This is a genomic window from Chlamydiifrater volucris, from assembly GCF_902806995.1.
In the GTDB taxonomy this organism is placed as follows: domain Bacteria; phylum Chlamydiota; class Chlamydiia; order Chlamydiales; family Chlamydiaceae; genus Chlamydiifrater; species Chlamydiifrater volucris.
On the sequence record NZ_LR777654.1, the window covers coordinates 749,730 to 807,400 of the forward strand.

General features: G+C 41.9%; 42 protein-coding genes and 1 tRNA gene (2 of these 43 cut by a window edge). 25 read left to right on the forward strand and 18 right to left on the reverse strand.

Going from position 1 to position 57,671, the window contains the following annotated elements; genetic code table 11:
* A protein-coding gene (locus KJA62_RS03110) for a hypothetical protein (RefSeq protein ID WP_213318567.1) crosses the window boundary here: on the reverse strand, positions 1-280 show its 5' portion. 1,382 nt of this gene lie to the left of the window's left edge; the window shows 280 of its 1,662 coding nt (coding positions 1-280); the start codon lies at positions 278-280; its stop codon lies beyond the left edge, outside the window.
* Positions 281-776: 496 nt separating this feature from the next.
* Here KJA62_RS03110 and KJA62_RS03115 point away from each other — a divergent pair, with 496 nt between their 5' ends.
* Positions 777-1,115 carry a hypothetical protein gene (locus tag KJA62_RS03115; protein ID WP_213318568.1) on the forward strand — a complete coding sequence of 113 codons (339 nt, stop codon included), beginning with the start codon at positions 777-779 and terminating at the stop codon, positions 1,113-1,115.
* Between the two features lie 192 nt (positions 1,116-1,307).
* Here KJA62_RS03115 and KJA62_RS03120 read toward each other — a convergent pair whose 3' ends face one another.
* A complete protein-coding gene (locus tag KJA62_RS03120) occupies positions 1,308-2,534 on the reverse strand; it encodes a DUF4229 domain-containing protein (RefSeq protein WP_213318569.1) in 1,227 nt (408 codons plus the stop codon).
* A gap of 372 nt (positions 2,535-2,906) precedes the next feature.
* Here KJA62_RS03120 and KJA62_RS03125 point away from each other — a divergent pair, with 372 nt between their 5' ends.
* The 6 genes from KJA62_RS03125 (at position 2,907) to KJA62_RS03150 (ending at position 11,571) form a co-directional block, all read left to right on the forward strand.
* Positions 2,907-3,821, forward strand: coding sequence for a ribonuclease Z (locus tag KJA62_RS03125; protein WP_213318570.1), 915 nt, complete (start codon positions 2,907-2,909; stop codon positions 3,819-3,821).
* Positions 3,822-4,050: 229 nt separating this feature from the next.
* Positions 4,051-5,082, forward strand: coding sequence for a tyrosine recombinase XerC (locus KJA62_RS03130; protein WP_213318571.1), 1,032 nt, complete (start codon positions 4,051-4,053; stop codon positions 5,080-5,082).
* A 159-nt stretch (positions 5,083-5,241) separates the two neighbouring features.
* Positions 5,242-6,864, forward strand: coding sequence for an ABC-F family ATP-binding cassette domain-containing protein (locus KJA62_RS03135; RefSeq protein ID WP_213318572.1), 1,623 nt, complete (start codon positions 5,242-5,244; stop codon positions 6,862-6,864).
* Between the two features lie 16 nt (positions 6,865-6,880).
* Positions 6,881-7,486, forward strand: a complete 606-nt coding sequence (locus KJA62_RS03140; RefSeq protein WP_213318573.1) for a Maf family nucleotide pyrophosphatase — start codon at positions 6,881-6,883, stop codon at positions 7,484-7,486.
* Positions 7,468-9,216 carry a HEAT repeat domain-containing protein gene (locus tag KJA62_RS03145; RefSeq protein WP_213318574.1) on the forward strand — a complete coding sequence of 583 codons (1,749 nt, stop codon included), beginning with the start codon at positions 7,468-7,470 and terminating at the stop codon, positions 9,214-9,216. The genes KJA62_RS03140 and KJA62_RS03145 overlap by 19 nt, the downstream gene beginning before the upstream one ends.
* 39 nt (positions 9,217-9,255) lie before the next feature.
* Positions 9,256-11,571: a CT351 family outer membrane beta-barrel protein gene (locus tag KJA62_RS03150; RefSeq protein ID WP_246481891.1), complete on the forward strand. Its 2,316-nt coding sequence runs from the start codon at positions 9,256-9,258 to the stop codon at positions 11,569-11,571.
* Between the two features lie 61 nt (positions 11,572-11,632).
* Here the strand turns inward: KJA62_RS03150 and KJA62_RS03155 are convergent, their stop codons facing one another.
* The 5 genes from KJA62_RS03155 to tpiA all read right to left on the reverse strand — a co-directional run bounded on the left by KJA62_RS03155 (position 11,633) and on the right by tpiA (position 16,607).
* Positions 11,633-12,997, reverse strand: a complete 1,365-nt coding sequence (locus KJA62_RS03155; protein ID WP_213318575.1) for a hypothetical protein — start codon at positions 12,995-12,997, stop codon at positions 11,633-11,635.
* A 145-nt stretch (positions 12,998-13,142) separates the two neighbouring features.
* The gene (locus tag KJA62_RS03160) at positions 13,143-14,678 is read right to left on the reverse strand and encodes a hypothetical protein (RefSeq protein ID WP_213318576.1); all 1,536 of its coding nucleotides are present in this window, start codon (positions 14,676-14,678) and stop codon (positions 13,143-13,145) included.
* A 280-nt stretch (positions 14,679-14,958) separates the two neighbouring features.
* The gene (gene def, locus KJA62_RS03165) at positions 14,959-15,522 is read right to left on the reverse strand and encodes a peptide deformylase (RefSeq protein WP_213318577.1); all 564 of its coding nucleotides are present in this window, start codon (positions 15,520-15,522) and stop codon (positions 14,959-14,961) included.
* A complete protein-coding gene (secG, locus tag KJA62_RS03170) occupies positions 15,515-15,826 on the reverse strand; it encodes a preprotein translocase subunit SecG (RefSeq protein WP_213318578.1) in 312 nt (103 codons plus the stop codon). The genes def and secG overlap by 8 nt, the downstream gene beginning before the upstream one ends.
* 4 nt (positions 15,827-15,830) lie before the next feature.
* Positions 15,831-16,607 (reverse strand): triose-phosphate isomerase, encoded by a 777-nt coding sequence (gene tpiA / locus KJA62_RS03175; RefSeq protein ID WP_213318579.1) that lies wholly within the window; start codon positions 16,605-16,607, stop codon positions 15,831-15,833.
* A 537-nt stretch (positions 16,608-17,144) separates the two neighbouring features.
* Here tpiA and xseA point away from each other — a divergent pair.
* The 5 genes from xseA to KJA62_RS03200 all read left to right on the forward strand — a co-directional run bounded on the left by xseA (position 17,145) and on the right by KJA62_RS03200 (position 22,273).
* Entirely contained in the window at positions 17,145-18,737 is a 1,593-nt protein-coding gene (gene xseA / locus KJA62_RS03180) for an exodeoxyribonuclease VII large subunit (RefSeq protein ID WP_213318580.1), read from the forward strand.
* Between the two features lie 163 nt (positions 18,738-18,900).
* On the forward strand, positions 18,901-19,128 hold the full coding sequence (locus KJA62_RS03185) for an exodeoxyribonuclease VII small subunit (protein ID WP_213318957.1): 228 nt from the start codon (positions 18,901-18,903) through the stop codon (positions 19,126-19,128).
* A gap of 15 nt (positions 19,129-19,143) precedes the next feature.
* Positions 19,144-19,464 (forward strand): hypothetical protein, encoded by a 321-nt coding sequence (locus KJA62_RS03190; RefSeq protein WP_213318581.1) that lies wholly within the window; start codon positions 19,144-19,146, stop codon positions 19,462-19,464.
* Complete coding sequence (locus KJA62_RS03195) at positions 19,458-21,425, forward strand: 1-deoxy-D-xylulose-5-phosphate synthase (protein WP_425513838.1); 1,968 nt, start codon at positions 19,458-19,460, stop codon at positions 21,423-21,425. Before KJA62_RS03190 ends, KJA62_RS03195 begins: the two co-directional genes overlap by 7 nt.
* Positions 21,422-22,273, forward strand: a complete 852-nt coding sequence (locus tag KJA62_RS03200) for an NAD(+)/NADH kinase (RefSeq protein ID WP_213318583.1) — start codon at positions 21,422-21,424, stop codon at positions 22,271-22,273. The genes KJA62_RS03195 and KJA62_RS03200 overlap by 4 nt, the downstream gene beginning before the upstream one ends.
* Before the next feature lie 49 nt (positions 22,274-22,322).
* On the opposite strand, the gene rsmA is transcribed toward KJA62_RS03200, so the two are convergent.
* The 4 genes from rsmA to KJA62_RS03220 form a co-directional block, all read right to left on the reverse strand.
* On the reverse strand, positions 22,323-23,153 hold the full coding sequence (gene rsmA, locus KJA62_RS03205; RefSeq protein WP_213318584.1) for a 16S rRNA (adenine(1518)-N(6)/adenine(1519)-N(6))-dimethyltransferase RsmA: 831 nt from the start codon (positions 23,151-23,153) through the stop codon (positions 22,323-22,325).
* A 72-nt stretch (positions 23,154-23,225) separates the two neighbouring features.
* Complete coding sequence (locus KJA62_RS03210) at positions 23,226-24,317, reverse strand: hypothetical protein (RefSeq protein WP_213318585.1); 1,092 nt, start codon at positions 24,315-24,317, stop codon at positions 23,226-23,228.
* A gap of 30 nt (positions 24,318-24,347) precedes the next feature.
* Complete coding sequence (locus KJA62_RS03215; protein ID WP_213318586.1) at positions 24,348-24,668, reverse strand: hypothetical protein; 321 nt, start codon at positions 24,666-24,668, stop codon at positions 24,348-24,350.
* 478 nt (positions 24,669-25,146) lie between these two features.
* On the reverse strand, positions 25,147-27,246 hold the full coding sequence (locus tag KJA62_RS03220) for a thioredoxin domain-containing protein (RefSeq protein ID WP_213318587.1): 2,100 nt from the start codon (positions 27,244-27,246) through the stop codon (positions 25,147-25,149).
* Between the two features lie 497 nt (positions 27,247-27,743).
* Here KJA62_RS03220 and KJA62_RS03225 point away from each other — a divergent pair, with 497 nt between their 5' ends.
* From KJA62_RS03225 to KJA62_RS03235, 3 genes are all read left to right on the forward strand, one after another.
* Positions 27,744-30,545, forward strand: coding sequence for a polymorphic outer membrane protein middle domain-containing protein (locus tag KJA62_RS03225; protein ID WP_213318588.1), 2,802 nt, complete (start codon positions 27,744-27,746; stop codon positions 30,543-30,545).
* Between the two features lie 8 nt (positions 30,546-30,553).
* Positions 30,554-33,946 (forward strand): polymorphic outer membrane protein middle domain-containing protein, encoded by a 3,393-nt coding sequence (locus KJA62_RS03230; RefSeq protein WP_213318589.1) that lies wholly within the window; start codon positions 30,554-30,556, stop codon positions 33,944-33,946.
* A gap of 113 nt (positions 33,947-34,059) precedes the next feature.
* A tRNA-Ser gene (locus KJA62_RS03235) sits at positions 34,060-34,145 on the forward strand.
* Between the two features lie 217 nt (positions 34,146-34,362).
* Here the strand turns inward: KJA62_RS03235 and KJA62_RS03240 are convergent.
* The 3 genes from KJA62_RS03240 to KJA62_RS03250 all read right to left on the reverse strand — a co-directional run bounded on the left by KJA62_RS03240 (position 34,363) and on the right by KJA62_RS03250 (position 36,414).
* On the reverse strand, positions 34,363-34,803 hold the full coding sequence (locus KJA62_RS03240) for a hypothetical protein (protein ID WP_213318590.1): 441 nt from the start codon (positions 34,801-34,803) through the stop codon (positions 34,363-34,365).
* Positions 34,790-35,551 carry a type II toxin-antitoxin system antitoxin SocA domain-containing protein gene (locus tag KJA62_RS03245; RefSeq protein WP_213318591.1) on the reverse strand — a complete coding sequence of 254 codons (762 nt, stop codon included), beginning with the start codon at positions 35,549-35,551 and terminating at the stop codon, positions 34,790-34,792. Before KJA62_RS03245 ends, KJA62_RS03240 begins: the two co-directional genes overlap by 14 nt.
* Positions 35,552-36,246: 695 nt before the next feature.
* Positions 36,247-36,414: a hypothetical protein gene (locus KJA62_RS03250; protein WP_213318592.1), complete on the reverse strand. Its 168-nt coding sequence runs from the start codon at positions 36,412-36,414 to the stop codon at positions 36,247-36,249.
* A 180-nt stretch (positions 36,415-36,594) separates the two neighbouring features.
* On the opposite strand from KJA62_RS03250, the gene KJA62_RS03255 reads away from it, so the two are divergent.
* Positions 36,595-38,166, forward strand: a complete 1,572-nt coding sequence (locus KJA62_RS03255) for a hypothetical protein (protein ID WP_213318593.1) — start codon at positions 36,595-36,597, stop codon at positions 38,164-38,166.
* An 859-nt stretch (positions 38,167-39,025) separates the two neighbouring features.
* Positions 39,026-40,570, forward strand: a complete 1,545-nt coding sequence (locus KJA62_RS03260) for a hypothetical protein (RefSeq protein WP_213318594.1) — start codon at positions 39,026-39,028, stop codon at positions 40,568-40,570.
* A 29-nt stretch (positions 40,571-40,599) separates the two neighbouring features.
* Here the strand turns inward: KJA62_RS03260 and rnhC are convergent, their stop codons facing one another.
* Positions 40,600-41,538 (reverse strand): ribonuclease HIII, encoded by a 939-nt coding sequence (rnhC, locus tag KJA62_RS03265; protein WP_213318595.1) that lies wholly within the window; start codon positions 41,536-41,538, stop codon positions 40,600-40,602.
* Positions 41,539-41,848: 310 nt separating this feature from the next.
* Here rnhC and KJA62_RS03270 point away from each other — a divergent pair, with 310 nt between their 5' ends.
* From KJA62_RS03270 to KJA62_RS03305, 8 genes are all read left to right on the forward strand, one after another.
* Complete coding sequence (locus KJA62_RS03270) at positions 41,849-42,679, forward strand: DUF2608 domain-containing protein (protein ID WP_213318596.1); 831 nt, start codon at positions 41,849-41,851, stop codon at positions 42,677-42,679.
* A gap of 81 nt (positions 42,680-42,760) precedes the next feature.
* Entirely contained in the window at positions 42,761-43,639 is an 879-nt protein-coding gene (locus KJA62_RS03275; RefSeq protein ID WP_213318597.1) for a DUF2608 domain-containing protein, read from the forward strand.
* Between the two features lie 73 nt (positions 43,640-43,712).
* Positions 43,713-45,272, forward strand: coding sequence for a hypothetical protein (locus KJA62_RS03280; RefSeq protein WP_213318598.1), 1,560 nt, complete (start codon positions 43,713-43,715; stop codon positions 45,270-45,272).
* A gap of 376 nt (positions 45,273-45,648) precedes the next feature.
* Positions 45,649-46,077, forward strand: coding sequence for a helix-turn-helix domain-containing protein (locus KJA62_RS03285; protein ID WP_213318599.1), 429 nt, complete (start codon positions 45,649-45,651; stop codon positions 46,075-46,077).
* Between the two features lie 149 nt (positions 46,078-46,226).
* Entirely contained in the window at positions 46,227-47,198 is a 972-nt protein-coding gene (locus tag KJA62_RS03290) for a hypothetical protein (RefSeq protein WP_213318600.1), read from the forward strand.
* Between the two features lie 229 nt (positions 47,199-47,427).
* On the forward strand, positions 47,428-47,895 hold the full coding sequence (locus KJA62_RS03295) for a DUF5422 family protein (RefSeq protein WP_213318601.1): 468 nt from the start codon (positions 47,428-47,430) through the stop codon (positions 47,893-47,895).
* A gap of 315 nt (positions 47,896-48,210) precedes the next feature.
* The gene (locus KJA62_RS03300) at positions 48,211-51,024 is read left to right on the forward strand and encodes a polymorphic outer membrane protein middle domain-containing protein (RefSeq protein WP_213318602.1); all 2,814 of its coding nucleotides are present in this window, start codon (positions 48,211-48,213) and stop codon (positions 51,022-51,024) included.
* 19 nt (positions 51,025-51,043) lie between these two features.
* Positions 51,044-54,007 carry a polymorphic outer membrane protein middle domain-containing protein gene (locus tag KJA62_RS03305; protein WP_213318603.1) on the forward strand — a complete coding sequence of 988 codons (2,964 nt, stop codon included), beginning with the start codon at positions 51,044-51,046 and terminating at the stop codon, positions 54,005-54,007.
* A gap of 456 nt (positions 54,008-54,463) precedes the next feature.
* On the opposite strand, the gene gatB is transcribed toward KJA62_RS03305, so the two are convergent.
* The 3 genes in view from gatB to gatC are tightly spaced (at most 44 nt apart) and all read right to left on the reverse strand, a layout consistent with a single transcriptional unit that may run on beyond the window.
* Positions 54,464-55,927 carry an Asp-tRNA(Asn)/Glu-tRNA(Gln) amidotransferase subunit GatB gene (gene gatB, locus KJA62_RS03310; protein ID WP_213318958.1) on the reverse strand — a complete coding sequence of 488 codons (1,464 nt, stop codon included), beginning with the start codon at positions 55,925-55,927 and terminating at the stop codon, positions 54,464-54,466.
* Between the two features lie 13 nt (positions 55,928-55,940).
* On the reverse strand, positions 55,941-57,410 hold the full coding sequence (gene gatA, locus KJA62_RS03315) for an Asp-tRNA(Asn)/Glu-tRNA(Gln) amidotransferase subunit GatA (protein ID WP_213318604.1): 1,470 nt from the start codon (positions 57,408-57,410) through the stop codon (positions 55,941-55,943).
* A 44-nt stretch (positions 57,411-57,454) separates the two neighbouring features.
* Positions 57,455-57,671: the 3' portion of an Asp-tRNA(Asn)/Glu-tRNA(Gln) amidotransferase subunit GatC gene (gene gatC / locus KJA62_RS03320; protein ID WP_213318605.1), read on the reverse strand. The gene runs 83 nt beyond the window's last position; the window shows 217 of its 300 coding nt (coding positions 84-300); its start codon lies off the right edge, out of view; the stop codon is at positions 57,455-57,457.

Genomic DNA, 57,671 nt, shown 5'->3' on the forward strand with positions numbered 1-57,671 from the left:
CCCTATAGCGAGAAAGCCCCACGAAACACATAGATAAGAAGATGAGACAAGCAAAAGAGGTTGCAGCTATAGCTACCGAAGGAACATATACCCCCAAAAGAGACCCTGTCCCTAGACACGTCGCTGACAGCAGTAGGGCGCTAACAAGAATTAGAAAGCAAAAAACCCTTTCCACAACCTTCAAGGAACGAATTTTCTCTTCCAGCCTGCCCTTAAACTCCACAAACCTCTGAAAAGCAGGCTCTTTGTGAAGCGATGCGGATAAAGACACTTCTTTCAAAAGCACCAACTTAAACCCAAAGAAAGAAAAAAGGCAGGCAATTTACAAAATAAGCAATTTAAAATCACCTATTTACATTTTTCGTCCCACTAACTTAGTGTTCTCTACTCTTACTTACAGTAGGTAATTTTTCTTTAAGGAAGACGAAAAAAAAGAGGACAAATTATAATTCCCCGGACAACATTCAAACGGTTGTAGATAAGATCTTTATCGATCTCTAATGGATTTCTTAAGGAAAAATTCTACGTGAACTTATTCACAAGAAAACATCGAAATAAACGGTCTTGTGATTCTCAATGCTTTTTGTAGAATCCATATGCTAGATGTAGATAACTGGAAAGGGTACTGAAGCTAAAATCAAATACTTTGATCGCTCCTAACCGCAAGAGAACCCTCGAAAATTGCTGACCGCCGATACCTCTGTTGTGAATCCACACTTATCAAGACCGCACGGTGTTCTATTTTTAACTTTATATAACAAACACATACATGAATTATGATTACACCTACATGTCTCCAAGGCTCTCTAAATAAAATTCACGAAACTGCTCTCAGCTTATTCGAATATGCACGAGGCAAAATAGCTTCCAGCCGCATAGAAAAAATTCTCGACTGCAAAAAAGCTTGTTCTGCGATGACTACCTGCGATAAAATCGTACTCGTCGCCCTCTCTATTATCTTCCTTATATCTTTGGTAGCCGCGCTAATGACTCCTATTCATTGGTCGGCAGGCATCCTCGCTGTTGTTGGACTTGCTAGTATATCTATAGCCTTGAGCGTTTACAGTTTCACTAGGAATCAACTATCCGCTTGGGCAGAAAAAAAGTTTGCTTAAATCAAAAGTTTCACATCTTGCGCACGTCCTAATAAATCTTGTCCGTCTTGTCTCCTTAAGCTGCAAAGAACAACAATGGATAAAGGCAAATAGGATGTGCGCAAGCCTTCGCAACCCACTATATGTACATATCAGCTAGGAATTGGGAATACTGGAGAGCTTCTTTAACCACAACTCTCCGAAAAGGATGTCCTAAAACTTCTTTATACCCAAAATTTGTCTTTCAAAGGCTTTCACTTTGTCTAGAGATTCTTTCCCTAGATAGCCACAATGATCCAAAGCCTCTAACCCTTCCTCTATTTTCATAACCAACACCCTATCTTCTTCACAGATAGAGCCTAAATTCCAGAGAGGTTCTGGCTCTTCAAACAAGTTATTCTCCACAATTTCGTATTCAAAATTTATTTCCTCACACTCCGAAAAGGCTTTTGCAGCACCTTCCTCAACGAATTGCTGAAATTTATCCCATTGACCGTAAGCACCTCTGTATTTATGCGATAAAAAGCAAAATTGAGATACTTTTCTACAAAAAGTCTTCCAGTCCATATCCCATCGAGAAGAGGTGTTCAACTCTTTGCCAAGAGATAAACTAGAAAGGCACACAGGAACCCACCCTCGGAACTTCTCAAGTGTGTCAATCTTAGCCACCCTATCCATGCAAAATTCTTTCTCAAACAGACCGTGTAGTCGAGAAAAAAATTCACTTCTGTAACTAAATTCTTTGTTGATAAAAAATGCATCGAAAGCTTTACCTAGGTACGGATAACACTCTTTAAGCCATGCAAAGTGTGCTGCCTCAACAGCAACTACCTTAGGAAATCTTTTTATACATTCGGCATATAGTCGATCATACATTGCAATCGAAAGGTCATCAACCTGACTATATCTTTTGAAAACAAACTCTAAAAATTCCGTTAATTCTTCCCAAGAAAAAAAGCCAAGAAAGATATACGCTAAGTCTCTTAAACTACGAAATTTAACAGTATCACTCTTTTTTACATTCATACTTGCGAAAATACTATAATCTTCTAGATGCCACGGATGAGGCCATTTTATATCCATGTCCATAAGGGATGCTATTATGGGACCCGATCTTTGGTACTTTATACTTTCCTCTGGAGGCGTGAAAGGAGGTAAAAATTCTCTTTTCACATATGAGGTGATAAGCTCATTTTTCTCCCTTTGCCTCTTAAAGAAGAGAAAACTGGCAATACTTGTTACTGCGGTCGCAAGGAGCACTGCCAATAGAAATCCTTCCCCAAGGAGTACTCCCACAGCGAAGAAAACTGCTCCCATGACGGCTATAGCTAAACAGGACACCTCGATCCAAGATATTTTATTATAAACCTTTACAATCCGAGCGTCCTTATAACCCTCCAAATTCGCTCCACTAGTTGGAACAAAACTACTAATTTCCATCCTGAAAACTAAAAAAAATATTTTTCAATTTTAAAAAAACAAAAAAATACCAAAAAAAAAAAAAAAAAAAAAAAAACCACTAAACAAATAGAAACAAATTATTCAAACAATGCAATCATAAAATCCCTCACTTCAACCCACTCTAACAAAAATCTAGCCCTCAACATACGTGAAAACCTAAAAGCCTTTCTAACCTTACACAACAAAATCCTCACCCCTCTATTTTCCAACTATTGGATCTTCTATTTAATCCCCCCAGATGCTATCCTCTCCCCCTTTGAGTCTTTTCCAAAGTTTGTCGAATTAAGATCACGAGAATAACGGAGTCTCTTCTGCTCTGCGTTTCTCACAGGAGTTTTTTATCACCAAGCTATGAGTGCACGAGAGTTAATTATCTTGGGATGTTCTGGGCAACAGCCAACAAGGGCTCGCAACCAAGGGGCCTACCTGCTACGTTGGAATTCCGAAGGCTTCTTGTTTGATCCCGGAGAGGGCACACAGCGACAGTTCATTTTTGCCGACGTTTCGCCAACTTCTGTAACAAGGATCTTTATCAGCCATTTTCATGGAGATCATTGTTTGGGCTTGGGCTCTATGCTTATGCGCCTAAATCTTGATAAAGTATCTTGGCCTATACATTGCTATTACCCTGCATCAGGAAAAAAATATTTCGATAGGCTCCGTTACTCTACTATTTATCACGAAACTATCCAAGTTGTCGAGCACCCTATTAGAGAAGAAGGTATTGTAGAGTCCAATAATGAATTCTGCATCGAAGCTGCCTGGTTAAAACATCCTGTAGACACCTTGGGATGGCGCATTACAGAGTCTGATACCCGAAAACTCCTCCCCGAAAAATTAGCAGCCAAAGGACTTAAAGGTCCAATAGTTAAAGAATTAATAACTCACGGACATATAAAAACTTCTGAAGGAACTCCTGTCTCTTTCGCAGAGGTTGGATACATCAAAAAAGGTGCTTCAGTATCTGTCATTGCTGACACATTACCGTGTAAAAATATTGAAAAATTATCGCAGAATGCACGTCTTATGCTCTGCGAAAGCACGTATCTCAGTGAGCATAAACACCTTGCTCTTTCTCATTCGCATATGACAGCCAAAGATGCTGCTACTATAGCAGCTAAAGCAAATGTACAAGAGCTGATTTTAACACATTTCTCCGCCCGATACACACATTTACAAGATTTTGAAAAAGAAGCTAGAACAATTTTTCCTAACACTCATGTCGCTGAAGAGTTTCGAAGATTTCCTTTCCCGAAAAACGAATGAAATAAAATTCTTCGATGTAAAAAAATATTTCACCCCCGTTTTCTATAATCAGGATCCGTTGAAATAACGACTGGTTCTTAGCCCCCAAATATAGTTATGCTCCCGCATCCACAATGCCGTTCAGAAAATCTTCATTGATTCCTCCTCACATTTTTTTTATGATCCGCGAGGGCGCGTGGCTACCTTTCCCACACACCGCTAAAGATATCTGTAACCCTTTCAGCAACCCATGTTTCTTTCTGTCATAGAATTTCTCAGACACCTCTCCATAACAAAAAGTTGTTCTGCACACACTCTCCGTAATTACGCTATTGATCTTGCTGACTGCATGACGTTCTTATTTAATAACAACCTCATGAAATCAACCAACTCCTCCATTACTGAAGACTCTTCTTTCCAAAACCCTATATCAGAAGCTGATCCTCTCTTTTACAAAGCCTCTTCCTTACTCTCTTACCTTCACGAAGAGGCCCTCGACAAACAAAATCTCCCCCCTTCCCCCTCTTTGCAAACCATTTCCAAAGAGCACTTAAGAAGCTACCTGCTTACGCTTATCAATGATAACAAAGCAAAACGGACTATACGGAGGAAACTATCCTCGATACGTAGCTTCCTTTCCTACTGCGTACGAGCAAAAAAAATTACCGACAATCCCGCCCAGATGATTCGCGGGCCAGGCTTGGGTAAAGACATTCCCAAACCTATTCACTATGAACAAGTTGTTGTTCTTATGTCGACCCCTGATCTTTCCACGTATTCCGGTTTTCGCGACCGGTGCATTCTAGAACTTTTCTACAGTTCTGGATTGCGCGTTAGCGAGCTCGTTGCTCTTAATCAAACGGATATAGATTTTGTAACCCCTGCCCTTAAGGTTCGAGGCAAGGGCAAGAAGGAACGCATCGTCCCCATGACAGAAAATGCCGCCTCCTGGTTAAAAAAATATTTGTGCCATGCCGATAGGAACTCTCTGCCCTCCCCTCATCCCCAAGCTGTTTTCCTAAATCGCTTTGGAGGACGTTTAACCGCACGATCTATAGACAGAAGCTTTCAATACTACCTCAAAAAATCGGGACTTTCAGGAAATATTACCCCGCATACCATCCGACATACAATAGCTACACACTGGCTGGAAAATGGCATGGACCTAAAAACTATCCAGCTCCTCCTTGGCCATTCCTCTCTGGAAACAACAACCGTCTACACGCATGTTTCCGTGAAACTGAAAAGAAAAATCCACGAGAAAGCCCACCCCCACGGCTAATCCATCCCACTCGTAAAAGCTCTTCTTCCATCAAGTTTTTATCCTCCCACAGCAATCATCGGTCACTCCATTTTTCCAAAACCTCCATAAAAAATAATTTGCCCTCCAGAAAGGTAAAGAAACTTGTGATCTATCGCTTTCTTTGTTATCCTCTCCACCATGAGTATTGTTCTAGATAAAATCGGTAAGTCTCTCGGAACCCGAGTATTGTTTGATGACGTGTCTGTCGTCTTTAACCCAGGGAATCGCTACGGCCTCACAGGTCCTAATGGGGCGGGAAAGTCTACTCTACTAAAAATTATTACTGGGATGGTGGAACCTACCAAAGGCAGTGTTTCTTTGCCCAAGAAGGTGGGTATCCTACGTCAGAATATTGAACAGTTCGGCGAGTATTCTGTTCTGGATTGTGTAATTATGGGTAACGCCGCTCTATGGCAAGCTATGCAAAAACGCGATGCCCTCTACTTAGAGGAATTTACCGATGAAGTTGGAATGCAGATTGCAGAGCTCGAAGAAGTCATTGCTGAAGAAGATGGGTACCGAGCAGAGACAGAAGCCGAAACCTTGCTGTCCGGCATCGGCATCCCCGAAGAGTTGTTCCTCGCCAAAATGTCTACCATTCCTGTAGATCTACAGTTTCGAGTTCTCTTGTGCCAAGCACTATTCGGTAACCCCGAAGCCTTACTCCTCGACGAGCCCACCAACCACCTTGACCTTCACTCCATAAACTGGTTGGGGGATTTCCTCGTCGATTACCAAGGAACCGTTATCGTTGTTAGTCACGATAGGCATTTTCTCAATACTATCACGACACACATCGCCGATATAGACTACGACACCATTATCGTCTACCCCGGCAACTACGACGATATGGTAGAGACAAAGACAGCGTCCCGTGAGCAGGAAAAGGCAGATATAAAATCTAAAGAGAAGAAAATTGCACAACTCAAAGATTTTGTCGCTAAATTTGGAGCTGGATCGCGCGCAAGCCAGGTGCAGTCTCGTATTCGGGAAATCAAGAAACTACAGCCCCAAGAACTAAAAAAATCTAATATTCAACGCCCCTATATTCGATTCCCCTTATCGGAAAAAGCTTCCGGCAAGGTGGTGTTTTCCGTAGAAGATTTAGGCAAAAGTTATGGGGATAATGAAGTTTTTAACAAACTCTCTTTTGAAGTCCATCAGGGGGACAAAGTAGGTATCATCGGTAACAACGGATTGGGGAAAACCACCCTACTTAAATTACTCGCTGGAGTGGAAAATCCTTCGCAAGGGAACATAAAAATTGGGCACCAAGTACTCTTCTCCTACTTTCCTCAAAACCACTCCGACGTTCTGAAAAATTGTGAAGAAGAGACCCTCTTCGATTGGCTGCGAGATCGCAAAACAGGTATCGGTGATCAAGAGATTCGTAGCGTTTTAGGTAAAATGCTTTTCGGTGGCGACGATGCTTTTAAAAAAATTGGCGCTCTTTCGGGAGGGGAAACCGCGCGCTTACTAATGGCCGGAATCATGCTTGAGGATCATAATGTACTCATCCTTGATGAGGCTAACAACCATTTGGACCTCGAGTCTGTCTCAGCACTCTCCTGGGCTATAGAAGATTATAAAGGAACTGTTATCTTTGTTTCTCATGACAGAAGTCTTATCAATGACTGTGCCTCCAAACTGATCGTTTTCGACAAGGACCGTATAACATTCTTCAACGGCACACTGGAGGAACACTCATCATCTCCTTCCTCTTCTAAAGGGATTTCTCCAAAGGCCAAAAAAGGTAAGTAGCCTTAAAGGATATGCTATGCAGAAACCTTTGAATGCACAGGTTGTTCTGGCATCTACATCACCAAGAAGGAAAGAGCTTCTCGGCAATTTTTCCCTTCCTTTCTTACAAGTGGATTCTTGCTTCGATGAATCCTCAATAACTTTTCAAGGGGATCCTATCAAGTATGCTACCACACTTGCTATGAAAAAAGGTTTATGCGTGCAAGAGAAGCTCAAAGATCACGAAGCAATCATCATAGCTGCCGATACTATCGTTTTCTTTAAAGACACTATTTTTAATAAACCCAAAGATTTGGAAGAAGCTTTATCCATGCTCCGAAAACTTAATGGTGATACACACAAAGTAATCTCGGGGATCTCTATCATCCAAGGAAACCACGTGGAAACAACAGCGGACGAAACATTGATTACCTTCAATAACGTTTCTGACGCAATACTACAGAAATATGTCTCCACTCAGTCTGTTCTCGATAAATGTGGTGCCTATAGTATACGCCATTGTGGCAATCTTCTTGTCAAAGAAATTCGAGGAAGCTATCCCAATGTTTTAGGATTACCTATCGCTGCTTTACAGGAAGTATTACTAAACTTTGGTATAGATTTATGGGATTTCGCTATTTAACGCTTATTGCTAGCTTCCTCCTTACACTTCCATTGTCTGCAGAGTTTCTCCCAAAATCTCGCATCACAATCTTAGCTCTAAGTGCTCAAAAAAGTGCTCAAGAAGCCCTGAAAGAGTACCTCCTTCAATATCAACAAACAGGTTCTCACGACTTCTCTGTCTTACGAAAAATTAGTGAAGATTGTCTCTATCAAGGATTTCTTTCTAATGATCCGTATATACAGAAAAGCAGTATCTTGGGAGCCTCTCTATCAGGATCTTCTGAAGGCCTTGATATCCTAAAAAAAACTATGGAAACGGAAGACCCTTTTCTGCAACTGATGGCTATAGGATCTTTACATAACTATCTTGGATCTACTATAGAAGACCTTCTTTTCAAGGCAATGAGCTCCCCTTACCCCGTCATCCGATTAGAAGCCGCTTACAAGCTAGCCCTACTTAAAAACCCCGCCGTTGTCGATCATCTGTACTCCTTCCTTAACAAAATACCTCCAGAAGTACGCGCTCTTACAGCAGCAATTTTCATCATGCTAGAAACTGAAGAAGCTGACGCCTACGTTAGAGAATTTCTATCCTCCCCAAACCCTGCAATACGAGCGTATACAATCACTCTCATAGGAGAGCATAGTAAGGGGAAGTTCCTTTCTTCCTTACGAAGTCTTTCCGGAGGAGCCGTGCTACCTATAGAACGTGAAGCCCTCCTCTTTGCTTTAGGTAACCTCAGAGATTCCGCCAGTTATCCTTTCATCAAAAGGTCGCTTTCCCTCTCCTCCACGGAATCCATTATAGCCGCCGTAGCCGCAGCTAAAATTGGTAAGGAAGAAGACGCACTTCCTGTCCTTCGACGAGAGGTGCGATCAGGAAATCCTTTCGCTGTAGCCGCATGCTCTTACTTATCTGTGAAAAGTGCAGAAGAACTTCTCCTTCCCTTATTCTACAACACGTCTACTACAATCCCTTATCAGCGATCTGGTATTCCTGTATCCCCTGATGAAGATTTACGCATCAATGCAGCTTTTGTATTGGCAAAAATACGCTCCCAATCCGAACTTGTATCCACTTATCTACAAAATTTCTTCTCCTGTCCTACATTTGGTAGACGATTACTGATCTCATATTCCCCAGGAAAAAGCTTGTCGGCTTTGCATTGGACACACGCTTATCCTTCTCGACTAGGGACCAAAACCAATTCTGGATCCTCCTTAACCCCCGAGCATGCCCTCCTCGATGCTGCCTTTCTTTTATCCAAAGAGTGCTACCTCTCCATCACACAAAACCTTCTTGCCCATAGTAATGAATGCAAAGAAGCCCTCGCTCTCCATGCTCTAGCTCTTCTCTCGCAAAAGAAAGATTCTGCTGTCCTAGAGGTCTTAGAAAAGGCCTCCCAGACCCCAGGAAAGCCTCTAATACGAGCTTATGCTGATCTGCACCTACATCGCCTCTCTGGTGATCCTTCCATAAAAGATCGTTTGCGGTCATGGCTTAAAAATACTGCCGACGAAGCTTTGGTACTTAAAGATAGCGAGGAAATATGTAATAGGGCTTCTTCTACATGCCTGAAATACGAGGTGATTCCAGAGTTGAAAACAAAAATCTTATTAGAAATACTAGAAGCTCTGGTTGTAGCAAAAAATAAAGAGGATATCTTGTTGCTTATCCAGTTAATGACAGACGGAAATGGAAAAAATCTTCCCTTCCTTGCGGGATTACTGGCGAAGATTTCGGAATAACTGTTTTTGGTTCAAAGTTTGTATATGTCCTCCTTCTTCATGAAGAGTCATTTTTTTAAAACACCCTTTAAAATAAGCTCTTATGTCGCCGCCGTCTGTGTTACCTCTCTACCCTTTCATTCTCTATTAGCAGACGTTCCACAAAGCCCCACTAGTGGCTCTCCTAAAGAGGCTTCTAAACCAAAAATTCCTTCTCAAGAGGAAGATTATAAAGCAAACTCTTCTCGCATCAGCCGAGAGAATAGCCCCATACAACCTGTTTTCATTGAGGATAGCAAAGGATCTCTCATACATACCTTTTCCCCTACGCCTACTGTAAACAGAAAAAATCATTACCTGCGACACTTCCAAGGACTTTCAGGAACTCTTGATATAGAAGATGGCGCTATCAGCGTTCGTAAGGATCTACGTATACAAGCTAACAGAATCTATATCAAACAGTCAGATACAGAGAATTGTAAATTAGTGGCTCACGGTAACGTCATGGTTACCTACAAGGCAAAAACTCTTACCTGTGATTATTTTGAATATGATGAAACTACCGATATTTGCCTTTTAACAAACGGAAAATTTGCCTTATATCCTTGGTTCGTCGGAGGATCCACCATTACCTTAACTCCAGACGCCCTCCTCATCAGTAAGGGATACATTTCTACCTCGGAAGGGCCCCAAAAAGATGTTGTTCTCTCCGGAGACCAAATAGAGTTTAATTCTGAAAATGTGCTTTCAGTAGGGCCTACTACTTTCAAAATCAAAGGGATACCCCTGCTAGCTTTTCCTACTTTTTCATTTATGCCCCTAGAGATCCCCAAGCCACCAATAAATTTTCGTGGCGGTACAGGAGGATTCCTCGGGTCATACCTCGGCATCAGCTACTCTCCTATTAATCATAAGGATATTGCTTCGACATTTTTTCTCGACAGTTTCTTTAAACACGGAGTGGGTGTAGGCTGTAACCTCCGTTACCGTCCCAAAGACACCCTCTCCACAGATTTTGTGGATATTAAAAGCTACTATGCTCACCGCATAGCTATCGACATGGCTGAAGCCCACGACCGATACCGTGTCAATGGTGACTTCTCTTTTACTAAAGCTTCAGGAATTTTTAAGGGCTCTTGCCATATCGCCGACAGCTGGGAAACTGTCTCCGATATTTTCCCCAAAGATTTTGATTTGAAAAATACTGGACCTACTGAAGCTTCCTACTCCTGGGATACTCCCCTCCTCACAGGTTTTGTACGAACAAACTTTAAAGCTAACAACTTCCTTAGCGTCAACAAAGAACTTCCTCTCCTCTTTGTTAAACAGAAACCTATGAGAATATTCCATACTCCATGGTTTATCGAAGGCATACTAGAGACCGGATACTCTTCTTTCTCCTTCAGTGACAATATCCCCAATGCCAAAGGCTTCTCTGCTTTTAAAACCAACTTACAAACGACGACCTACGCAGCCTTTCCTGTACACTACGGTATCATCACTCCCAAGGTAGAAACATCCATCACCTGCTGCAGCAAAAATAATAAAGCCCCTCAAGAAAAAAAATACTTCGGTGGCGGATCTATGGAAGTCGACTACCGTCTCACAGCAGCCAAAAATTTCTTATCCTTTAAACACATCGTGGAACCCTTTATTACTCTTTCAGGGTGGGGCAAACCCATTTCTCTTAATAAAAATCACGATATCTTTTCCGTTGCTGATGCTTTTCACTCAATAGCTTTACTCTCTAGCGGATTATCTACAACTCTGATTCCTAAAAAAAATTCCTTAGTTCCTGCGATTAATGGCTCCCTACGTATTCTCGCTATACTGAACAACTGCCCAGGACGTCCTATGTTTCCTAAAATTGAAGGTAAGCTATCACTGCCCACAGGAAGATACTCAAAAATAAGATTCGATTCTGAATGGATTGTAAAAAAACAATGCTGGGACCACTTTAACGTTACCTGGCAGTGGACACCATCGGAAAACTATGCCTTATCTACAGAATTTTTCCACAGGAGCAAGTACTCTTGGAAAAAATGTAGCAAGGATAATTATATCCTCGATGTATCCCGAAGTGAGGAAGAACTACTTAAATCTCCCCTCTCCGATCAGAGAAATACTTTCCTAGCAAAAGTTTTTATCCGCCCTCATCCATGCTGGAACCTTAAATTCTCCCTACGTGGCGGATGGTTACGTAAAAATTCCCCCGACTACTTGGAATACCAGGCTATCCTTGGAACGAAAATCTTTGAACACTGGCAGCTGTACTCCGTATATGAACACCGAGAAGCTGACACTCGATGTTATTTTTTCCTAAAGCTCGATCAAGCACCTAAAGGCAGCAAGAACCGTATCAATCCTTGGAATTAGTAAAGAATTTCAAAGGTTATTCACATACACAAGTCAATCCCCAACAACTTTCCGCCACGATTCAATCAAAATCTAGAACCGTGTGCTCCAGTCTTATCAATTCCTGAATATCCCCGCCAAGACATTCTATCTCCTTCAACACCTCCAACCCCTCCTCAACTTTTCGTCTTAGCGTGGGATTCTTTGCATATAAATTTTTCATATCCCATAAAGCGTAAGGAGATTCTATAAAATTCCTTTCGTTTTCTTCGTATAGAAGATGGCAAAAATCGTCCTCGGGAAAAATTCTATCTCCTTTTTCCATAAAATCTTGAAAACCTCGCCAATTACCCATAAAACCTCTATACGAACATGCCTTTTCAGAGTATTTCATAACTTGCTGACAGAAATCAGCCCATGTCATATCTCCTAATGGACAATCCGAAGAATAATACCTCAACTCCCCATCCTTCCGAAAAATCGCTAAACAAGAAGGAATAATTCCAGAAAATCTCTCCAAACTTTTCCATGCTCCTCCCAAAGGAGTGTATTTAAACTTGAAAAAGACAAACAAAAAAGCACGGCGATAATCGTTAAAATTACTACTTAAAACTAAGTAAGGATAAATCCTTTTCAACCAATTCAAAAATATGGCTTCAGCAGCTACAATCTTCGGAGAATGCATGATCATCTCAGCATATAGCTGCGAACTTTCATCGTCGACAACGTTGGTCCCTGTTTCCGAAGCAAACTTCTGTAACCGAGAAATCTCTTCTCTAGAAAAGACACCAAAAAGCACCCCCACCAATTCAGTACTGAACCTACTTGAGAAAAGTTGACTGAACTGAAATCTGGACAAACCTACCGTTTCTTTGGAACTTACATCACAACGACCCCTAAGCATCCTTCCTTCAAGATCCTCATAGCAAGGAGCTTTAATCTCACCCTCATCTAAATTTTCCAAAGCAAATAGAGGAAACGCTAACTGCAATTTTGCAGTATCAGAAAGATAAGTTACTTCTGCCCTTATATTTGCTTTGACAAAGCCTCCTTGTAAAATCACTTTTGAACATATCTTTGCTTTTGCTGAGAGAGACTTTTCTGAATTCACCTTCAAAAGACATTTTAAAGCCCCTTCACGAGATAAAAAACTCCTCTCTTCCCTACAAAAACAGAAAAATTGCGTGCTAGAAAAAATCCATCCAGAAGTAATTATGCTCAACAACGTAGCAGCAATTATTCCTATAACAAAACTACTCAGAAAGATTTCTACTCCTCCCTGCAATAGCGCTGATAAGAAGATTACTCCTAGGTATAAAAGAAGACTTAAAAGAAAAGTTTTTGCACAGTCGGATATACGCTGAACTCTCTCTCTGTCTCTGATGGTCTCACCGGCTGCTTCCTCTTGTAATCTTGAATACTTATTTGTGCAAACAGAGACGTTCAATGAACCGCTCCTAAAAAAACAAAAACGATCCAAAGATTCTAAAATAAAGATACTTTTATCAAAAACAATCAGTTACAAGAAATGATACAGAATAAAATGGATACTGCTACTGGCTTAAACAACAAAGCCTACTTTCGTAGAAATTTCAATGACTTTTTTTGCGTAACCCCAGGAGAGTTCTTTCAAAATCCTGCATTTCCTCCACAGACCAATCCCCTAAGTACCCCGACTCCGATAACAAAGATAAACCTTCCTCAATCTTGGCCCCTAACTCAGCATCTTTGTCCACCAATTCCTGCATATTCCATAAAGGCCTAGCAGCATCAAAGAAGTTATCTTCCTCTTTGGCAATCTCAAAAGCAAACTCTTCCTGGGTTAACCAACTGCTCTGATTCCCCTTACGCATGAATTCTATAAAACAAGTCCATTCCCCACAGGCGTCCTTACGAAGCATCGACAGCCGACAAAATTCAGGAATCTTTCTACAAAAAAGATCCCATTCCCACTTATCTTCATAAACTTCTAAAGACTGCTCTGCCCCATAACTTAATTGAAAAGAGGCCAAACAAGCAGGGCCCCAGCCAACAAACCTCTCTAACCAGGGACGCACCTTCTCTTCTTTTTTAGAACTAAATTCGCCTAAGAAAGTATGTAGACGAATAAACATCTCTCTCTTATATTTTTTACTATCTCTAAAGACTGCCTCCGAAGCATACGCAAGATAAGGGTAAGCTGCCTTTATCCACATGAAGTACGCCACCTCAGCAGCTACCAATTGCGGGTATTTTTTTATGCATTTTGCATACAACTTATTATACTCCTCATCACCCCTCCCCATCATAGATCCTTCCATGGCATTGATATCTTGGAGATCGGACAATGACAAAAAACCTAAGAAAACATACGCCATTTCCCTAACACATCTATGACTTACTGCTTTACTCACATCTCTTATATAAAAACTCTCCGTCTTAACCAAAGAAAGCCAAACCTTTTGATCCCTAGCTATCGCTTTGGCAATACTTAAGGGGTTGGAGCAAAACGGTCTTTCTTTTTCCTCAACACCATCCCAACATGCTGCGTGCTTCAGATAAGAAAAGGAGGTTGCTAAGGAATCTTCTTCCTGTTTCAAATCTTCTAACTTGGATGATGGCTCCTCTGCTACTTTCAGATCAGGAAGATCAGGAATGCAAACTTCTGCTTCTTCACGCGAAGAAAGATCTGACACAACTTTCTGACCCTCAATAGATTCCATAGACAACATGATTTGATCTTCTTCTGGAGGAACTTCTGCTTTTTCTTGTTTAACAACCAATTCCCTTAAGGACCCTTTCCATTTCGACTCACATAATGTTGCACCACAAAATGTCACACCAGCCAACAACAGAAAAATTATTCCAGCAATACCAGCAACCACAGTCTCTAAAAAGAATTCACTCAACATTACGGAAAAAGCACCAACCCCTAGCAGGGAGACCCCTACGCTGGCTACCATCAACCCAGCAATAAAGGCAACCCCACAGACAACTATGATAGAAAGAGCTACTTTTCTAACCGTCTCTAGCGCACTTAACCTTCTTTGCAATGTCTTTTCTTTACTATGATGATCTAATAGATGAGCCCTCTCCAAAGAGGTATGATTAGAAACTTCTTCTCTTTTTTCTCCAAAATTATTGATCAAGAGAAACTCACTGTAGTTAGAATTAAAAGGGAAGAATCCTAACAAAAAAAAAAAAAAAAAAAAAATGAAAATTAAAGCATTCTAAAAAAGAAAAATTATTTCCCCAAAAACAGCGGGAGAGGAAAGTCTTCCTATAGAAACAGTCTAGAGAACTTCCTGCGCAACCTCAGAATCTGACCTTGTACCCCCATTAGAGAACCCGACCATCTCCAGAAAACCTTCCTAAAGAAAAACCGAGAAAATTCCTGCTTGCGCAGCATATGGAAAGCGTAAACAGAATCTACGCTGTTTTTTCAGAAAGGGCCACAAAACCCTCGCTATTATATTTCCTTTTGATCCTCTCAAGTCCCTTTTTAAGCTTCAAAAGATCCTTGTCCACCATTCTATCGACGTATAGCACGCCGTTAAGATGGTCATTCTCATGCATGATAATACGCGCTAAAAACCCCTGGTATCTTTCTTTGAAGACGACACCGTCGAGATCCATAGCTTCTACAGTGATGGCATCAGGGCGCACCACATCTCCTCGAAGACCAGGTATGGACAAACACCCTTCTCTACCAGAGACCTTTTCCTTCGATGGTTCAGAAAGGACGGGATTGATAAAGACTTTAGGTGTTTTCAAAAATACAAGTTCCCCTTCTTCGGTTTCTTTCTCAACGCACATCACGAACATGCGCAAGCTCTCTCCTACCTGAGGAGCAGCAAGCCCCACTCCTTTAAGAGCTTCCATGGTCTCACACATGTCGCAGTATAGCGCCTTGACCTCATCTGTAATCTTAGCTATAGGATCAGCCTTCCTGCGTAGCAAGGGGTTTCCGTAGTAGGTGATTTCCCTAATCATCTTCTTCCACCATCTGTTCTACTTCTGCTGCCTGTCTGTCGGCAAAGTTCTTTCCTTGCTGACGCCCTAAAGCTCCAGTCCATACGGAAAGAAGCAAGCAGCAAACACAGAAAATCCCCGCAAACCATCCCGTAGCTTTTTTTAACACATCGGGGGTTGATACTCCAAAAACAGAGTCTCCCGAGTCTACACCGAAGGAAGATCCCAATCCCATACTTTTGCTTTCCTGAACCAAAACGAGCCCACACAAAATTGCCGATAACGTTAAAAAAACAAAAAGTGCAGCGTAAAATAAAACAACCATCCGTTTAGACCTCCTGATAAAATCTCACAATGATATCGGCAAAAGAGCTTGCTGATAGAGAAGCTCCACCGACAAGAAACCCATCAACACCGTCAACATTGGCCAACTCATTAACATTGTCGGGCTTAACAGACCCTCCATACAAGATGGAAACTTTCTCTGCAGCCTTAGGAGAAAATTTCTCTGCGATCACCTGACGACAACACGCATGAGCTCCCAGCACATCCTTGGCACTGGCTGCTTTTCCACTTCCTATAGCCCAGACGGGTTCGTAAGCAATAACGATTTCATCTATATCGGGAAATGACGCTAATCCCCCCAAAAGCTGGGAACGCAAAACTTCTTCCGTCTTGCCTTGCTCTTTCTCTGAAAGACTTTCCCCTACACAAAAAACTGGCAACAACCCTGCGGTTCTAACTGCTGACAATTTTTTAGCGATTACCTCGTCTGTTTCGGCGAAGAACATACGTCTTTCTGAGTGTCCGACCAAAACGAAGCGCGCCCCGGCTTCCTTAACCATCTCTATGGAAATTTCGCCTGTGAAGGCTCCTTGATTTTCCCAGAATACATTTTGAGCTCCGGGAAGAAATCTAAAAGGAAGATTATCCTCTAAAACCTTCATAGCCTCTATGGAAGTAAAGGCTGGAGCGATACCTACGGCGTCCCTTTCCCTCAGAGATATGGGAGATAGCAATGGTATGATAGCTTTTACAAACTCCACAGCTTCAAGTTTTGTTCGGTGCATTTTCCAATTCCCGAACACATAACGCCTTCTTGTCATAAACAACTCCCTCCCATGTTTACTTCCCTTCGCCGGAGAAACGGTTACCTGTCAATAATTTTTTAGAATAACGCACTTTACACAATTTCTCCAGAACATAAGGAGGAAACAATCCGCTAGGACCACAACATCTTCCGGCCTATAGAGGATTCAGGGAACCCCAGAGGACTCTGAGAAGCAGCACGGGCACCAGTCCGCCAGAATACAGCCCCGTGTTTGCTGACCCTTCGCGTCTTAAAAGAGGGGGATATATTAACTGTATTTTATCGGATTTGCAAAGAAAAACTCTCCTTACGGAAAGAATTCTCAAAAACCTCATGATAAAATCGCATACAATCAGTTAAAAAAAACAAAGAGTTTTGATTAGCATCCACTTATTATCCCAATAAAAAAGGGGCTATGTATAAAATGTGCTGTGCTGCAAAGTTCTCTCTTAAAAAGAGCTTTAGCGCCTATCGATGCAACTCTATAACAACTACTTATGCTTAAAACTCTAGTATCTAGAGCTCTAAAACACGAAGATGCGGAGATTTTTTCATGTTTCCCGAACCCATCACTGTGAGTTCTCTAACAGAGCAATTAAAAAATTTGCTACAACAAAACTTTGCCTTTCTCGCAGTCAAAGGAGAACTCGCCAACGTCACCTTGCAGTCCAGTGGTCACTTGTACTTTTCTGTTAAAGATGCTAACTCCCTACTAAACGGAGCCTTTTTTAACTTCAGATCTAAATACTCTGGGCCTATGCTAAAAAATGGAGATGCTGTAGTCGTCTATGGGAAATTAGCTATATACGCTCCCAGAGGTTCCTACCAAATCATAGCTAGTGCCGTAGTATCTTCAGGCCTTGGAGATCTCATCCTACGCTTTGAGGCAACAAAAAAGAAATTAGCAGCATTAGGGTACTTTGATAGTAAACATAAAAAACCTCTCCCGCATAAAGTTAGAACAATTGGAGTGATCACTAGTCCCACAGGAGCGGTAATTCAAGATATTATCAACGTGTTGAGGCGACGTTGCAGAGACTTCCAGCTTATTTTATATCCTGTTAAAGTCCAAGGAGATGGTGCTGCTAAAGAAGTAGCTACAGCCATTCAACAATTTAATGAGATAGCTCTCCCTGATGTACTTATCGTTGCTCGTGGGGGAGGTAGCTTTGAAGACTTGCAGACCTTCAATGAGGAGATTGTTGTCAAAGCTGTTTATGACAGCGTCCTACCGATAATTTCCGCCGTAGGCCATGAAATAGATTTCACCTTGTGTGACATGGCTGCTGATGTACGTGCCCCTACCCCTTCGGCAGCAGCAGAGATTGTATGTAAGAGCAGCGAAAGTTTAGAGCAATGGCTTCAGGGGTTTCGTAGCCACTTGCTGAGTCATTCGAAAAACTTTTTGTCCTCTCATCGCAACACTCTTCTACACTGGGAGAAAATGCTGGATCATGCAGACTTTTACCGTGAAGCTCACCAAAGGTTAGATTTTGCTTCAATGTCTTTGCTACGCTCCTCCTCCGAACGCTGTCGAGAAGCTAGCGCAAAGCTTCAAAGCATTCAGCGTTCTCTAAGAGTTCCTCTCTCCAACAGAATTCGTTTTTACCAATCTCGATTATCACTGTTGCATACTGCGTTACCCACACAATCTATTACTGCCTCAAAAGCGCGTCTGAACCTTTTGGATCCGCAACTGAATAAGGTTATCTCTGACAAACTTTCTTTTTTATGCTTACAAAAGCAACGCCACAGTAGAAGCCTTTCCCAGTCACTATCCTACCATTTGGCAAAAACCAACGAAATTTTTCTCCGGATACAAAAAATTTCTTCGGCTCTGTACGGGGCTATTCAGCATATTTTTGACAACGATCGTCGTCGCATAGAAAAAATTCATGACCAAATCACTGTTGTTATAAATGAAAAACTTAACCGATTAAAAACCCGAAAGGAGGTCTGTTTGGAAAGCTTAAAGGCTTTAAATCCTAAGAACGTCCTCCATCGAGGATATTCGATGCTGTTTGATTTTAATGAAGATTCCGCTATCATCTCCGCTAAGACGCTTCGTCCTGGACTTGCGGTGAGAGCTGTGCTCCATGACGGAGAAAAAACTTTGGTTGTTACCGATCAAAGGAGTCCCCAGTAAGGTTGCGAGCGATCCATTACCGAAAAGAGAATATTTTCAAAGGCTCATCCTAAGGGTTGTGGGGGTTTGCTCAAACCTTTTAGGAGGCTTTGGTGTGCGCGCGAAAAAACGCGAGGTCTTCACGAGGACTCTCTTTCAGAAAATCATGTACAGCGTAGGCATTATGCAAGAACAATCCATAGATTTCGAAGAGGCTATGCGCCGGTTGGAAGAAATTGTAGATCTGATGAATGCTCCATCCACATCGTTAGATGCTTCATTAAAACTATACGAGGAAGCAGATACGTTGATGCGCCTGTGCGAGCGACGCATCAATGAGGTCGAAAAACGTATCCGCTTCCTAGCAGACGAGCGCGCAAAAGAGCGCGAGCTTGCTGGAGAATCTGTATAGTCATTTCGTCTTACTATGGATCGTCCTTCTCTTATTGATATCATTGATAAAGACTCTGTCAACAGCACTCCTTTCTCTGAGTCCACGAGTGCGGTGAGTTCCATTCAAGACTCACTAAGACTTTTGCAAAAAAAATTAGAGTCCGCTCAGAGTTTTGACGAAATGCTCTCCATCTACGAAGAGGCTTTTGCCATTTTGAATCCTGCCCTTCAAACTCTCAAACAAACGCACCAAGAGTATAAGGTAGTAGTGACCGACGACAAAGGTTATCCCCTCAAAGATACTGACAACAACCCTATTTTCAAGGATTTTGCTTACGAGGAATATCTATCATGACAGAGACTGCTAAATTTCTGGACGTCGTCCAATCTCCAGAACATCTACGCCAGCTTTCTCCCAATGATTTACCTCTTCTTGCCGATGAGATCCGTCATAAAATTATCTCTGTACTTTCGAAGACCGGAGGTCATTTGTCTTCCAACTTGGGATGTGTGGAACTTAGCCTAGCTATGCACTATGTTTTCAACTCACCCGAAGATAAATTTGTCTTCGACGTAGGCCATCAATGTTACACACACAAACTCATTACTGGGCGCAATGACCAGCGCTTCTGCAGCATCCGCAAAAGTGAAGGCCTTAGTGGTTTTTCCAATCCCGAAGAATCTCCTCATGACCTTTTTTACACAGGACATGCAGGTAATGCCCTCTCCCTCGCCTTAGGGTTAGCAGAAACAGAAAAGCAACAACAGACAGGGAACCATGTTCTGTGCTTCATTGGCGACGCCTCCCTTTCTTGCGGGCTAACTATGGAAGCCCTCAATAATATCCCAGATAATTTGGAAAATTTTATTATCATTCTCAATGACAATAAAATGTCCATCTCTGAGAATGTAGGCTCTACAGCAAGAATCCTGAGCAAGCTCCTTAACCATCCCACAGCTGGCAAACTACGTGACAAGCTAGGGAAGTGGCTACGCAAGATTCCTCGATGTGGGTGTGAGCTGGAAAAAAGAGGCCGTCGAGTTTCTATCTCCGTGAAAAATCTCTTCTGTTCAGCGCCCTTCTTTGAGCAGTTCGGACTATCCTACGTGGGACCCGTCGACGGTCATAACATCACTAAGCTTGTCGCTCTTTTAGAAGCTGTCAAAAACCAACCCTTCCCCGTAATCATCCATGCCGTCACCACTAAGGGCAAAGGGCTTGACGATGCCCAGGAAAATCCCGCTGCCTATCATGGAGTTTCTCCTAACTTTGGGAAAAAGAAAAGTCATCTCCAATCTGAAGATTGCCGAGAAGTTGTTGTAGTTACTAAAAAAAGCGAAAGCTTCCCCCAAATTTTTGGTAGAACCGTTTGCGAATTGGCAACTATACACCCCTCATTATCAATCGTCACCCCAGCAATGTCTTTAGGGTCTTGTTTGGAAGATTTCAAGAAGACTTTCCCCCATAATTTCTACGATGTAGGAATTGCCGAAGGACACGCCGTTGCGTTCTCTGGAGGTATGGCAAAACTCAAACAAGGCAAGGTAATCTGTTCCATCTACTCTACTTTCCTCCTTCGAGCCCTTGACAATCTCTTCCATGACGTCTGTATGCAAAAAATACCCGTAATCTTTGCCATCGATAGAGCCGGACTAGCCTTTGAAGACGGACGTTCCCACCATGGTATCTACGACCTTTCTTTCTTGCGCACTATGCCAGATATGATCGTGGCACAACCACGCAATGGGAACATCCTCAGAGATCTCCTCTTCTCTGCAATGGACTGGAATTGTCCTACAGCTATTCGCTACCCCAAAGTGGCGACAGAAACTTCTGACCAGATACCTGTCTTAAGAAATCCCGGTTCAGCGGAGATCTTACACCAGGGGGAAGATGTCCTTATCATCGCCCTAGGACACACCTACAAAATGGCTTTACAACTAAGAGCCAAGTTATTAGAGCAAGGGATCTCGCCCACTGTTATGGATCCTATCTTTGTCAAGCCTTTGGACACTCACACGCTCGGCATACTGCTAATGACTCACTCTAAAATTGTCACTATTGAAGAACATGCCTTGAAAGGAGGACTGGCATCCGAAATAAATGACTTTTTAATATCTTTTGGTTTTGGTAAAAGCCAAGTATTGAGCTTTGGAGTTCCTGACCAATTTCTTAATCACGATAGCGCGGACGTTATGTACAAAAGTATTGGTATGGATGTGGACACTATGTTTACTAAAGTCATGACAACGTTCGGATTCCGCCTACGCCACAGCTCACCGTATGTTAAATACCGCATTACTTCTGCATCATGACTGTTATTGTTTTCGGGAACCCTCGCAATCCTTCTTTTGCTCGGGCATCAGAAGAAATACTGGCGTTACTGGCCAAAAACAACAAAAAAGTCGTTACCATTCCTGAGTGTTCTGCGCTACTAAGGATCCCTTCTTACGAGTCGTGGGACTCTGCAATTCACCCTTTTGAAAGCATTTTGTCAATAGGTGGAGACGGTACTGTCCTACGCGCTAAAAAATTGGCTCTAGCTCTTTCTTTGCCTATCATAGGAGTGCATATAGGTCGACTCGGGTTTATGTCCGATCTCACTGTGCAGGATGCCGATAAACTTGAAGCCATCTTGCAAGGCAAAGGAAGCTCTGTGCACAAAGAACTCTTAGAGGGAACACTGTCAGCAGAAAGCTTATCCACTCCTCAGATATGTCTTAATGACATTGTTATTCATCGTGGGGCTTTTCCCAGACTTACAGACTACAAAGTGTTAATTGATGGCGTTCTTCTAAACACTTTCTCCGCAGATGGACTAGTAATAGCTACTCCTAACGGATCTACAGGATACTCTTTAGCCGCAGGAGGTCCCCTCGTGTGCCCTGGTGTCCAAGCTTGCGTATTGTCACCTATATGCTCTCATGCTCCTTCCAGCAGACCAATGATCATTTGCCCACGAAAAAGCATAGAAATTATCCTTGAAGATGGACCTGAAGGAGCTTCTGTCCTCTTCGACGGTCAAGATGAGCAAATCCTCTACCCTAAACACTCTTTGATCTGCAGACTATCTCCTGAGAGGCTGACATTCTTGAAATCCCCTGCTTACGATTACTTTGTCACTTTACGTTCTAAGTTGCACTGGATGGAAAGTCTGCGCTAGGTACGGACAAAGAGAAAATAAACAAGCAATGCAAAGAAAGGACGTTGCTCTATTTCTTAAGCATTTCAAAAAGCGTTAAATATTCTTCCAAAGAAAGATTCTCTGGTCGGGTTTTGCTAGATAGCCCCATGTCTTCTAAAGTCGCTATAACCTTTTGTTTGTCGTACACTGCAGACAAAGAATTCGATAAAAACTTCCTTCTTTGACCAAAAGCAGCTCGTGTCATGATAAAAAATAGGTTGCGATTTTCAACAGACTCTATGGGCAATTTCTCTTTCATTTCTAAATGAATAGTTGCCGAATCCACAGAAGGTTTGGGATAAAAACAAGAAGACGAAATTTTAAATAAACTACGCACATGAGAAAAAAAGTTAAGGAACAATGTCAAAGAACCGTAATCCGCGTGGCCAACTTTTGAAGCCATTCTTTTGGCTACCTCGTATTGAACCGTCACCGTAATTGAAGACCATTTGTCAAAGCCTTCTAGGAACAATTTTACCAGAAGTGGTGTTGTGAGGTGATAGGGCAAATTGGCAACCACTTTAGCTTTTCTTTGAGAGGTATCGATGCAAGAAAAATCAAATTTCATAGCATCTTCGAGATAAAGTGTTATGGGTAGACTTGCTAACTCATCGTGAAAAAGCCGATCCTTCTCAACAGCCGTCACGCAGGCGCCAGCAAGAAGTAACTTTTCGGTCAAAGCTCCAAACCCTGGGCCTATTTCCAGAACACTATCCCCCTGCTGAACCTTTGCCACTTCTACTATCTTGTTAACAATATTCGCATCGATCAAAAAATTCTGAGAGAAGCCCTTCTTCGGTGCTCCCCCCGTTTCTGCAAAAAATTTTTTCAATCGTTCAAAAGAAGTTCTGTATGCCATAAAAGTGTCTTTAGTACGGTTTATTGAAACACTGCTGACAAACCTCCATACCAAAGACTACTCCCTCCGCTCTTACAGAAGGGAGAACAACGACGAAGCCTCAGCATTAAATAATTTCGCTATCTCTTTAGGATCATAGCCATAGCGACCACGTAGTTTATCCTTATAGTTCTTTTCTATGCACAAATACTTTTCGCGCACGAGCGTGGATTTTATACCGTTCTCTAACTCGCTGATAGGAGCGATCTTTGCCGCCGAAACATCAAGCTTGGCGAATACTTTGCAAGCACCATCACGGTGGGGAACGGGGGCTCCACAAATAGCGCCTTCAGGGACAGCTACTAAAATCTTTTCATGCGCAGCAGAAAGCTCCTTGCTACTTCGAGAAAACTCTTCAGACAACGTCAGCCGCCCCCCTTGAGAAAGCACTAATGCTGATAAACGTTCTTTATCGATCGATCGCGTCTCATTGATGCGGTCTACTACTTTCTGGGCAATCTTTTCTGCTTGAGACTCGTTAGCCGCCTTAACAGTCAGAACACGATATTTCCACACTAGAGTATTAGCAGCCTCTTCAGCTAATTTTAGATAATAGTCTCTTACCATAGAAGGCGTTACTTGCAGCAACGCCTTAGAACGAATCATCATAGACACCATCCTCTGAGAGACTAAACTCCTATGCACAACAGAAAATACATGCTCAGGAGTCATATCAAAATGAATAGCAAAGGGTGTCAAATCTCCCCCAAACATCTCTTCAATCTCTTCTTTTACCATGGTTCTGTCTACATGAATTTTTTTTGCATGTGCGTCTTCGCACATCAGAAACTCATCAACAGCTAGTTCCAAAACAGAAGGCCACATCTTTTCGTAAAATTGAGAGCGCGCGGGTAAAGAATCCGCAAGATTCGGGTACGCGGAGTAAAAAATAACGTTAAGCTTGTGGATCACATCCAAAACTGTCAGCACTCGCTCTTCATTAACTTTCATAATCACTCGATCATGGACTATCAAATCTGTAGGATTCCATGAAGAGGGTGTGCCAATACCGCCGTTGTACCCTCCTCCTTCTACAAGTTCGGAAGAAGCCGAAGACAGGTTCGAAAGGCTCAGAGAAGCTCCTAGAGCTCCCATAAACACCCATTGGCCATATTTCTTTTTCATAATAATTTCTCCGACTAAACTACATCCACGCTATGGGGACTTTCCCTTGTCCTCCAAAAACACCAGCATCCTCTTGAAGAGCAAAGTCGCGTAATAGTGCTCAAACCAAGTCTGAAACAAATGCGCTTGGAAGCTGACAACACTACGCAAGACGTCCTCTACGATTACCCGATATACCAGGCAGCAACCCAAGCCCCACCAAAGAGCCTGTAGAAGTACAAGCTCGACACCGCAATTGTCAACAATCCCGCTCCCCTCTTCTCGGATTTCTCTTTTCGCTATGTCCTTGCTCTGATAAAACAAACAAGCCAACACACCAACCCATCGTACAGACGGACGGCCTTTGACCAAAAGCCTTAGGAAAAGCAGGAGCGACCGGCCAACGGTGAGGGCGCATCCCAAGACATAGAGTTATACATCCTGAAGCAATATCTCGCAACCTCTCACCCCGTACCATATACCACTCATCAGTTGGAAATCTCAACTTCTACACTTCAAGAGCAACCACACGAAATAAAAAAAATTATATTCCATCTATTTCTCTCGACAAACCTAAAAAGGGTACCTGCAAATCTAGATACAGATTCCTCCACAGCAGATCTTCACAAATAACAATGAAGGAGATAAGATAAAAGACCACCCCCACTCAAAAACGTGATCAGAACGGATTAAATACAGCGGATATATTTACAATAAGCAAATAACAAGATGGGAAAAATACAAAACGACAGTGGAAGTGAAAGTACTAATGAAAAAAAAAATGACTGAGAGGGAGAAAGAAAAAAAAATGATGCACTGACGGAAGTTGAACACTAGTAACAACAGAGAGTTAGTTCTGACTTATTAGATACTCTCTAAATTTTCGGAAATCTGTGAAAACATGAGACCGATCTTTTTCCATAACTCGGATAATAGATTTATCAGCAAAGTTCAGTAAGGCTCTCTCTTGCTCAGGAAGAAAAGTTGTCATCTCCCCCTTCTCCTCCTCAAACAACCATATCAGCACTTTGTCAGGAAGAAAGATCCCTTCAAAGCAAGCTAAAATCTTTTCTACGTCTCCTCTATCCTTGCCCACACTAACAACAAACTTCTTACTATTATTGAAATAGTAACTCTCCGCAATAATCATGTGACTGAAAGTAGAAAATTTACTAGCCCTCCAATAAGATTGTACCGTCTGCAAAATCTCTTCTACACAGTCAAAATACTCTTTACGTCCCGTTAGAGCAAATAACGTCATCAAAGACTCTGCTACCAAAGCATTACCAGAAATATCTTCCTTGTCTGCAAAAGAGGCCTGTTTCAGGATAACATCCTTATCCCTACCGTCCGTAGTATAAAAGCACCCTGCATCAGATCTAAACGAAGTAAATAATTCATCCGTCATAGACTTTGCGAAATGCAGCCACTTAATACCACGCCCTGCTTGAAAAAGAGCCAAAGCTCCTAATAGGACGGCTCCGTAATCTTCTAATCCTCCGTTGTACTTGGCATCCCCCTCCCTCCAGCGACGACATAACACAGGGGGCTTCCACATGGAAGAGAGCAGAAAGTTTCCACACTGCTCTCCTATGGAAATATATTCGCTTTTGTTCAATAAAAGACCTGCCTGGACAAACGTACTGATCGCCAATCCGTTACCACAAGCAAGGATGAGATCATCCTTCAGAGGACTCCCCCTCTTTGAACGCTCGCCTTTGAGAATGGCTTTTAAAGTAGTCAATTTATCTTGCAGCTCCTCCTCAGAAAGACGATATTTGATAGCCACACTACCCATGTCTAAGTGTACTGGAATATGAGGGACATTTCGTCCATTACAAAAACCTTCCCGACAAATTCCGTAACATTCGCAGAAAATATCTGCATCTTCTTTCAGCGCTTGCCGTATTTCTTCACTAGACCAAGTATAATAGTTGCCCTCCTTGCTCCCCAAAGACCCACCGTCCTCCGCAGTCTGAAATCCACCCTCAGGAATACGAAGACTCTCATTGATGTAGGCTAACACTTCTTCCCCAGTATCAGAAAACTCTACACGCCCAAAAAGGGCCCCCGCTTCCAAATACAGTTGGGCCATAAATAAATTATCTATCAAACGTTTTTCAAAGTTGGGAATCAACCACTTATCATCGATGGTATACGAAAAGAAGCCGTGACCTATATGGTCATGGATACCCCCTAATGCCATCATTTCCAAAGACCTGTCTACAATAAATAAACTACGATTTTCATTCCTATCCTTTCCATGGCGTAAGAGAAATTTACCTAAAATTCCACAAAGTTTCTTTGGAAAGACTTTTATGCCTCCGTAACAAGGATCTATTTCCTCGTAAATGTGAGTGACAATATCTTTAAAGACTTCTTGATCGAGAGATTCTTTTCGTCGACAGTTCTCAACAAAAGACACAACCTCTACAACCTTATGACCCTGGTTCACCATAATATCGCGATCACTTTTTTCCTCCCATGACTCATGAATTCTTCTCAGTACGTGTAGAAATGAAGGGAAACCAAACTTTTCTTCCCGGGAAAGATAATTAACAGAAAAGAATGGAACTAAATCTGGTGATAGAAAAACATTGAGGGGCCATGAGGGAGCCTCCAATAAATCTGCAGAAACAGCGAGCATCCTGGTCAACTCAAAGTAGAGCTCAGCCACATGAGGCATCTCTTCCTTATCAACCTTCACATTCACAAAATGTTGGTTCATAAAGTCTGCAACCTCAGGGTCCTGATAGCTCTCCTGCAGCATCACGCGACACCACCTGGAACTTGTTCCTCCTATGGATAAAAATATGGGTTTATCTTCTACCCGAGCCTGATCAAAAGCTTCTTTGCCCCACGGGTACCAGTTTACTGGTGTATGAGCATAGGAAAGAAGGTATGGAGACTTCTCTGTAATAAGCTTGTTGGTATATAGAGGATCCTGCATTGGGCAATAAAAAAAACATCTACCTACTTTTAATTGTAAACGAAAACAAAAAAATAAGTTTTAATTAATTTGCAGAATAAAAACTAAAAAACTAGTTCAAAACAATAAAAAACAAGAGATTACAAATAAAATAGAAAACAAAGAAAAAAGAACTACAAAAAAAAAACAGACAAGAAATATTCAAAAAAAGCGATAAAACCAACATATCACTAAGAATAAACTCATTAAACCTCTTTAATTAAAATACCCCAAAATCCCCCTCCTTCCCCTACATTTATGAAACAACTACCATGAACTCTCTTCTTAAAGCAAAGAATTCTTTTTCAAGAAACTTATTAAGAGCAAACAAGTTAAACAAATAAAGAAAAAATTTATTTGATTATTACGTCGCAAAATCTTATTCAAAAGACTTAATACTCATGGGGGACCATGAGATTTTCAGTGTAGTTCATTTAGACAGAACCGTGCAAAAGGATCAAAAAGGCTAGATTGATCGAATGAGAAATAGTGTTTGTTCCACGATTATTGCAGCTTCTTCCTTAAGCATGGCAATGTGTTCTCACGCTTTTTCTTCACCCATAACTTTTGATAATATCTACTACGTAGATGATCCCTTCTCTGTTAGAGAAACCTCTTCAACCATCACCAAGACTCTCAAAAGAGATTTTTTTTCAAATGCTTCCTTTGAAACTATTTATCCTTCACTATCTTTCCTAAAATCCAACAAAGATTTAGTTCTTCAAGGAAACCACCACAGTTTCGTTAGCCAAGAAATCCCAGTAGGAATTTCATCTTCGAAAGGGATCACTTTCAAAAATTTCTCAAAAATTGAATTTTCAGAAATTAACTTGAAAGACAAACTGCTATCAAGTCCTAATATAACTTTTGCCAATAATGATGCTTTTTGCTTTCAGAATATTCGTTCCTTGACTGGAACTATAGCCCATCTTAATACCTCCGATGCTCTGACAATCTCTGGAAACAAGAATGTAGTTTTAACTAACAACTCTTCAACAAAAACAGGTTCCGTAGGTCAAGGCGGAACGTTGAACATAGCTGGCAACAAAAATTTCTGTGCCAAGGGAAATAGTGCAGGCTACGGAGGAGCTTTTCACTACAAAACTATTGATATCAGAAATAACGACGCTATAAGTTTCTCTAGCAATAGATCCACAGGGACCCTTCAAGAAAAGAAAGCTCTCTCTCAAAACTCCAAAGAAACAGTACTATCTCAGTATGGAGGTGGGGCTTTTTCTTCAGCCACAAATGCTACTATATCAGGAAATAATTCTGTTACTTTTGACAATAATACAACAGCAACCAATGGTGGTGCTATTTATGGAAAGAACTTGAATATCAGCAACAACAAGTCCGTCTCTTTCACAAACAATATTGGACTGACAAGTGGTGGAGCCATATATGTAGTATCTAGCGGAAATTGTTTTATTTCCGGAGATAGTGGAAATGTTAGATTTCAAAATAATTATGGAAGCAACAGGACCAGAAATTCTATTAGAGTCTCAAGAAACTCTGTCCTAACCTTACAAGCCAAAAACCGCTATGAAATCTTTCTTGGAGACCCCCTAGAGGTCAAAGAAAATAGCACAGTAACGCTTAATCCAAACAATAAGATCTCTCCAAACTTAGGAAAAATAGTGTTTTCTTCCGAAGGGGATGATTTGTCAGAGACCGACAGAACCTCCACGATTGATAGTCCAACTATCCAAAACGATGGTATTGTATACGTGTGCAACAATGCTATCCTTGCTCCATTAACTTTTTCGCAAACAGGAGGATGGTTAATAATAGGCGCTGCAGGAACAGTGACAACCTTAGACAAAACAGAAACTACTCCTTCTTCAACTAAAAAAAATTCTGTGCTAAACATTTCTAAACTAGGTATTGATGTAAGCTCCATCCTAGATAACCCTGTACTCGGCAAAGGAAAATCCACTGATAGTGTGAGCATACCTCAACTAATCGCAAGGTCCCCAACAGCTAATGAAATTCAGCAAAGAACACAAACATCGCTATCCGGAGAGATCACAATCTCAGGCCCCATCTATTTGACCGATGCTGACTTGCTACTATACGAAAATAATATTCGAATGGCATCTCCTATACCGGAGATCTCACTGCTTCAATTGGGAGAAGGAGAAAAACAACAAGAACAAACCACAGCCAACGGAAATATCAACGTATCTCAGGTCGATTTAAACACCCAACCTTCTCATTACGGCTATCAAGGCGTCTGGCATCTTGCTTGGGATAAAAGCACTCTTAAAGGTTCTTGGATACCGAGTGGAGAGTACATAGTTTCTCCAGAAAGGTCTGGAGCTATCATTGCTAACTCTATTTGGGGAAACTATGCAGGAATACATTCCCTCCTAAAGGTGTTACATAAAAACAATTACTCCTCTAATGGGTATCCTCACAACAGGACAAGATGGCTTCATGGAGCGTCTTTCTTCGGAGTAACAAACCTTTTTAAACCCCACCCAACAAACTTCAAATACAAAAGTGCTGGAGGTGTGGCTAGAATCTCCTCTCAATCACCCCAAGACGTTTCTTGTGGAATCGCTGTGGCAAAAATACGTGGAAACACTGTAGATGAAAACTTCTCCCAAAAGAGCAAAAATGATCTCCTATGTGGAGCAGCTCTTTTGGAAATAATCCCATGGCAAAATCGGTATATTTCCATAATAAAATCCTCTATAGCTTACGGAAATAGTAAAGAACGTCTAGAAAGCGTATTTGAATATACACTTCCTTCCAAAGAGTCTGGAAATGCAGAGTATCGGATTCATTCATTAGCGGGAGAATGTTTTCTATACTCTCCGTCAATAGGCTATCTACCTCTTCCTGGGATAAAATTGTTTCCTAAAATATTTCCTTTTGTAGCGGTTTCAGCAATGGGAGCAAAGATATCAGGATTCAAAGAGCAGGGTAGCTTCCCAAGAAATTTTTCTTCTTTACATCACTTCCTGAACATCTCTACTCCTATTGGGGTGCAATTACATAAAATATACTCCTCCCCGGGACATTCCCTATCTTGCGATGCCAATTTCTCTTTTTCCCCAGATGTTTACAGAAAAAATCCCGCAGTAAAAGGTCGATTATTGTTTAACAATGCTGTCTGGGAACAAGAGGGAGAAGATTTATCCTGGATAGGTTTTGAAATAGATTCCTCTATAAAGTACAAAATCCAGTCCTGGCAAATGAGCGCTAATTACTCTCTGCATGGTCGACAATCTTCTATGCATCATACAGCGAATGCAGGCATTCAAAAGATATTTTAAGAGAATATATGAAGTTTAAGAATAAAAAATTTTCTATCATCCTTTTGGCCGGCTTATTACGCATTTCCTCTGAAGCTCAAGAAACGCCTCTCGGAACAGAAACAACCGAACAAGCTATTTCTTCTTTTGATGATCTCATTGACAAGACAAAAAAACCTCAACCTACACTCACCTTGAAATTTAGCGATAACATAAGCGCTGAGAACAAATTTTTTACAGCACCTGAAAACTCAGAGCAATCGCCAGAAATAATTACAGAAAAGTCGGTCTCTTTATTGGTAGATGGAGAATCAGGGACCTCATCCCCCTTTCCAGGAATAATCTCAACTCCTACTTCTCTCACATTAAAGGGAGAAAATCATCAATTCAAAATTTCTGGTTTTAAGTTGGAAGATAACAAGGAGAAAGGGGTTAGTCTAATTTCCTCAAGCACTTTGCTCCTTTCCGGATTCTCCTCTCTAGAAATAGATTCTTCATCACTCATTTCTAAAATAGACGAATCAGCACCAAAAGCTTTGAATGAAGAAACATCTGCTCCGACCTCTTTTTCGTTCTTAGTGGGATCCAGTGTTACTATTTCTGAAAATGGTTCTGTTACTTTCGTCGGAAATTCCAGCAATCGAATACGTCAAGCAAATGGAGAAGCTCTTAGTTTTGATATCCCTTCCATTATTCAAGCTATTCCTCCGAAAGCTTCCGCTAGCTTGCCCAATCCAGAAACAGATAACCCCAACAATACTCCAGGAAAACTGGTCGTATCTAAAAACTCCAACGTAATGGTAAAAAATAATAGCTCATCTACGACGGGAGGAGCTTTCGCTGCCATTACCATGGACCTTAGCGAAAATAGATCTTTGTATTTTTACAATAATTCAGCCAAAAAATCTGGTGGAGCACTAGCGATATTATCTAACTCTCAAACCGCTACTCAACCTCCGGCACCAGCTCCCTCACCAGCTCCTCCACCTGCAGCTTTTCTAGCTGAGACAAATCCTAACGCTGTCTCCCTATCAAAGAATGGAAATATCTTTTTTTACGGAAATGTAGCTACATCTGGAGGAGCTATTAGCACTCAAAATGGTTGTTCTATAACTGAAAATAGGCAAGTAGTATTCAGTAGCAACTTAGCTGACACTGGAGGAAGTGCTATTCACCTAGCAAAAGGAAGCAACCAAACACAACCAACAGAATCTCCACAATTGCTCTTCAAGGGAAATAGGGGTGTGATTTTTTCCTATAACACCTGCACAGGCAAAGGTGGAGCTATTTTTGCCGATGCTGGCACTAAAATTTCCTTGTTTGCCGATGCTGGCGACATTATTTTCTTTGGAAATACCTTTCAGGGGATTGAAAACACTCCTCCAAAAAGTGAAAAAAAAAGTGGAAGCGGTACATGTGCTATTTTTCTAGAATCTGGACAAAATAACTCCTCCGCAGCTATTGATACTCTTTGCGCCTCTGCTTCAAGGACTATTGCATTCTTTGACTCTATCAAATGTGATACTTCCAAGTCCTCTCAAAAAAGTATACCTGTTAGCCGAGAAACACCTGAGGAAGAACTTCCTGAAGACTCACCTGATGAACCCTCAGAGCCTGCTCCTCCCTCATCAGACTCCACTCAACCTATCCCCCTCCAGATGAATAAGGTCTCAGGAGAAACTGGAGACGGTGCTCAAGTTTTTGCAGAGCAAGAAAGCTATACCGGAACAATTCTGTTTTCACTAGGCCGTCCTTCGTATGGTTCCAATATGGATGGTTCTAATCAGATTGCAGAGGTCAAACAACCTGTAACTCTCGGCGCAGGGACTCTAATTATCGACAGAGACACCACCTTCAAATGCCAGTCCTTCACGCAAGAGGGTAAAAGCACTATACGGTTCGGATCCGGATCTAAGCTAGAGACTACTGGAGCGGAAGCAACAGAAGCTACAGGAAAGACTATTGCAGAAAGCTTGAAAAACATCGAAATAGACTTGGACAGCTTTGATCATATTCCTAACTCTACTACAGAGTCTTACGAAAAAGCTATCTCTATCATCCTAAAGCCTTCCGGACAGCAAGTCGCATCCCTGAATGCCGACTCACTAAAAATTTCCTGTACTTCTCCCCAATGTTTTGCCGCCTATAACCAATTTAGCTTTGGAACTTCTATAACCTTTCCTATACTAAAAATTTCTTCTGGATCTCAAGGCGAAACAGAGATGCAGTCTTTGGAAGATATTACCCCCCCTGGATCTATAACTATCAACCCCGATACAGGGTATTCCGGAACTCTTACCTTCGAATGGAAAGGAAATGGTGTGGAAGGAAAAACTGGTGATAACGACAAGATATTAAACGCGACATGGACACCTACGGGATATAATGCATCAGCAAACTTCCGTAGTCCTACTTTCTTTGATGCTTCATGGATAGGAGCTTCCGCAGCAAGGACTGTTAGTAACGCCACACTATCTAAGATAGTTTGCCCATCAGATAAGATTTTCTTATCTTCTTCGGGGGAAGGACTTTTTTCCTCATTAAATCTTGGTAAAAAGGACGCTCGATCTCGGTACGAAGGGAAAGGCTTTGAAGTTAACTTATCCTTTGGCAACTTATCCTCGTCTTCTTTAGAGGTACGACTAGCTAGGATTTCAGGAGACACCTCTAATAGTCACTTTGGAGAAAGTATGGATACCGACTCTTATGTCGCAGGCTTTTCCATACAGAAAACCTCACCATCCAAAAGAATAGGCGAAGTTTTCGCAGAAGCATCCATCTACTACGCATTTTCTCAGAATAATCTGTACTCCACTCAGTCAGATCTTAATCCTAGAAAGCTTGAATTTGAAAGTCACTCATTTATATCAGCAATTACTGTTTCTGGTCCCTTCCTTGGCACTCCCATTACTCCGCATTTCTTCTCTGCAACGCCTTTCCTGAAAAGTGAGTTTGCTCTCTCAAAAATCCCCTCTTGCATGGAACAAGAAAACATCAGCAACACACTGTTATCACGATCAGCTATTGTCAATATTTCTGATGTCATTCATGTTTTGACAACTCTTCCAGAAACTCGTTTGAGAAAATACTCCGGGGCTTCTCTGTACAATCTCTCCGTACTGACAGGGATATCCCTAAAAGCTTCGCCTCAACGGCTAAAAGCTCCCTTCTCCCTAGCAGCTTCCGTAGCTTTTGTCGGAGATCCTTACAGACACTATCCTTCAGGAACCTTTATTATTCCTCAAAATAACGTTCCGGTCTTTGTTAAAGGAAGCAGTTTTTCGAGATGTTCTTGCGAAGTATCCTCTGTGATAGACATAGATTTCTTCAAAAACCTCGCTGTTTATGCGGATTATAAAGGTCGATTTGCTTCCAGAAATTACTTCCAATCCATCAAGGTAGGAAGTTCTGTCCATTTCTGAAGTTTAATTGATTGTAAGAGCAATTTACTTATGAATTTTCGTATTCTTCACAAAGGAACTTGATTTCCTTCTTAGAATTTCTCTAAACTGTCTCCTTTCCCATTGGCTTTTATGGAAGAGTGGCAGAGTGGTCGAATGCATCTGATTCGAAATCAGACGTTCTCTCAAGGAACCGGGGGTTCGAATCCCTCCTCTTCCGATGTTCCGGTGCCTGCATTGTCTCTCTTTTGGTTCCCCACTGCAAAGAGCTGGCAAAGTCGGGCAGGACATCCTCCCTGGTCGCCTTAAAGAGGTTTTCAGTGTTAAAACTAGCAATAAATGTTGCACACAAAAACGGGAGCGGTTGACAAATCTTACTTTCCCTACTAGGGTGTGTAGAGGTTTCAAACCATGGAGTCTATTAACCAACCTACGTTCTAGGAAGGCCTGCTATCAGAGCCTGACTGCACAAGATCTAACGACGTCTCCTCCATATACTTCCAAACAGCATCAAAAAGCGACCTATCTTCATTAGCTTTGTCTGCTTTAAGATAAATTTCGACAAAATATATCTCATCCCTAAGCGAGATATACGCATAGGTAATTCGAATATCTGTTTTCGATCCCTTACCCTTTAGGGATTTACAGGAAAAACGTCTTGCTTTGAAACAACCCACGCCCTTTCTGGGCATACTTTTTCTGAAGGGAATACGACAAATACCCCCATTATCCTTGTGTTCTTTATGATAAGCAAATAACTGAGCCGTAATGAATGTTTCTAAATCTTCTTCAAGAGAGCGAAACTTTTTCTTAAGCCTCTTAAACTGATTGGAAAAACTAACCCCCCGAGTAATTCTTTTAAAACTATTCTTCCTCATTGCGCACGCTGTATTCAGGCGTTCGATAAAAAACGCTTTCGTAGTCAATAATCCCCATCTCTTCGGCCACTATCCAAGGAATATCTCCGTGTGAATACTCACTCATCTGTGTGGCATTTTTGTCAGAAAGACGTGCTAACACATCGTCAATTAATGCAATCTCCCTCTCAGACAAGCACTTAAGATTGGGTTTTCTTCGAGCTATATATCTCTTCTGCTCCTTCTTGTAATAACTCTCTAGGGATCGAATGATCTCTCCATTTTCTATCATGGAATTGATGACTGTTTCATAGTCGGAAGAGGGCGTCGGACCAAAATTATTTTTGATATACGTGGCTCCTATCAACTGTTCTTCGTATTTTTCATAGAAATCAAAATCTATAAAATACAAAAGCTTATAGATAACCGTCTCACCCACATTAGCTTTCTCGCCAACCTTGTCAAGGATATAAAGGAGAACCTCTCGAAACTTCTCAATATTGTTCATCGGAATACTGACACGCATCTCTCCCTCGGACACGGGATCTTCTTGTTCAAAACATAAATCCTCCGAATCCATCAGCTGATCGCAATCCACCTCCAAGACACCGGCAAAACGAAGAAGCTCCTGGTCACTGACAGAAAGAAACCCCTTCTCAATCCCAATGAGAACTTCTTCTTCGATACCTAGCTTCTGAGCCAATTCATCTCGGCGCCAGCCTCTATCTTCCCGCAATTGTGTGATTTTTTCCCCAAAGGTACTATCCATCGTTAGCTCCCATCTTAAGTGCTAGTCTCCTTATAGCGAATACGTGCTTTTCTAAGTAATTAACCTAAAGCAAAAGCTACTCAGGGCAACCACGTCGAAGATAAAGTTTTACAAAAAGGATAGCAAGGCCAAAAACACTATTCCATAAACGTAGACTCCTACTGAGGAAAACTCAGCAACCTAAGGTATGACAAACACCATCAAAGAAAAACCATGAAGCCATAGCCAAGTCATCGAAAAAAGTATAGGGAAAAACAAAAAAAAGATTTTCTATAACCCGTGAGCAACAAAGGGATGATACCCTTAGTACTACCAATACATCTGTTCTAAAGATTTTCCTGTGTTGACAATTTCAAATTACCTGCATTCATTCGTCCACGGCGCTTAAATCTCCATGTTCGAGATTCGTTTTTGTAATTTATTAATAACAAAACAACGCCACTAACTCCTTTCTGGTAGACAACATACGAAAATTTTTACATTGTTTTTTTTAAAAAAATTTTTTAACCTGTCTCGCTGATTCCTAATAAATGAATTTTACTATGGATGTTGCAACTCCTATGCCTCTGCCTTGTTTCTGCTCGTTTGGAGGCATGTGGTCCTAGTCCTTCTTATACTTGTGAAAGCACTTTCAGCGTCTTTTCACGCGGGAGTCCTGTGCTTTGATAGCTCCGAACAGGTTCTACCAGAAACAATTAGAAGGCTGTTAAGAAGAAATAGTCTACCAGCATGTAGTTTCCAATACCGACAACCTCTGGCAACAAATTTCTGTCTCGAACACAATTTCCTCCCGTATCTATGTATATGTTGTGATGCAAACTTCGCGACTCATAGATGGTCCCCTTCAAGATTGGAATGTCCACCTCCCATACAACTTCCTCTTTTTAGTTTTTTCCTTCCTTGTGACCTTTCTCATACACCGTTCCAGGCAAAACAAATCTTTTGCCTGCAATCCTTAGAAAAATTTTTTTTGCTCTTCTTTAACTTTAATAGAGACATATGTTTATGATGATCAACCCTTTAATGGAGAGGAATAATTAGTTATGACCTCTCCGATTTCATCTCCTCTCAATGAGATCTTACAGCAAGTAATATCCTCTCAACCTCAGGGATCAAAAAATCCAAGCCCATCTACAGATCCTCATCCAGGCCCCTCCTCCAGAGAGGAAACTTCTAAACGCAATATTTCTTACAATTTTAACCTAGGGCTAGGGGGGCTTGCAGAAATCAATGTCTTAGAAACTGCTGTCGATATCGTAAAATTACTTCTCTCTTTACAAGACAATCCTAGAGTAATTGCTGGAGCAACAGCATGTTACAATAGGTTGTTGCCTTGGTGTTCCTCCTCCTGCGGATGTCCAAAATGTGGGTGCCCAAATGGTGAATGCGGATGCGGAACTCTAGGAGCACTTCTCTGCGACTGTTTCAAATCTTGCTGTTTACCCCTAGATGCCGACCCTTTGTCAGAAGGGTTGGAGTTTTTCCAAAAGCTAGCAGATAAATTTGGTCCTGTGGCCGTAGCAATTGCTTTCGAAAATTTAGGGATAGATCTAGCAGCTTTTCTTACAGGAGAAACTAGACTAGACGAAGATACAAAAAAAGATATTGAGAACAAAGCAGAAGACATACAGAATCGCTTGGCCGAAGTCAGCCAAAAAAAACACGACAAGAAAGTTCTGGAATCTCTCTTACTTTGGGTAGACGGACAAAATCCACAATTAAAAAATAATATCCACAAAAGTTTAAAAGATCTCCAAGACACAGATCTTCAAGATAGAGAGGAAACCTCCACAGGGTTTCCTGAAATATTGCTGGATGTTGGAAAGAAAGGAGATAATGTCCTTTCCCTTCCCTTATCTAAAGAGAATATCATGGAAACTCTGATGGCCATGAAAGTTTTCGACCTCGATCTGGGTTGTTCAGGAGGGATAGGCTCCAAAGATGCCGCTCTTATGGCCAGAGTCATCTTACACGTTCTCTCCAAATGGTGTTCCTCTTCAGTGACCGGAGTAAGAGTTTCTGTAACAGATGATCTATTCAGGGCTGTTTTATCGTTGGTTCTTCTTCTATTTGGATATCTTCCTGGGAAAAAAGAAGATATAACTGAAGAAGCATTTTTTCATCTTCAAGATCTTAAAAGAGAATTCCCCATAGACAGACCCCTTCTTACTAGATACTTCTTCAGAACCAAGACAGAAGAAGTTTCATCGGAGGAAGAGGCAAACAAAGATAAGGTTTCTACAACCAAAAAGAAAGATAAAGGGAAAAGAAAGTTAGAAAAAAAACCTGCTCTTGATGAAGTAGATGCCTCTTTTCCTGCTCCCCTGCTTACTGAAGACTACGGTAGCGTAAACCATCAAAGACGCCTTATGGAACTTGCCCAAAAGATTTGTCAGGTAAGCGGATCTTTCTTCGAAGGCACTTCCATAAAAAAACCTCAACCACCTATCACACAACAACCCAAAGCACAAAGAAGTGGAAGTAGGCACCTACAAACCCAAGGTAAAGCCGAAGCCCCTCTGGAAGGAATTTCAGAACATACAAAAAGTTACCCAGATGACAGAGACTCTGGAAGTCCAAGCGGCTCGTCGGGTATCACTTCTACTCGACTCTAAAAAACCAGACACGAGCATGGATAAGCAAAAGAAAAGCTAGAAATAATCCTCTAGTAACATGCAATTAAGGATAAGGAGATATGCCAAAATCAAAAATAACGATTACAGTAAAAAAGTAAAACTCAACCAAAAGATAGAAAAATACAAAACGAATAAATCGGACATAAGATCTTCTTGTGCCCGATATAAATCCCTTGAATTCACTAAACGATTACAATCTATCCTCAAGACTTTGGTAAAACGAAGAAGCTCCTGATCTCTAATAGAAAGATACTTCTGCTCGACCCAGAGAAGAAATTCTTCTTCAATGCCTGGCTCCTAAGCTAACTCATCTCGGCGCCAACTTTATCTTGCTGCAATTGTCTAGTTTTAAGGTGCTACCATTGGTAGCTCCTGCGGAAGAAGTGTGAATAAGAATAGGTTAGGAAAGGTTTATGTGTATCCAGCAACAGTAGTTAACAGTTACTCTCGATACCACGATTGATTATGCATCTGTTTCGAAGATTTCAACACGCCAACAACTAGAGTCAATCCTTCATTTATGACCCTTTAACCTTTATTTGAGGTCGAATTTTAAATTCAAAACACATCTTTGCAGTATTTATTGATTACAAAATAACGCCATCAACCCCTTATTAGTAAGAAATATACAAAAATTCTATCTACTCTGAAAATTTTTACGTATGGATTAATTTCAATATAGATAGTAGACTTCCTCTCTCTTTGTTTCGTTTCTGACTACATAATCTTGAACAAGGAGGATCTCCCGCTCATAGCTCTAAAAAAACACCTCGTCTCTCCTCTATTAATGGGGACGTTCTACGATAACTAGCACTCTAACACGGAGGAATGAATTGCCATGACTTCCCCTGTCTCGGGTCCCTTGTCGGGCCTCTTGCAACAATTGCTGTCTTTACGGTCCCAGGAAGGTGAAGGCGAGGGTGCTCCCGAATCTTCCTCACGACTTCTTTCTGGCGGAGGGCCTCATGAAGTCACGTCGGGATTAATGGAGCTCGTGGGATTAGAACCCGAAATGCTAGAGACAGCTTCCAGCGTCGTTGAATTGCTATTGTCTCTGAAAGATGACCCTAGGCTAACTGCTGGAGCAGTAGCTTGCTACGATAGGTTTTCCCCTGGGTGCGCAGCTCCCTGTGGTTGTCCAAGATGCGGATGTCCAAACGGTGAATGTGGATGTGGGCCTCTTGGAGGACTTATTTGCGACTGCTTCAGACTCCATTGCCTGCCTCGCCGCGCGGATCCATCATCAGAAGGAAGAGATTTTTTTGAGATCCTATGTACTAAGTATGGTCCGCTAGCTGTATCCCTCGCTTTCCAAAAATTAGGAATGGACCTCGCTGCCTTCCTCAAAGGGGAAGTTTCTTTCAATGAAGAGCAAAAAAAAAGAGTAAAAGCCGAGTCCAGAAGACAGCAAGAGCACTTATCAGAAGTCGGACAGGAAAAGCACGATAAGAAGGTTCAAGAAGCTCTTTTGCGCTGGACAGAAGGTGGCAACAAGCATTTGGAAGATAAAATCCAAGAAGTCTTAGGGCATGTCCACAAAAAAGGAGTTCTTACTCAAGATTTTCCAGTAATTTATCTAGACGTTAACGCTGAGGGTGGTGTTGTATGTCCTCTATCTGCCCAGAACATTGCTGAAACACTGATGGGTATGTGTGTTGTCGATTTAGATTTGAACTCTAAAGGAAGTGTGGGCTCTAAAGATGCCGCTCTTATAGCTAGAATCGTTATGTGTATGCTTTGCAAATGGTGCTCTTCCTCATCGACTGGAGTAGGAATTTCCGTGACGAAAGATTTATTCGATGCCGTTCTTTCGTTGATCCTTCTCTTATTTGGGTATTTCCCCGGGAGCGAAGGTCCAAATCCGGACCTGACGGCCCGGCTGCAATCCCTTAGAGATAAGTTCTACATAAATATACCCCTCCTTACTAATTATTTACTCACCCGCGAGTTAGAGGAAGTGTCATCAGGTGAAGAAAGTGAAGAGGAGGGAGCCGCAGCCTTCCCCAAAGAGAAAAAGGAGAAAGGTAAAGGAAAAGGGAAGCTAGAAAAAGGGCCTGTTACTAGTAAAGACAAACCTCTAGCTCCGTCGTCTCCCATCGTTAAGGACTTTGGCAGTGTAGGCCACCAAGTGCGTCTCTTGACTGTTGCTCTGAAAGCAATGGAAACAAGCGGATCCTTATTGGAAGGAACTTCCAAAGGAGAACCTCGACCACCCGTCACGCAGCAGCCCAAAGCACGAAAAGGTGGTAGTGAGCACGGCACAACGACTCCAGGCAGCAAGGAGGAGGATCCTCTGGAGGGAACATCGGGAAGTCGCGGCCATCATCCTGGTGGTAAGGAATCTGAGGGGTCTGGGTCGCCTATCATGTCTACTCGGTTCTAAAAACGACCAATCTAAGCATCTTGAGCAATTCAAGGAGCATTAAAGAAACAAGAAGTGTCTGAAGAGGTTCCTTCAGACACTATCTCTGTGAAGGTCTTGAAATGAGATTTTGCAAGCTTACCCAGAGTCTCTATTCCTTTATCATGGAAAATCTTCGTACCAGCGCTTTTTGCCAAAGCACCTGCACCTTTAGGTAACTTTACTTGATAAGTATTTTCTAACTTCTCAATAGCGGAGACAAAAGCATCCCGAGCGAGAACGGAAGCAGCAGCCACAACAATATCTGACTCTGCTTTGGTTCTTTGGATAAGTGGTATCGGCGATCGCTTTTGCAACATTCCCTCGAGCAAACTTTTTGATGATGCAAATTGGTCAACAATGGCAAAAACATTGTTCAATGGATTGGGAGCTAGCTTCGCAATCAAAGAGGCATGAGCCCACGCTAAAAGAACATTCAAATTCCGAAACTGCCCATACAACCGATTGTACGTTTCGGGATACAAAACCATCACATCGTAATGACACAAAGCTTTAACTTCTTTGGCTAGCTTTTTAATTTCTGCATCCTTAAGGGCTTTAGAGTCTCTAACTGTTGTCTGATAAAGCTTCGATAACACCTCTTCACTAGGAGCATGGACAGTAGCTATGCAGAGGGGACCAAAAAAATCCCCTTTACCAGACTCATCGGAACCTATCCGTGGTGTCAAATCTTGAGCATTATTACCAGAAGAGGTCAAACCAAAAGTGTGTAAAATTTCTGGTTCAAGGAAAAATTCTACAAAATCCTGCGCCCCTTTTCCCTGTATAACGAGCTTCCCTGATACGTACAATGTACAGCAAACTGCTTCGCCTCTCGCTTGAAAAATGGTATGCTCAGGAAAGGAGAAAACAAATCCTTTTTCCTCCAGTCGCTGCTGCAAGGCAGTTTGTTTAGAAAGATCAAAAACGAGGGAAAAATTTTTACTCATAACGTCGTACTACGCCACTACCAAAAATAATGATCTTTGCTGCATCGGGTTTTTGAGACACACGCGCATCCTTCTGAGTATCTCATACTCGCTCTTTTTCTTCTTTACTTTCCGCAATAAACAACCTCTTTGCTTAGTGCGATTTGCGTGACGTTACATCTTTGAAATTCTTTTTGTTTATCCGCTGTATAGATTTCTTTCGGAAGTTTTTTAGTTGGTATTTTCATGTTTTTGCGTTGTCTTTTTAAAAAAATTATTTTACACTCCCCCCCTGTTTTTGCTGGCTTGTTACTTTCAGGATGGAACGAATATGAACGCTGTGTTTTCTCTAATACTCGCATCTGCGTTGCTCATGTCTGCACCTTCACATGCAAAAAAAGCTCGCCACATGCCCTCAAGAAAAATCATCTACTCTTTCGCAGAAGTAAAGAACTTCCTAACACCGGGGTGTTTGGTCTGTATTGATGTCGACGATACACTGTCTCAACATCGCCACCTCGGAGGCGTCGGATGGCAGAAGCAACGGATGGAATACCTTCAAGAGCATAGGATGTCCTGCCAGGCAGCAAAGAGGCGTATGCTGAGGGAGTCTGCCGCTATATCAACGTTTCTTCCCAAAGATTTGCTAGAGAAGGAAATCCCTATCCATATTCAGGAGTTGGTGGATAACTCGGATATTTTTCTTATGGGAATGTCCTCAAAAGGGCTGGAAAGTGTTCCCGTGGTGATGTCGACGCTATACCAGCAAGGGATCGATTTCGATACGAGGCCTTTATTTCCTGAAGACTTTTTTCTCGTTCCTAGGCAGGAGCTGTCTGCCTCAGGAGTATTCACCGATGGGGTATTGTTCTGCGGAGGATTTACGGAAACGGAAGCTTTTACGGAGCTATGGCTCAGAAAGTCTCCCTCGATACGTAGGGTGGTGTTCGTTCATGGAGATCCTGCTGTGGTTCAGGATATGGAGAAAGTTGCCAAAGCCCTTTCTCTCTCTTACACAGGGCTGGTGTATTACCCTGCTGCAGAGACTGTCTTTTCTTTCTCTCCTCCTTATTCTACAGCTGTAGCTATGCAGTCGGAAACTGCTCTAAAGGTGTTGCCGGATGACTTGGCTGCTAAAGCTCTGGCGATGCTTGAAGAATAGAATCCATGCGTCATTGCAACACAAAGGTGTCGTATCAAGTTTAAGGGTGGTCAGAAGGGTTTTATCTCAAGAGGGTTTATTATGAGAGTGTTGTTGTCTGTACTTTTTGGTTTGATCGTTGCTCACACGCCGTTCAGTCACGTCGAGGCTGTCACCAGCAAATTAAACGATATCTCTTTAATAGAGAAGTATGTTGGAGAAGGCACTCTCTTGTGCTGGTCTGTAGAGAATGTTCTGTGCTCGCCAGCATCAATGATTGCTAGCATACAAAGAGTCTCTAGCAATCGATCTGGAGGAGTTGCTTGTGAGCTCCCCCAGGAGGAAGTTGACAGACGAGCCATTGCCGAATGGATCGCAGTCAATAATTTATGCGATCATTCCATTGTGCATCCTTCAGTAACCAATACCCTGATCGCGTTATCTCTAAAAAAGGTAGATATGTTAGGAATTTCTGTTGCTGACCTTACCTCGGCAACGTCAGTATTGGATGCTTTGGACAAGAACGAGGTGTCTCTGGGAAGGTCGGGAGTTAGATTTCCGAATATCTTTATCAGAAACCCCGATCACAGGGAGGAGTGCATGCACTCCATCCTGTTAGAAGAAAATGTCTTGTTCACGGGAAGTCTAGCAGAGAATACTACGGTGGGAAGAGCCTTTTCTCTATTTCTGAATTCTCTTAATACTAAACCGTCTCGAGTAATCTATATCGATGGAAACGCGGATAATATCTTGTCCATGGAGGAAGTTTGTGAGGCAGCAAAAATTTACTTCATAGGCGTGTCCTTCAGAGCTTCGGAGCGAAAGTTCAGGGGTTACGACAATGTTATCGCCGATCTACAGAAGACGCTGCTACTAGACCAACTCTCCGACACTTTTTTCACCAATATTCTGTCAGGTTTACAGTCAAAAGCTGAATCTACAGCACCCAAGTCATACTCAGAGATCCTACGAGATTTCTAAAATTTTTTTGTCTACTATTACAGCAAGGAGCGTACTATGAAACATATATTCTTGAAGGAAGGGGTGCGCTAATATGGTTTCTCCTATCCCTACTCCAGGAGGTATACCTCCTCCTCTGGAACCCCAGGTTGTCGTTACCCAACCTGGTGGAGCTTCTGGTTCTGATGAGGGAGCAGGTCCTTCTTCGGAAACCCAAGAAGGGGCGTCTGGGGGGGCACCCTCCGTTTCTACGGTTCGTCACGAATATTCGTTTCAATTCGGTCTCTTAGAGGCGAGCTTTGTGGATTTGGCTCGCCAGGTGTTCGAACTTATGGACTCCATTGCCTCTAGCCCTAGGGTAGTGGAAGGAGCTAGAGCGTGTCATGATCAGATGGCACCTTGGTGTGAATCAAAGTGCGGATGTCCGTCATGCGGGTGCCCCGATGGCCAGTGCGGGTGTGGCTCTTTTGGGAGGTTCCTGTGTAACTGCTTTGCCGCTTGCTGCATCCCTGGGCGTAGGCAGGAAGAGGAGTCCGATGATTTTGCATTCTTCCGTCGTCTAGAAGAGTTATATGGTCCCATAGCCTTGGGGTTAGCCTTTAACTCCTTAGGGTTAGATATGACATCCGTGGTGAAGGGAGAGGTGCAACTTACGGATACGGATAAGCGAAACTTAGAAGCTGAGGCTGCTAGAGACCAAAACAAGTTGGCTCGTCTTGGATTACAGAGAAATGGGAAAAATATCAGGGAATCTCTAGTAAAAGTGCATCAAGGTGAGAAGGAAGATTTGAAGCAAAATGTCTTGGGAGGGCTCCTTCAATTGCTAGAACTACCTCCGACAGAAGAAGATACAAAGAAGTCACTATATGTGGATTTCGGCGGTGGATCTTCGGGATCCCCTCCCGCTCTGTCCGAAAAAGATTTAACAGATCTCCTCTGTCGCATATATGTATACGACTTGACAATCAATCGTATAGGAGGAATGGGAATCAAAGACGCGTGCCTTGCAGCTCGAGCTATATGGTGCTTACTAACGAGGTGGTTTGGCTCTTCAGTGCCTGGTGTTAGGGTATGTATTGATTTGGATCTACTAAACACCGTAATCGGAATTGTTTTGCTAGTCCTCGGGTATGTACCGGGAGAAAGAGGTGAAATGTCGCAGGAGTTGGTAGCCCAACTCTTACAATTCAGATCGTCCTTGAGAGTGGATGAAAACAGTCTCAGGGAAAGTTTACGGTCATCTAGGGAGCAACATCCTAGCATTGAGGAAGGTGAGGAGGAATCTGGAGATGAAGAAGGAGCCGTAGGAGGAAGAGATGAGCCTGATGCTCCTTTATCTGCTTCAGGAAGGAGTAGTCAGGGACCTTTATCCGCAAAAGGATTTGGGGCGAATTTTGGAAGCGTAGAACACCAAAGGAGTCTTGTTGAAGCCGTAAGAAGAGTTCAGAAAGTGTCCACTGTGTGCAGAGCTTTAGGGGCCACCCTTCCCGTGGTCGCTCAGCCAGGCCCTACAAGACCCGGCTCAAGTGCAAGCGGTGATTCCAGCCCCTCTACCTCCGGAGTAAGCGGTGAAGAAGGAAAAGGAAAGAAAACTTCAAGGAAAGGCGGAACTTCCGGTCCCAAGGAGAGTGCAACAGTAGAAACATCTCTGTAAACTTTACTTTATTAGAGTGTGTATCTTCTCACTCCTAAAGCTGATTCTTTCCTTTCGTATAGAGCAAAGGGCGGCGATCGTCTCTTAGATGGTCGTCGCGCGTTTTTGTGTATCGGAGTGACACGATCACAAAGGAAGGCAACAATCAAAAAAACTCTATGAAATATTCTCTTCTATTTCCTTCTCAGAAATTGGTCTTTGAAGTTCTAGATCAAAAAAACATCTGTTCTTCTATCCCTTCCTTTGACATAGTCTTAAGGTTGTAGTACCGTAAGGTTCTGCAAGATACTTTCTAGACAACACAAGTCTCTAGAGGTTTTGTGGAGAATGTGCCGTCAGTTACAATCTTGAGCCGTAATACTGGAAGGAGGGCGTTGTGAATTCATCCGTTCACAAAGACTTAGTTCGATTGGGAGATGCTTTCCGTCGTGCCCGGGAAGAAAAGGGACTATCTCTAAGAGAAGTAGAATCCGCAATCTCCATACGTGTCCATTGCTTAGAAGCTATCGAGTCAGGGTACCTAGGGAAGCTTATATCTCCTGTCTATGCCAGAGGGTTTATAAAGAAATATGCCGCCTTTTTGGGGTTAGATGGAGAGCAAATGCTGCGAGACCACCCTTATGTTCTCAAACTTCTTGATGAATTCACTTCTAAGGAAGCGGAGTTAGTCTTCGAATTAGGGTTTGGATCAAGAAGCACTCCCGGAAGAGATGTCAAATGGTTGCCTGGAGCTGCTAAAATAGCCCTATCTGTACTCGGTGCAGCAACTCTTTGGTGGTTAATTTCTTTAATTAGCAGTGATTAACTGTCCCTGCAATCTTCCCTCATACCACTTTCAGTGGTATAGCAAGCATCGCTATGGTTGTTCTTTATTTGCTCTAATGCTATCGTGAACAACATTGTTCAACGGTAAGGTTAATCTACGCTCTCTTTAACAGCAGTTTTTGGTATTGTATGCTACTCAAGTGTGTTTCGCATGTCGTCATTGCTCTAGGCCATTTACTTTCCGCTCCTATACTAATGGTTAGAGAGCTGGTCTGCGGTCCCGAACAAGAACCTCAAACACCGCCTCCCTTCAAGCCCGTCTCCATCCATGCTAAATATCTGGTAGTAAATCCTGCTGATTTCGACAAATTATATAGGCAGTCTATCGGTTATAGACAGTTCGATACCACTTTGTCTTTGACACTTCCTATCACCATGAAATCAGGGTTCCTGTTTTCTTGTGGATACACAGGAGCTCATATAGACTGGCAAACCTCCATTGAACCTAAGCCCATTAACAAAGATAAGGATCAGCATTGGTTAGGATTCCGTACATTCCAAGAAAGATCCACCTTTGGATATCTCATGCTTTCAGCAGGAGCTTATACCCTATCTATGGATAAATGGCAGTGGTCCTTTCTGGTATCGGGGATGATTGATCCAGAGAAGATGACCAATACAGAATATTCATGGATACAAGGAGTTATCTCCGGCAAGTACCAGATTACCGATAATATGGATTCTGTCTTTGGCATAATAGGAGAAGCTGGACTCAAGGAGACAAAAGCTCGCCCTCTTATCGGAGCTTCTTACAAGCCTTCAGATAAGGTGACTGTCAACTGCATCTATCCCATCAATTTTTCTGCAGAATATGAGTGCACGAAAGTGTGCACGTTCTCTACAGCTTTTCGTCTAAACAGGTTCCGTAAAAGATTGTATGAAAGTATCTATCCATCCTCGAAGGGAATTTTTGAGTACCAAGGCAGAGCTGTTGAAGCTGCTGTCAAGCTATCTCCTGCTCCAGGATGTTCCGTCAAAGCCTTCTATGGGATCTCTGTCGGAAGCGATATTTCTTTGTCTGAGCAGGATGGAGGAAATAAGCGCATCTATCCTTTCGGACACTCGGCCTTTATGGGTGGATCTGCAGTCCTTAGCTTTTAAGTACCAACTAAAAAAAAAACAAAAGCCGCGAGTCTTTCGAAAATTTCTTGGTTTTTCTATCCCAAAACGAAACCGAAGAGCATGGTATTCAGAGATTTGTTCGTTAAAATCCCACCTATCAGCTTTCCTTCCCTTAAGAAAGAAAAAACTTTTTCAGTTTTTTCTAGGTTGAGATAAAATGCCTCTCCTCAATACAATTCTCGCGAAAACATCTCTTAGCCAACCGCTTATGTCAAATTCAGCCCCCGTTTTTCGAAAGGCCGGCGACATGTTCTTTTCGCTCACCTTTCCAGAGAGAGTAGCCGCGAGGAAATTGAGAGATGCTGCCGCTGAGCATCGATGTGCAGCAATCACCATCATGGCTTTGGCAGCTTCCATCCTGGGCCTCTTAAAAGTCATCACAATACCCGTGGAGCTTTGTTCTGGTTGTATCTCCCTACCTATGAAAGCGATAATAGCCGGACTCAAAGAAAAATCTTTACGGTCAGCCTTACCTGCTGGACTGGCTTGGGCATTCTGTGTACTAGCTTTAGCACTCATCATTGCAACCGTAGTGGCTGCGGCCTTCCTACCGCCACCCGTAGTCTTCTTCTCCATAGGCATTGTTATAGCCGCTGCTTCAGCAACAAGCTTCCTCTCTATGCACAACCAAATCTATGAGACAGAGACGTCAGTAACAACAAATGTTAAACACTAGTCTCTCTTAAAAGGAGTTTCTTTTTCTTCAAAAGTTAAAAGACTCCTTTCGAAAAGAAAGGAAGAATTTCTAGAATTCTTGTCTCTTTCTTACCAAGTTTTTCTACGAATAGAGAACAGACTTAGGATTAGTTGATTACAGAAACTCCTTCTTTTCATTTGCAGATGTAGAAAATATCGTTTTCTTTCTTCCTAAAAAAAATTCATACACATCAAAGATCTTTTAGATTATCTAGAGAAAAAAGAATTCTTTAAAGAAAGCTCATCAGGCAAAACATAGTCAAAAAAAACACAGTAAAAAGGAACTGCATAAAGCATGCGAAAAAGACAGTCCCTATATCTTGTTGCGTTGGCTCTACTTACAAACCTTGCTACTTGCCAAGGGTCAGCTTTGCCGGACAATGCCTCACTTATAGAGAATGCCTTCGATACTGTGGAAAAAGACGGTGTCACCATCCATACAATGAACAGGGATTTTACGGTTTCCTCTTTCGTTGAAACTATTCTATCTCCCTACCACCTAATGATGACTCCAAATAAAGTATTGTTCCAAGGAAATGATCACTCCTTTATCTTAAGCTATTTAAATTTGGCTAATCAAGTCTCAGAGGAAAATACTTCGGACGATATATCTTTTGTAAACTTCAAAGAAATAAAAATCGAAGATAGTGGAGGGATGAGCTACGTCATCAGGACGGAAAATCTTGATTTCTCTGGCAACAAAGAAGTTTCTATACGTTGCAATCAGGTTCCAACAGACGCCAATAAAGGAGGCTGCCTACAGTCGAACAACCTTACTCTATCCAATAATCAACAAGTTTTCCTCCAAAACAATATAATCAACCAAAGTGGTGGAAGCGCTAGAGTTAACGATAGCCTTGATGTTTTTAATAACGACTTGCTTGTTGCATCCAACAATTCTGGAAAAAACGGGGGATGCTTTTGCTGTATAAACAATACGAGCATAGCCTGCCTGCGTAATAACAACGTCTTGATCTTTGAGAACAACTTTGCAAACAGCGTCTCCGGAGACAACGATCCTGGAGGAGGAGCCATCGTTCAACTAAACGGGTCTACAGAGATCGAAGCTAACAACTCAGTCGTATTCTACAAAAACCAAACCTCTAGGTATGGAGGCGCGATTGCGAGTAAAAAGTTAAATATGTCAAAAAATTTATTTTCTCTCTTCATATCTAACATAAGCGCCTCAAAAGGAGGAGCTTTATATATCCGCCCGTCAGGCGAACTTTCGTTAAATGCAGACAAAGGAGATCTTATTTTCCATAATAATACCTCTAACTTATCCAGAAATTCCATAAGCCTAGACAATGGGGCCAAGTTTTTTTCCGCCAACGCAAAAAAGGGGTGTAAGATCCACTTTAACGATCCAATAACTGCCGAAAACCTAGCAGAAATTGCAATCTTTAATGAAAAATCTTCTTCAAATAGCGGAAAAATCGTTTTCTCTCTTTTAGGTGGAAATCTTAGAGAAAAATCTAATGGAATATCCAAGATTCAAAAACTGCGACAAGAAGATGGGATTCTGGTTGTTAAAGAGGGAGCTACCCTTGCCTCAAGAGAATTTTCTCAAACAGGAGGATGGTTAGTTCTTGGATCGAAAGGATCTGCTGGAACCTACTACGATACTACTGGGAGCGGATTTTGTAATTTTTCCAGTCTTGCTGTAGACGTATCTTCCGCACTGCATTCGGATAATCCCGAAAACGCTATTCCGTCCCTTGTTATTGGGAAAAATAATGATCAACCCGATACCGATGCAAAGATTTCCGTTTTCGGCCCCATTTATCTAACTAATGAAAATCTTTCCCTTTACGAATACGACTCCAAAATGTCCGCCATTATCCCCCCAAAAAAATTTTTGGCTCTTAATCCCGGAGGTGCGAACAGCAACAATATCGATGTATCCAGCGTAGATTTAACAACTCAGCCCGCACATCACGGATACCAAGGCTCTTGGCTATTATCTTGGGAAAATGCTACAGAAGAAGGGTCCATCTATCTCGTGGGTTCTTGGGTCCCTAACGGGCAATATCTCCCCAATCCAGAAATAGAAGGCAAACTTCTGGCGAATTCTCTTATTTCTTCGAAATTCGCCGTTAGCTCTTTCCTTGATGCTATTCATCAACAAAATCGAAATGATTTACATTTTTTAGATTCTTCCAAGAGGAAAAGATGGAAATACGACCTTCAGGGAAGTTTTATTTCTTCTATACACTCTTTTTCAAAAAAAATCCCTTTTCATTATAGATTTTCAGGATTTTCAGCGGCAGCCTCAGCATTCTCCTTCCTCAATAATCAGTTGGGAGTAGCTGTATCGAAGATTTCTTGTCATACCGATCATAAAGATTTCGAACATCAAATAAGCTCTCCTCTCCTGTCAGCTGCTGTCTTCTCTAGTTTTTATCCGAAAAGATCCTTCGTAGTAGAAATACGAGGCGCTTTATCAATATCCAAAGGCAATAATATCTTCAAAAACAATGAATATAAAATCATTGACCTACCCGAAGAAGCTCTTCCCTACTACAAGATGCTCAAAAAGGATGGCGTCTTCTTGAGCCAAGATGAAGACCAAAGCATCAACATTTCCTCAGCAACATTCCGTTCTTATATATTCTCCAATCGATGGGATTTCTTCTTAAATCCCGTTCCCCGAAAATTTCTTGGAACACATATTCTAGCACAAAATTCCCCTTTTTGCTCCATTCAGGCGTTTTTTTCTGACTTTTCTAAATTCAGAAACACTGAGATCACCCTTCATGATAGAAATCTAAAGAAAAAACACTCAGCAATTTATCTATTTCTACCCATAGGTACTAGACTTAACCTACCTTTTCGGTTCTTGGGAAGGTTTGCTCAAACTGAAGTTTCTTTCTCTTACATACCCTTGGCTTATAGAAGGAGGCTTATCCTCGAGGGATCTCTACCCTGTCTACCCAAGGCCGTATGGGAAACTTCCGATTCAGGCATCCCGAGAAATTCTGCAAAATGCAGTATTTCTCAGGAGATTAATTTCAAAGATTTCGTAAAAATCAACACTTCTTACTCTCTGCACTACATCTATTCCTCCTTCTTGCAGTCTGCCAATCTCGGAATCCAAACTATTTTTTGAAGAATTCTATTGTATGTTAATGAAAAATAAATTCCTTATTCTCTTCTTGATAGGCTCGCTTGATCATCCTTTATTAGCTTCAACCCCTTCTTCTCCTCCCATTGAATCAAATGACAGTCCCTTAATTCAGCCAGTAGGCTCTATAGGTGACTTGATCAATTATGCAACAGCTGGAAATTTACAGTTTTGTTGTGACATTTTTGATTCTGATAAACTTTACAAATCTCCCAAAAATGAATCTTCTATAGAAGGGGTCATCAACAACTCAAGCAACTTAACGATCGATGGAAACGGTTATTGCTTTTGCTTATCTGAAGTTTGTGTAGAAAGTTCTAATAATGTGCCCCCTTGTTTTATAAACAGCGCAAATGATCTAACACTGAAGAATTTTTCCCGAATAAAGTGTGATACATCTTCCCAAGTTATGAACACAACTGGATCATCCGTCCAGGCTTCTTTCTTAAACGCCAAAAATGTTTCTATCATTAACAACATTGTTGTTGATTTTACTAACTCTAACTCTTTTTCCTCAGGCAATTATTGGCAACCCGGAATAATACGAGCTTTCGGTTCCAATAACTCTCCAGGACAATTGACTATTCAAGATAATGGCTCTGTGATTTTTAAAAACAATCAAAATAAACAAAGAGGGTCTATCTCCGGAAATAACATCTCCCTAGTAGGCAACCAGTCTGTTCTCTTCGAAAATAATTATTCCATGGGCGAGGGGGGAGCTATTGCTTGTATCAATATCAGCAACCAAATTCCACAAGTAATGATTGCTAATAATCAAGATGTTTTATTCAGAAATAATTTCGGAGTATATGGAGGAGCTTTCACCTGTTATAACAAACTAGATTTTCAAAATAATGGACTTGTCATCTTTGATAACAATAGGGCTTCGACCAGTGGTGGAGCCATCCACTTACATAAATCTAACACAGGGAGTGATCATTCCTTTACTATAAAAGGGAATAAGAGTCTCATATTTTCTAGAAACATCAGTCCAATCGGACCTGCTGTATGTCTTAACAGTAACAGAGAACTTCTGTTATCTTTATTTGCCAACGAAGGAGATATTACTTTCTTACAAAACATAAAAACTGATTCTTCTTACCAACCCTTACAATGTTGCTCCCTCCAATTGAAAGGGAACAACCAAAGCAACACGGGAAAACTAAGACACTTATGTGCCAGCGAGGGGTATTCTATCAATTTTTACGATCCTATAGTTTACGATGCTGAAATAGTTGGCTCTGAAGAGCATGATATACTCATTAATGGAGCACAAAACTCCGGCGTTGATCACTCAGAAACCGGGGGGGAGTATTCTGGTACAATCTTTTTTTCTGCAAGCCAAATACCAAATTTTCTAAAACAAAACTCGGAGAAATACGATAAAAGCAGAACAACAAGACTACCAACCCGAGTGTATCTAAAGAACGGCTCCTTGGCGATAGATAAAAACACTGTCTTAATATGTCGTATTTTCTCTCAGGACGCTGGTGTGCTTTCGATCGGGGCCAACGGAAAAATTCAAATTGAAGGCTTTACAAAAATAAACAACGTGTTGATTGATCTAGATTCCTTTGATCAAATTTCCTCTCAAAATTCGACTCCTGTTTTAATTCAAACTAACGCTAGAATTAACGACGGCGTTTACTTTTCCGGAGAGATAGATTTTAAAACACCAAATTATTTTGCCTTTTATAACAGTTTTGTTATCGGAAGCTCTCTAAAAATTCCTATTCTAGAAATTTCAGCTCCTAATAACCCTCCAGACGGGACAAATGGTTTTACCTTAAAAAAAACCTATTTACATATAACCCCCCCCACTGGTTACTCGGGAAATCTGACCTTCGAGTGGGACAATAGGGGAGATGCCCCCCAGCCAACAACCTTACCAGCAACCCTCTACGCCACCTGGACTCCCACAGGGTACAATTGTGCTCCATATTTCAAAACTCCAACTTTCCTAAACACTGCATGGATGGGTGTCGCCGCAGCTAAAGCTATTTCTTCCCCGTTGCTCCCAGAAAAAAATTCTCCTTTCAAACACGGTCTTGCTGGACTTTCTGTGGATGCTCTCATCTCCTCTTTGAACATTAGACCCTCGCGAGGTGATGAGAATCTGCACTTTACAGGAAATGGATACTCTCTAGGATGTTTCTTAGGGGATGCCTTCTCCTCTTTAGAGATCCGCTTTGGGAAGCTAGATGGACAAGCTTTTAATCAGAAGTTCAATGAAGAGGTTAATTCTTCTTATTACTTAGGGAATATCTGCTCTAGGGGATCTACATTTAAAACTCCTGTCGGAGAAGTACATTCCGCTCTTTCCTTATCTTATGCTTACGGAAGAAACAATATCTATGCTTCCTTCTCCGAAGATTTCTTTGGACGAAGACTCTCTTTTCATTCGAGAAACTTCTTGGCCGAACTTCTTCTTTCTAAGCCTCTCACAGGACATGGATTATCTCCATTACTAAGATCTGCTTCCCCTTTTATTAAAGCTAGTTTCTCTCTATCCAAAAACCCTGGCTGTCAAGAAGTAGAGCTTACTAAAGACGTAATAACTAGACAGATTCTTGTCCCCGTACATAGCTTTGTACAAAAACTTATGATCCCTCCTCCAGCAAGGCTTAGACAATACCTACCTTCCACCCTTTACAACCTTTCTATATCTCCAGGTATATCCTCAGAATCTATTTCCCAGTGGAATATTTTCCCTGTAGCCTTAAGGGTCTCTGCGGCCTTTTCTGTAGACCCTTATAGGGTAAATCCCAAAACCACAATGATGATCATCCAAAATGCTTTCCCTATACCCATCCGTGGAACAAGCCTAGCCCGATGCTCCGCTGAAGTTGCTTCCTCTTTCCAAATCAAGTTACTTCCAGGACTTACTTCCTATGTCGATTACAAAGGCAACTTCTCCACAAGAAATATTTCCAACTCCTTAAAGCTGGGTAGCAGCCTTATTTTCTAATTTTTCGTCAAAAACTTCCTTGACAATCAGAAATAAATGTTAGAAAAGCTTTTTTTATTACCAAGGTTTCTGGATATTGTTTACAATGAAAGTAATGTTTATAGAGGACGACTTTGTTCGATAGTAAATTGTTAGATCCTGACTCTAAGAAAAAAAGGAAACCCAAGAAATATTTCCTCGGCAAGTTTAGGAGGGCCGACCGTTTCGTTTGGTTGCTACTCCTAATCCATTCTACTGCTTTGGCTTTATTCCTTTGGCTAGTGAAGAAGTAGGGCCTTTCGCCCTTCGCCTCTTCCTTGCTTGAAGGAGTGCTTCTGCATCTAGTGTCCGTGGAATTCACCTAAAGTTCTTCCTGCGTCAAAACCTTTCTAATTTGATGCAAAGAAACTGTGGGTGGCTTTCTTGGCTCTTCCCGATCGAAAAGGATGACTTGGGCTTCTTGCAAGAAGCTGTGTCTTACTGACCTATCTCCGCCAAGAGCAGCTGGTTAACCTTAGCTGGTGGAGCTTTTCCTTGGGTCTCTTTCATGATTTTTCCTACAAGAAAACCTAAAGCTTTTGTCTTACCATTCTTGTAATCTTGAACAGACTCAGGGTTGTCTCTGACGACCTTAACCACTATCTCCTTAATAGCTGATTCATCCGTCATAGGAAGCAGCGAAGGATTCTCCTTGAGAATATCCTCAGGACTTTTCTCTGGAGATGCTACCATCATGTCTGCAATTTCTTTGGCAATTTTCCCTGTCAAAGTACCTTCCTCTATCTTATTGACAAGGTCCATAACGGACTGTGGCGTTATCCCAGACTTTATAAGGGAACTCTCTGCATTTTTATACCTACCCGCAAACTCTACTGTAATCCAGTTAGATAAAGACCTAGGGTTTTTGCAACCCACAACAGCTTGCTCAAAGAAAGCTGCAACCTTCTTATCGCCTACTAGAATCCCTGCCGTTTCTTCTGCTAAAGCGTACTCTGACAAATACCTCAGATACTTGTCATAAGGAAGTTCTGGCAGAGTTTTACGAATATTCTCAATAAAAGCTTCTGTTAACTTTAATACGGGCAAATCAGGCTCAGGAAAGTATTTATAATCCGCTGCCGTCTCTTTGGACCGCATTAAAACAGTTTCTTTTTTTTCAGGATCCCAGCGGTAAGTGGATTGTAAAACCACTTTCTTGGGATCTTCTCCCGGCTGAGTAAGATATGCTGATACTTGCCGACGTTTCTCAACTTCCAAAGCTTGAGCCATAAAAGCAAATGAATTCATATTTTTGATCTCAACCTTATTGCGCAACTCACTGCTACCCTTAGGTCTTACAGAAATGTTCACATCAAAACGGACAGACCCTTCTTCCATATTGCAGTCGGAAATACCCAGATAGTCTATCAGAGATACCAAGGATGTTGCGTAAGCGACTGCCTCTTCACCAGAAAAAATACATGGTTTTGAAACTATCTCTATCAGGGGCACACCTGCTCGGTTGTAGTCCACTCCTGCAAAACTTCCAAAATGCTTTAGAGTTCCTGCATCGTCCTCAAGGTGCGTTTCTGCTAATTCAAAAACTTTCTCTTCCCCATTCACTAAAGCACGGACATGCCCTCCCCTTACAATAGGATATTCATACTGAGTAATCTGGAAGTTTCTCGGAGAATCGGGGTAAAAATAGGACTTTCTATCAAACCGACTTTCCATCGATACCTGTCCCTCAACAGCGCAACCAAAAAGGACCGCCTTCTCTACTGCTGCTTTATTCAACACGGGAAGCGTGCCGGGAAGACCTGTGCATACGGGAGAAATATTCGTGTTTGGCTCGTCTCCAAAACGATTTCTTGCTGAACTGAAAAGTTTTGATAATGTATTCAGCTCTACGTGTACTTCCAATCCAATTACAGATTCCCAATTATCATACTCTTTATCCATCAGCATACCCATCCTAAACCACAGAAAAATACTCGGCACAACGGTTTTTTATTTTCGAAAGCTCCTGAAAAGTGTAGGCAGCTCGACACAAATCCTTGTCTGATCCAATAGCCCCTATTAACTGCAACCCTAGAGGCAACTTCTCTTGAGAAGACAACCCAGAAGGAACAGATATTGCTGGCAGGTATGCTAGATTAACAGCCACAGTGTAAACATCTTGCAAGTACAAAGATACTGGATCCAAAACTTCCCCAAGTTTAAACGCCGGTCCAGCACATACAGGGGTCGCGATGAAATCACAAATTTCAAAAGCGCTGCGAAAAGCCCGGCATATCTTTTCTCTAATAGCTTCTGCTCTGCCGTAATACTCCTCTTTTTTGGAAGAAGATAACACGTAATTACCTAACAAAATCCTCCGAACAACTTCTTCTCCAAACCCCTCTATCCTAGAATTTTCCATCATATCCTTCAGGGTCTCTGCGGATCTGTAGCGGTAACCGTAACGCACACCATCAAAACGAGCCAGATTAGTAGCTGCCTCTGCAGAAGCCACCACGTAGTAAACAGAGACAGCATTTTTCAGTATGTCTAAATCTACCTCTACAATACGAGCTCCTTCTTTAGTAAAAACTTCTAGGGCTGCATAAAAGTTTTCTTTGGAATCATCTGACAAATCTTGAAGAAAAGACATAGGAACTCCTATCAACTTAGGAACTTCCAAATACTTGACCGCATCTGAAAAAGACTTACCATCAGAAAAAATATCCCCAGAAGTGGAATCTTTGTCATCTTTCCCTGCGATAACATCCATAGTCAAAGCAACATCTTCAACGGTGTTCCCCAAAGGTCCTATCCTATCTAAAGAAGAAGCAAAAGCTACTAACCCATAACGAGAGACTACTCCGTAGGAAGGATTAAAGCCCACAACCCCACAAAAAGAAGCTGGTTGACGGATGGACCCTCCGGTATCTGACCCTAAGGCTATTGGACAAAACCGCGCCGCTACTGCTGCCGCCGATCCCCCTGAGGATCCCCCGGGCACTCTCTCTAAATCCCACGGATTTCTAGTGGGGTAAAAATACGAGTATGCTGTAGAAGATCCCATAGCAAACTCATCCATGTTCAGCTTTCCCACGATGATCGCGTCCTCTTTTTCAAGGGACTCTACAACTGTTGCTGAAAAAGGCGCCATATAATCCTCTAACATCCACGAAGCGCAAGTAGTATGCAACCCTTTGACATGAATATTATCCTTGATCCCTACAAGGATACCTGCCATCTTACCTAAAGGTTCTCCGCGAGCTCTTCTTTCATCCAATTCTGCAGCCTTCTCTAACGCTCTACCTCTACAAAAGGTTATGAAAGCTCGTACTTGATCCTCAAACTTATGGGTCCGATCAAGGAAGTATTTCGTGATTTCCACTGCAGAAACTTCCCCCCGCAAAAAACTCTCTTTCAACTCAATAGCAGTTTTTCTGTACATGCCACACTTCCTCGTTCACACTTACTGACTGATTTATGGATCAATTACTTGATTACCGAAGGGACTTTTACTAAACCACCCACACTATCTGGAACGTTTTCTAAAAACCCTTCTCGAAAGTGCTCGTCTTCAACAATATCTTCCCTTAAATCTTCGGGCCCTACGGAAGCTCTACCAATGAATCCGGCCACATCACTCGTGTCCACCTGAAAAGACTCCTCAATAAGAGCTACCACCTTGTTCAGAGACTCCACAAAACCA

Excerpts from the sequence above, each read along its gene's own strand:
- KJA62_RS03120 (WP_213318569.1), bottom strand. The coding sequence starts at position 2,534 with ATGGAAATTAGTAGTTTTGTTCCAACTAGTGGAGCGAATTTGGAGGGT.
- KJA62_RS03135 (WP_213318572.1), top strand. The coding sequence starts at position 5,242 with ATGAGTATTGTTCTAGATAAAATCGGTAAGTCTCTCGGAACCCGAGTA.
- KJA62_RS03125 (WP_213318570.1), top strand. The coding sequence starts at position 2,907 with ATGAGTGCACGAGAGTTAATTATCTTGGGATGTTCTGGGCAACAGCCA.
- KJA62_RS03140 (WP_213318573.1), top strand. The coding sequence starts at position 6,881 with ATGCAGAAACCTTTGAATGCACAGGTTGTTCTGGCATCTACATCACCA.
- KJA62_RS03255 (WP_213318593.1), top strand. The coding sequence starts at position 36,595 with ATGACCTCTCCGATTTCATCTCCTCTCAATGAGATCTTACAGCAAGTA.
- rsmA (WP_213318584.1), bottom strand. The coding sequence starts at position 23,153 with ATGGCATACAGAACTTCTTTTGAACGATTGAAAAAATTTTTTGCAGAA.
- KJA62_RS03280 (WP_213318598.1), top strand. The coding sequence starts at position 43,713 with ATGGTTTCTCCTATCCCTACTCCAGGAGGTATACCTCCTCCTCTGGAA.
- gatB (WP_213318958.1), bottom strand. The coding sequence starts at position 55,927 with ATGGATAAAGAGTATGATAATTGGGAATCTGTAATTGGATTGGAAGTA.
- KJA62_RS03295 (WP_213318601.1), top strand. The coding sequence starts at position 47,428 with ATGTCAAATTCAGCCCCCGTTTTTCGAAAGGCCGGCGACATGTTCTTT.
- secG (WP_213318578.1), bottom strand. The coding sequence starts at position 15,826 with ATGGTTGTTTTATTTTACGCTGCACTTTTTGTTTTTTTAACGTTATCG.
- KJA62_RS03270 (WP_213318596.1), top strand. The coding sequence starts at position 41,849 with ATGAACGCTGTGTTTTCTCTAATACTCGCATCTGCGTTGCTCATGTCT.
- KJA62_RS03220 (WP_213318587.1), bottom strand. The coding sequence starts at position 27,246 with ATGCAGGATCCTCTATATACCAACAAGCTTATTACAGAGAAGTCTCCA.
- KJA62_RS03190 (WP_213318581.1), top strand. The coding sequence starts at position 19,144 with ATGGATCGTCCTTCTCTTATTGATATCATTGATAAAGACTCTGTCAAC.
- KJA62_RS03240 (WP_213318590.1), bottom strand. The coding sequence starts at position 34,803 with ATGAGGAAGAATAGTTTTAAAAGAATTACTCGGGGGGTTAGTTTTTCC.
- KJA62_RS03225 (WP_213318588.1), top strand. The coding sequence starts at position 27,744 with ATGAGAAATAGTGTTTGTTCCACGATTATTGCAGCTTCTTCCTTAAGC.
- tpiA (WP_213318579.1), bottom strand. The coding sequence starts at position 16,607 with ATGACAAGAAGGCGTTATGTGTTCGGGAATTGGAAAATGCACCGAACA.
- rnhC (WP_213318595.1), bottom strand. The coding sequence starts at position 41,538 with ATGAGTAAAAATTTTTCCCTCGTTTTTGATCTTTCTAAACAAACTGCC.
- xseA (WP_213318580.1), top strand. The coding sequence starts at position 17,145 with ATGTTTCCCGAACCCATCACTGTGAGTTCTCTAACAGAGCAATTAAAA.
- KJA62_RS03305 (WP_213318603.1), top strand. The coding sequence starts at position 51,044 with ATGAAAAATAAATTCCTTATTCTCTTCTTGATAGGCTCGCTTGATCAT.
- KJA62_RS03210 (WP_213318585.1), bottom strand. The coding sequence starts at position 24,317 with ATGAAAAAGAAATATGGCCAATGGGTGTTTATGGGAGCTCTAGGAGCT.
- KJA62_RS03245 (WP_213318591.1), bottom strand. The coding sequence starts at position 35,551 with ATGGATAGTACCTTTGGGGAAAAAATCACACAATTGCGGGAAGATAGA.
- KJA62_RS03200 (WP_213318583.1), top strand. The coding sequence starts at position 21,422 with ATGACTGTTATTGTTTTCGGGAACCCTCGCAATCCTTCTTTTGCTCGG.
- KJA62_RS03290 (WP_213318600.1), top strand. The coding sequence starts at position 46,227 with ATGCTACTCAAGTGTGTTTCGCATGTCGTCATTGCTCTAGGCCATTTA.
- KJA62_RS03150 (WP_246481891.1), top strand. The coding sequence starts at position 9,256 with ATGAAGAGTCATTTTTTTAAAACACCCTTTAAAATAAGCTCTTATGTC.
- KJA62_RS03275 (WP_213318597.1), top strand. The coding sequence starts at position 42,761 with ATGAGAGTGTTGTTGTCTGTACTTTTTGGTTTGATCGTTGCTCACACG.
- KJA62_RS03115 (WP_213318568.1), top strand. The coding sequence starts at position 777 with ATGATTACACCTACATGTCTCCAAGGCTCTCTAAATAAAATTCACGAA.
- gatA (WP_213318604.1), bottom strand. The coding sequence starts at position 57,410 with ATGTACAGAAAAACTGCTATTGAGTTGAAAGAGAGTTTTTTGCGGGGG.
- KJA62_RS03130 (WP_213318571.1), top strand. The coding sequence starts at position 4,051 with ATGTTTCTTTCTGTCATAGAATTTCTCAGACACCTCTCCATAACAAAA.
- KJA62_RS03230 (WP_213318589.1), top strand. The coding sequence starts at position 30,554 with ATGAAGTTTAAGAATAAAAAATTTTCTATCATCCTTTTGGCCGGCTTA.
- KJA62_RS03260 (WP_213318594.1), top strand. The coding sequence starts at position 39,026 with ATGACTTCCCCTGTCTCGGGTCCCTTGTCGGGCCTCTTGCAACAATTG.
- KJA62_RS03300 (WP_213318602.1), top strand. The coding sequence starts at position 48,211 with ATGCGAAAAAGACAGTCCCTATATCTTGTTGCGTTGGCTCTACTTACA.
- KJA62_RS03185 (WP_213318957.1), top strand. The coding sequence starts at position 18,901 with ATGCAAGAACAATCCATAGATTTCGAAGAGGCTATGCGCCGGTTGGAA.
- def (WP_213318577.1), bottom strand. The coding sequence starts at position 15,522 with ATGATTAGGGAAATCACCTACTACGGAAACCCCTTGCTACGCAGGAAG.
- KJA62_RS03145 (WP_213318574.1), top strand. The coding sequence starts at position 7,468 with ATGGGATTTCGCTATTTAACGCTTATTGCTAGCTTCCTCCTTACACTT.